Raw genomic sequence first — 52,610 nt, forward strand, 5'->3', positions numbered from 1 at the left:
TCGCGCCGCTCGCTCCGACCCGCGCGCTCCTGGCCCTGCCGCACCGAGGGCGGCGCCTCCAGCAGCTTGAGGCTCAGCGCCTGCGGGCCGCGGCGACCGGCGGCCATGCCGAACTCGACGCGCTGGCCGGGCTTGAGCCCCTCGATACCGTCGGGCAGCGCGGACGAGCGGACGTAGACGTCCTCACCCTCGTCCTGCGAAAGGAAGCCGAAGCCCTTTTCGACGTCGTACCACTTCACCCGGCCGGTCGGCACTGTGCTCACCCGTTCATGTTCGGAGATACCGGGGGATGCCCCGGTGCGAAAAATACGCGCCCCACACTCGTGGGACGCGACCGTTCCCCCGAGTCTACCCCGGTGCGGGTGCCCCCAGCACGCGAGTTCTACGGTCGATGGCGTGACCTCCCCTTCCAGCCCGCGCCGGCCGGGCGATCGGCTGCTGCACGTCGCGCTCGCGCTCTTCGGCGCCGGGCTGCTGGCGATCATCGCGATCTTCCTCACCCCGATCGTCAGCGACGCGAAGCCGGGGCTGCCGCTCTACCTGCTCGCCATGCTGGCGCCGCTCGGCTTCCTGCTCGCGCTCGTCTACGCGCTCCGCTCTGGGCGGCGGGCGCGATAACCCGGGCGCTCCGTTTTTCGTTACCCGCCAAGCGTTGTGATCCTCGTCACATAACAGCGCGATAACGAAGCGGTGACGATCGGCGGCGATGCCCGATTCCCCCCGGTTACCTGGGCGGACGCCCGCGACCCCCGGCGATGCGGGTCCGAGACCCCCGACGCGCGGCGGTTACCAAATAGTGATTTTTCCCCGGATCCGTCGTACCGTTTGTCGCACAGCCGGAAGACATTCCGGCAGTGCCGGACCCGCCGCACCGAGCTTCGCCCCGCGGGAACGGATCAAGCCGACCCAAGCTCAGGGGCGAAGTTCGCAGGTGATCGGAGCGGCGTACCCCAGCGGTTCGCCAGGCACCGGCCCACAGGTGCGGACGAGAGGAAGACACCGGACATGAGTGGACGCCATCGCAAGCCGACCTCCACGGGGCGCACCGTTGCCAAGGTGGCCCTGACCGGCGCCGTCATCGGCAGCGCCGGTGTGGCCCTCGCGGGTAACGCCGCCGCCGCGCCGGATTCCGACTGGGATCGCCTGGCGTCGTGCGAGGCCGGCGGCAACTGGGGCATCAACACCGGAAACGGCTTCCAGGGTGGGCTGCAGTTCTCCCCGAGCACCTGGAAGGCGCACGGCGGCGGTGAGTACGCGGCCTCCGCGAACCACGCCTCGCGCGAAGAGCAGATCGTGGTGGCCGAGCGGGTGCTCGCCTCCCAGGGCTGGGGCGCCTGGCCGTCCTGCTCGGCCAAGCTCGGCCTGAGCAGCGCGCCGAGCCAGCGCTCGGCCCCGGCGGAGTCGGCCCCGAGCTGGGCCCCGCAGGCCGCGCCGCAGCAGCAGGCGCAGGCCGACCCGAACCAGGAGATCTACACCGCCGTCGAGCGGGCGGTCGCCGTCGTGCAGGCGCAGGGCGTGCAGATCCCGCAGCAGGCGCTGGATCTCTTCAACGCCGCGAAGGCGCAGAACACCCAGCTCGACCCGGCACTCGTCGGCTTCTACGAGGCGAACAAGGGCATGCTGCCCTCCTGAGCCGCAAACGATCACGGGCCCCGCATCTCGAGGATGCGGGGCCCGTGATCGTTCGGGCGCCGGTTTCGCGGCGGCCGGACCGGATTCAGCGATTGACCACCGTGTGCGGGTGCACGTAGGGCAGCTCCTCGACGGGGAGCGGGAACTCGGTGTCCTCACCGAACGGCGAAAGGTTGCCGGAGCGGGCCGAGGAGAGTTCGGTCACGGCGTGCTCGCCGTCGGCCACCTTGGGCCAGCCGTTGTCGACATACGGTTTCTTCGATTTGTTCACCACGCGTCCCATTCTGGCAGACCGCAGGCGACCGCGGAGTAGGGACACCGCATCGCCGCACCCGTAGGCTGAATCGGATGTCCACGATCGACTCGCTCACCGGTTGGCTCACCGCCAGGGACGACGCCGCGCTGGTCGGGCTGCTGGAGCTGCGCCCGGATCTGGCCGTGCCGCTGCCGTCCTCCATGACGGTGCTCGCCGCCCGGGTGGAGCAGCGCGCCTCGGTGCTGCGCGCCACCGAGGAGCTGAACACCCTCGAGTTCGCGATCGTGGAGGTGCTGGCCAGGCACGGCACCGAGCGCGCGCCCGGCGACCGCACCCCGCTCACCCGCACCGCGCTGCGGGAGCGGCTGCGCGACCGGGTCGGCGCCGCCGCGCTCGACGCCGCGCTGGCCCGGCTCACCGCCCGCGCCCTGGTCTGGGACGACGGCGAGGAGCTGCACCTGGTGCCCGCCACCGCCGACGGGCTGCCCTGGCCGATCGGCAGCGCCACCGAGATCCCGGACGAACTCACCGAACCCGAGATCACCGCGGCGCTGGCCCGGCTCGGCGAGGCCGAGCGCGCCCTGCTGGAGAAGCTCGCCGCCACCGGCCCGCGCGGGCGCACCAGGGACGCCGCGCCCGGCGCCGACCCGGCCCGGCCGGTGCCGCGGCTGCTCGCCGCCGGGCTGCTGCACCGGGTGGACGACGAGACCGTCGAGATCCCGCTCACCGTCGGCCAGCTGCTCCGCAACGAGGCCGTCACCCGGCCGCACGTGCTGGTCCCGCCGGAGCCGGCGCGCACCGAGTACACCCCCGCCGAGGCCAATGCCGCCGCCGCCGGCGAGGCGGGCGAGTTCCTGCGGCACGCCGCCGCGGTGCTGGCCGCGCTCGGCACGATGCCGGCCCCCGCGCTGCGGGCGGGCGGGCTCGGGGTGCGCGAGCTGCGCCGGGTGTGCAAGCAGGCCGGGGTGGACGAGCCGAGGGCCGGGCTGCTGGTCGAGGTGCTCGCCGCGGCCAGGCTGCTGGAGAAGGGGCTGCCCGACCCGGCGCCCGACCTCGACGCCACCGACGACTTCTGGGCCCCGACCCCGCAGGCCGACGGCTGGGGCGAGGCGCCACCGGCCCGGCGCTGGGCCGTGCTGGCCAGGGCCTGGCTGGAGCTGGACCGGATGCCGTGGCTGATCGGCAGCCGGGACGCCGCGGACAAGCCGCTGCCCGCGCTGGCGCTGGAGCTGCGCAGCCCGCACGCGGTGCGCGACCGGCGGGCCGTGCTCGCGCTGCTCGCCGAGTTCCCGCCGGGCACCGCGATTCCGGCCGCCGACATCTCCCGCATCCTGGCCTGGCGGGAGCCGCGTCGGCGCAGGCAGTACCGCCCGGAGGCGGTCGCCCGCACGCTGGAGGAGGCCACCGCGCTCGGCGTGATCGGCCGCGCCGCGCTCACCTCGGCCGGCCGGGCGCTGCTGCACGGCGGCGCCGACGGCGACGCCGAGGCGGAGATGGCGGCCGCGCTGCCGGAGCCGGTGGACCACGTGCTGGTGCAGGCCGACCTGACGGTGGTCGCGCCCGGCCCGCTGCTGCCCGAGCTGGAGCAGCGCATCGCGCTCACCGCGGACGTCGAGTCGGCGGGCGCCGCCACCGTGTACCGGGTGAGCGAGGGGTCGGTGCGGCGCGCGCTGGACGCCGGGCTGACCGCGGCCGAGCTGCACGCGCTCTTCGGCACGCACTCGCGCACCCCGGTGCCGCAGGCGCTGACCTACCTCATCGACGATGTCGCGCGCAGGCACGGCAGGCTCCGTGCGGGGATGGCGCAGTCCTTCCTGCGCAGCGATGATCCGGCGCTGCTCGCCCAGGTGCTCGCCGCGCCGGTCGCGGCCGAGCTGGCGCTGCGCGGCATCGCCCCGACCGTGGCGATCGCGCAGGCCCCGCTCGGCGAGGTGCTGGAGCGGCTACGGGCCGCGGGATTCGCCCCCGCGGGCGAGGATTCGGCGGGCGTGGTGCTCGACCTGCGCCCGCGCGGCGCGCGCATCCCGGCGCGCAGCACCGTCCGGCAGGCCTACCGCCCGACCCCGCCGAGCACCGAGCAGCTGGAACAGCTGGTGGCCGAGCTCAGGGCCGGGGAGCGCGCGGCCGGGGCCAGGTCCGGGCGCTCGGTGCGCACCGACGGCACCAGAACGAGCACCGCCGCCACCCTCGCGCTGCTGCAGCTGGCCGCGCGAGTGCGGCGTTCGGTGAATATCGGGTATGTCGACGCCGCGGGCGTCGCCACCCAGCGGGTGGTGGAACCCCTCAAGGTCGGCAACGGTCAGCTCGACGCGCTGGACCCGGTGACCGGCGCGGTCCGGCAGTTCACGCTGCACCGGATCGCGTCGGTCGCACTCCTGGAGTGATCAGGCCGTCGGCGAGCCGAGGCAGAAGGTCACCTTCGGCTCGTCCACGGTGATGAACTTGTCGGCGTCCTCGCCGCAGAGCAGCTCGTCGACCTGGCCGTCGATCCGCTTCACCACCTTGAAGGTGGCCTCGGTCGAGGCGCAGTCGGCGTGCTTGTACCCGGTGAGCATGCTGTCCACGTAGCAGCTGCCCTCCTTGAAGTTCGGCGCGAGGCACAGGAAGGCCGTGGTGCTGTCGCCGAGCGTCTCCTCGTAGGAGGTGTAGTCGGCCGCGCACTCGGTCTTGGTGTCGTAGGTCTGCACGACCTGGTAGACGGCCTTCTCCGAGGAGCAGTCGATCGGCTCCGTCTTGGAGTCGACGGCCGAGCCCTCGATCACGTTGATGCAGTCGCCGACCTTCGCCTTGGCGGTGTCGGACTTGCCCGCGTCCTCGATGACCGAACAACCGACAACGGCAACCACGGCCGCGGCCGCCGACACGAGGGCGAGCACGGCACGTGCCGACCGCCTCGTCGCAGGGAACTTCACGGAATAGACCTCTCTCACCGAATGTTCGCGCTGTTCGCGAACTCGGAGAGAATATCGTCAGGGCCGAAGGTGCGCATTAACGACATCTCCGGCCGGAATCGAACGTGGAGGCGGGGTCAGCCCAGGGCCCAGAGCGCCAGCATGCTGCTGCGGAGAATGTTCGGGAGAAGCTGTCCGAGCAGGTACAGGGACGAGTAAGAGGTTTCCACAGGGCATACCTTCCGCAGAGCTCAGGTCGAGCAGTCGAGCAATTCGTGAATCGTGTCGAGCCGGGGAATCCGGTCGTTACGCTCGAGAAGTATGAGCCTCAGCGACGTCGCCGTCGAGCTGTACGGTCTCGCCCCCGGCGAATTCGTGGCAGCCAGGGCCGAGCGGGTGGCCGCCGCGAAGGCGGCCGGTGAGCGGGAGCTGGCCGCCGCGATCGGCGCGCTGCGCAGGCCGACGGTGGCGGCGTGGGCGGTGAATCTGCTGGCGCGCTCGGCATCCGATGAGGTCAGTGCGTTGCTCGCACTCGGGGAGGCGCTGCGCACGGCCCAGCGCGAGCTCTCCGGGCCGCAGCTGCGCACCCTCACCGCGCAGCGCGGGCAGGTGGTGAACGCGCTGGCCCGGCGGGCCGCCGAGCTCGCCGCGGAGCGCGGCCGACCGGTCGGTGAGGCGGTGCTCAGGGAGGTCGGCAACTCCCTGACCGCCGCACTCGCCGATCCGGAGGTGGCGGAAAAGGTCCGCCTCGGCACCCTCGCCAGTGCGACCAGTTACGACGGCTTCGGCCCCGCCGGACCGGAACTCGCCGTCGTCGCCGCCCCGAGAACTCCCGCCCCGAAAAAGACTGCCACGCAGCGCGATTCCCCGAAGCAGCGGAAGGCTCAGGCGGCCGCCGAACGCCGCCGCGCGAGCGAGCGCCGGATCGCCGCGGCCGAGGCGGAGCTCGGCACCGCGGAATCGGAGCGGGATTCGGCGGAAAAAGCCGCGACGGCCGCGGCGGAGACGCTGCGCGACAATGCCGCCCGCATCGAGGAGCTGCGCACGGAACTCGCCGCCGCCGAGGAGCGGCACCGCTTCGCCCGCACCGCCGAGAAGGCGGCGCGGGAGACCCTGCGCGCGGCCGAGACCGAGACCGAGCGGGCCCGCCGCCGGGTGGATAGAGCGCGACGCGAACTGCCGGACTAACCGCGCAGGCTGCCGGGGAAGAGGTATTCGTCCGGCGGCGGGGTCTCGCCGCCGAGCCAGGCGTCGAAGAAGCCGTCCAGCGGGACCGGGGTGCGGCGCTGCACGAACGCCCGCCCGTCCGCCATCGCGGCATTGCCGCCGGCGTACCGCGCCGGGAAGTCGCGGAGCGCGGCGAAGAAGACCTCGTCGCCGACGGTGCGGCGCAGGGCGTGCAGGAACAGCGGCCCGCGGTAGTAGACGGAGGTGAATTCGTCACCCGCACCGGGATTTCCGAGCGGTATCTGCCAGAAGCGCGGCTCGTCCCGGAATCGTGCGACGGTGTCGCGGTACTCGGCGTCCACGTCGGCGCCGTCCACGCGCTCCGGCCACAGGTAGTCGGCGGTGTAGGAGGCGAAGCACTCGTTCAGGCAGATATCGGCCCAGGAGCGGAGCGAGACCGAATCGCCCCACCACTGGTGCGCGATCTCGTGCACCACGGTGTTCAGGTCGACCCATTCGGCGTAGGTCGGCCTGGTCTGGGTCTCCAGCGAGAAGGGCAGCTCGGTGTCGAGGTAGATGCCGCCGACCGCCTCGAACGGGTACGGCCCGAAGAGCTCGGCGGAGAAGTCGAGGATCTCCGGGAGCCGCTGCTCCAGCTCCCGGTGGCGCACCGCGCCCGGCGCGAAGCCGCTCAGGATCGGGGTGCCGTCCGAGGCGGTCTGCTCCAGGAACTCGAAGCGGTCGATGGCGACGGTGGTCAGGTAGCCGATGGTGGGGTGCCGGTTCTCCCAGTCCACGTGGCGCTGCCCGCCGATCACCTCGTCCCTGGTGCGCACGCCGTTGCCCATGACCTGCCACTCGGCCGGGACGGTGGCGCGCAGGGTGAAGGTGGCCTTGTCCAGCGGGGTGTCGTTGAGCGGGTACCAGGTGCGCGCGGAGTGCGGCTCGCCCGCGGCGAAGGCGCCGCCGGAGGGGGCGTAGGTCCAGCCCTCGCCCCCGGTGTCCGGCATGGGGCCGCCGTAGTCCACGATCACCCGGAAGGGTAGCCCGGGGAGCAGCGGGAGCAGCGGGGTGATCACCAGCTCCTGCTCGTCCTGGCTCCGGAAGGCGGCGGGCAGGCCGTTGACGGTCACCATGCGCGCCGGCGGGCCGGTGTAGTCCAGGTGGAAGGCGCGCAGCGGCTGGGTGGCGGTGGCGTCCAGGGTGGTGGTGCCGTCCAGGATGCGGCTCGGCGGGTCGTAGCCGATCGCCACGTCGTAGTGCACCGCGTCGTAGCCGCCGTTGCCGTCCAGCGGGTAGTAGGGGTCGCCGAGGCCGGGCGCGCCGGCGAAGGGGTCCGGCTGCGCGGCCGCCGGCCCCGCCGTGACCAGCGCATACAGCGTCAACACCAGTAGTGCCGCGCCCGTCGACCGCATACCCCTCCTCCGCCCGCCGTGATGTTGCCGAGCGTACGCGGTTCAGCGCGCGGCGAGCCCCTGCTCCACCGCGACGGAGGCGCCGAGTCCGACGATGACGACGCCGCCCGCGCCCCCGACCGCTTCCAGCCGCCGCGGCGAGCGCGCGAACCAGCTCCGCGCCGAGACCGCGAGCAGCGCCCATACGCTGTCGCAGACCAGCGCGATCGCCAGGAAGATCGAGCCGAGCACCAGCAACTGCAGCACGAGTCCGCCCGCCGCCGGGTCGGTGAAGTGCGGCAGCACCGCCGCGAAGAAGACGATCGCCTTGGGGTTCGTCACCCCGACCAGCAGGCTCTGCCGGAACACCCGGGTCCCGGAGGCGTTCGAGGTCTGCGTCCCGAGCACCTCGCGCAGCGCCTTGCGCTCCCGGATGGCCTGGATCCCCAGGTGGATCAGGTACAGCGCGCCCGCCAGCTTGACCACCGCCATGGCCGTCGCCGAGGCGGCGAGCACCGCGCCGAGCCCGACCGCGACGAAGACCAGCGCCACCTGCACGCCGAGCGCGTGCCCGAGCACCGAGATCAGCGCGGCCCGCCGGCCCAGCGTCAGCGCCCGGCCGATGGTGAACAGCACGCCGGGGCCCGGCACGATGACGATCAGCGTGGCGGCGGCGAGGAAGGCGAGCAGGTTGGCGGCCGGGATCATGGCGGCAGTCTAGGGAGCCGGTGCTCCGGCGGCGAGCGATTTCCGGCTCAGGCGCCGAGCTCGTCCGGCAGCTGCTGCGGGTCGAGCAGCAGCCGCTTGAAGGTGCTGCTGCGCACCTTGGCCGCCAGCTCCAGGTTGTCGGTGAGCAGCCGCCACTCGGCCTCGCCGATGGCATCGCGAGCGCGCTCGAGCACGGCCTCGTCGCCGGTGCCCCAGGCGATCGGCATGGCGCTCACGATGGACCAGCGCTGCCCCACCTGGCGCGGCGCCCCGTCGGTGCGCACCGCGATGGCGGGCACCCGCTCCCCCTCGGCGGCGCGGTGCCCCGGCAGCGCCCGCACCTTCCTGGTGACCAGGGCGTAGCGCGGGCCCGGCGCCTCCGGCCCGGCGACGTTCACCAGCGCGAGCAGCACCAGCCCCGACTTCAGCGTCTCGGAGACCACCGCGGGCACCAGCTCGCCCTCGTACAGCCGGTCGACGGTGCCGAGCCGCGCACTCCACAGCACCACCCACAGCGCGACCACGAAACCCAGCGCGAACGCCACCGCCAGCAGGTACGACCAGGGGTGGTTCAGCCACACCAGCCCGGCCGTCGCGGCACCGGCGAGCACGGCGGCGATCGCGGCGAGCAGCCGCCGCCTCCGTAGCTCGGCCACGACTTCGTTCACCGCGTGCGCGTGCCGGTGGTCCACCGCGAATTCGAAGCGTCGCACGTCTCATTCCTAGCACAGCTATCGGAGGACGTGCCTCCACTTATTGACCCTGGTCACCGATCGCCGGGCCGAGCAGGTCGTCCGCGTCGGTGATGCGGTAGGCATACCCCTGTTCGGCCAGGAAACGCTGGCGGTGCGCGGCGTACTCGGCGTCGAGCGTGTCGCGGGCGACCACCGAGTAGAAGTGCGCCTGGCCGCCGTCCCGCTTGGGCCGCAGCAGCCTGCCGAGCCGCTGCGCCTCCTCCTGCCTGGAGCCGAAGGTACCCGAGACCTGCACCGCGACCGACGCTTCCGGCAGGTCGATGGAGAAGTTCGCGACCTTGCTCACCACCAGCACCGGGATCTCGCCGCGCCGGAACGCGTCGAACAGCGCCTCCCGCTCCTTGGTCTTGGTGGCGCCCTGGATGACCGGCGCCTCCAGCTCGGCGCCGAGCTCGTCGAGCTGGTCCAGGTAGGCGCCGATCACCAGGCACTGGGAGTCGCGGTGGCGGTCCAGGATCGAGCGCACCACCGCGACCTTGGTGTGCGCCGTCGAGCAGAGCTTGTACCGCTCCTCCGGCTCGGCGACCGCGTAGGCCATGCGCTCGGCGTCGGTGAGCGTCACCCGCACCTCGACGCAGTCGGCGGGGGCGATCCAGCCCTGCGCCTCGATGTCCTTCCACGGCGCGTCGTAGCGCTTGGGGCCGATCAGCGAGAAGACGTCGCCCTCCCGGCCGTCCTCGCGCACCAGCGTCGCGGTCAGCCCGAGCCTGCGGCGGGACTGCAGGTCGGCGGTCATCCGGAAGACCGGCGCGGGCAGCAGGTGCACCTCGTCGTAGATCACCAGCCCCCAGTCCCTGCTGTCGAAGAGCTCCAGGTGCCGGTACTCGCCCTTGCTGCGCCGGGTGATCACCTGGTAGGTCGCGATGGTGACCGGGCGGATCTCCTTGCGCTCGCCGGAGTACTCGCCGATCTCGTCCTCGGTGAGGCTGGTGCGGGCCAGCAGCTCGCGGCGCCACTGCCTGCCCGCCACGGTATTGGTGACCAGGATCAGCGTCGTCGCCTTCGCCTTCGCCATGGCCGCCGCGCCCACCATGGTCTTGCCCGCGCCGCAGGGCAGCACCACGACGCCGGAGCCGCCCGCCCAGAACGAGTCGGCCGCCATCTCCTGGTAGTCGCGCAGGTGCCAGGCGTTGGTGGCGGTGTCCAGCTCGATCGGGTGCGCCTCGCCGTCCACGTACCCGGCCAGGTCCTCCGCGGGCCAGCCGATCTTCAGCAGCATCTGCTTGATCCGCCCGCGCTCGGACGGGTGCACCTGCACGGTGTCGTCATCGATCCTGGTGCCGAGCATCGGCGCCAGCTTCTTGTGCCGCAGCACCTCCTCCAGCACCGCGCGATCCCTGCTCAGCAGCGTCAGCCCGTGCGCCGGGTGCTTCACCAGCTGCAGCCGCCCGTACCTGGCCATGGTGTCGACGATGTCCACCAGCAGCGGCTGCGGCACCGCGTACCGGGAGAACCGCACCAGCGCGTCCACCACCTGCTCGGCATCGTGCCCCGCCGCCCGCGCGTTCCACAGCGCCAGCGGGGTGATGCGGTAGGTGTGCACGTGCTCCGGCGCGCGCTCCAGCTCCGCGAACGGCGCTATCGCCATCCGTGCCATGTCGGCCGACTCGTGGTCGACCTCGAGCAGCAGCGTCTTGTCGCTCTGCACAATCAGCGGACCGTCGGTCACAGCCCCTCCTTGCCCATTGGTTGCCCCCATTGTCCCAAGCCGTCCAGCGGACGCCCACTGGCCCGCGACAGGGTCAACGCTCAGCGGCCAGGATCGAGTCCATGGTGACGACGACGGCGGTGGCCGGGGTGGCGCTGGCGGCACTCGGCATGGTGCTGACTCCCGGCCCGAACATGATGTACCTGGTGTCGAGGACGGTGGCGCAGGGGCGGGCGGCGGGGCTGATCTCGCTGGGCGGGGTGGCGGCCGGGTTCGGGGTGTACCTGGCGGCGGCGACGGCGGGGATCACGGCGGTGTTCGCGGTGGTCCCGGGGCTGTACCTGGGGATCAAGGTGGCGGGGGCGCTGTATCTGCTGTGGCTGGCGTGGCAGGCGGTGCGGCCGGGCGGGGTCTCGGTGTTCGCGCCGGGCGCGCTGCCCGCCGACCCGGCGCGCCGCCTGTTCGCCATGGGGCTGCTGACCAACCTGCTGAACCCGAAGATCGCCATCATGTACATGGCGCTGATCCCGCAGTTCGTGGAGCCGGGCGCGGGGCGGGTGTGGGCGCAGAGCCTGACGCTCGGCGCGGTGCAGATCGCGGTGGCGCTCACCGTGAACGGGCTGATCGTGCTGGGCGCGGGCGGGATCGCGGCGTTCCTGGCCGGGCGGCCGCTGTGGCTGCGGGCGCAGCGGTGGGTGATGGGGACGATGCTCGGCGCGATCGCGGTGCTGCTCGCCACCGATCGCGCCAGGCCCGTCCCCGCCTAGCCCACCCGGTAGGTCAGCACGGCGAACTGCTCGACCTGCCGCACCCCGGTGAGCGTGAGCCGATCGCTGAGCAGCCGCCGCGGCAGCAGTGGCGCGCCGCCGCCGAGCGTGACCGGCGCGACCGCCGCCACCACCTCGTCCAGCAGCCCGGCATCGGCGAACTGCCCGGCGAGGTCGCCGCCGCCGATCACCCAGATGTCGCGGCCCCCGGCCGCCGCCGTCATCTCGGCGTGCACGGTGCGCACGTCGGCGGCGACGAAGTGCAGGGTCGCGCCGGGGAGCGGGGGCAGCTCGCGGTGCGTGAAGACCCAGCACGGCCGGTCGCCGTACACCTGCTCCCACTGCCCCGGCTCGTCGTGCGCGAGCATCCACTCGTAGGTGGTGGCCCCCATGCACATGGCACCGGTTTCGGCGATCAGCGAAGCGGTGTCCTCCTCCGCGGTGCTCGCACCGGGGACCTCGAAGAGCCACTCCAGGCTGTTCTCCGGGTCGGCGATGTAACCGTCGAGGCTGGTGGCGGTGTAGAACCTGGTCGTCGTCATACGACGAGCCTCCCGCACAACCCTGACAGGGAGCGTCAGCGTTTCCCGACGCCCGCGCGCAGCCGCCGGACCCCCTCGTCCAGCGTCTCGTCCCGCTTGCAGAAGGTGAACCGGACGAGGTGGTTCCAGGCGGCGGTGTCGTCGGCGAAGACGCTCACCGGCACCGCGGCGACGCCGAGCTTCGCGGGCAGCTCGCGGCAGAAGGCGAGCCCGTCCGCGGTGCCGAACGGGGTGACGTCGGCGCAGACGAAATACCCGCCGGAGCTGCGCCGCACGGCGAACCCGGTGTCGGCGAGCGCGGCGGCGAGCCGGGTCCGGCGGGCGGCGAGGGTGGCGTTCAGCTCGACGGCCCAGCCGCGCTCGTGCTCCAGCGCGTGCGCCACCGCGGGCTGGAAGGGGCCGCCGCCGACGAAGGTGAGGAACTGCTTGGCCGCGAGCACGCCGTCGATGAGCGGCCGCGGGCCGAGCGCCCAGCCGATCTTCCAGCCGGTGACGCTGAAGGTCTTGGCCGCGCTGGAGACCACGACGGTGCGCTCCGCCATGCCGGGCAGCGTGGCGATGCTGACGTGCTCGCCGCCGTCGTACACCAGGTGCTCGTACACCTCGTCGGCGAGCACGAGCAGGTCGTGCGCGCAGGCGATCTCGGCGATCGCCGCGAGGTCGGCGCGGCTCAGCACCGCGCCGGTGGGGTTGTGCGGCGAGTTCACCACCAGCATCCGGGTGGCCGGGGTGATCGCCCGGCGCAGGCTGTCCAGGTCGAGCGCGAAGCCGTCGCCGTCGGGGACCAGCGTGGCGGTGCGGCGGTGCGCGCCCGCCAGCGCGACGGCGGCGGCGTAGGAGTCGTAGTACGGCTCGATGAGCACCACCTCGCTGCCCGGCTCCACCAGCCCGAGCAGCGCGGCGGCGATCGCCTCGGTGGCGCCGACGGTCACCAGGACCTCGGTCTCCGGGTCGTACTCGGTGCCGGTGCGGCTCGCCCGCTCGGCGGCGATGGCCCGGCGCAGCGCGGGCACGCCGCGGCCGGGCGGGTACTGGTTGAACCCGCCCGCGATCGCCTCGCGCGCCACCGCGAGCATGCCGGCCGGGCCGTCGCTGTCCGGGAAGCCCTGCCCCAGGTTGACCGCGTCGTGCCGGACGGCCAGCTCGGTCATCTCGGCGAAGATCGTGGCCGCGAACGGGCGGAGGCGGGCGACGGTGGCGGTCATGTCGGAAGCCTATCCCGGCCCTTTTCGTTGCGGCGTGATAGCGAACGGCAATATTTCACTTTTTGTTTACTGCCCCTAGCTGGCCTGTTGTGCGTTGTCCATGCGGGCGCTAGCCTCCCGGTGTTCTACCTCACAGCCACCCCGCGGGTGGTATCTCGAAAGGGGCGTGTATGGCCTCGTACCTCGACCTGCTACTGCAACCGGCCGCGTCGGAGGTCGCCGGATCAGTACTGGGTCTCATCCGAGCCGGAGCCCACGATCTGATCGTCGGCCTCGGCTCCTCGACCGGTGACTGGTTCACCGGATCCTCCACCGGCAGCGGTGGATTCGGCTCGTCGACCCCGGACTGGTTCCTGGGCTCCTCGACGCCGTAGCCGGCTCCGGCCGGGGTGCGGCGCGCCCCGGCCGGGTCAGCTCCAGCCGGAGTTCGGTGCGGCGAGGTCGAAGACGCGCCAGACCGCGTCGTCCCGCACCGCGAAGGCCAGTACCCGATTCCGCTGCCTGCCGCGCAGCAGGAGCCCCAATTCGCCGTTCACCGCGGCGAATTCGTAGCCGTCGGCGGGGTCGGCGTCCGGGCAGCCGATGCCGTTCTCGGCGGCGAGCGCGAGCAGCCGGGTGGCCACCCGCTCGGCGCCATCGGTGACCACCGGGCCGTCCGGGGTTGCCGTGAGGGCCTGCGCGTTCGCATGCAGCTCGTCCGCTACTTCCGCGGTGCCGCAGCCGGATTCGGCACCCTCGCAGACGGCCGCCCGCGCCCGGGCGCGCAGCGCGGTGAGCAGGCGGCGGACCGCGGCCTCGTGCGCGGGCTCGGCGGCGGGGCCCGGGAGCGCCGCGGCTGCGGCCCTGCCGATGGCGGCGGCCCGCGCGGCGGCGGCGGTATCCAGGTCGAGCCAGGTCGCGAGCTCCTCGGCGGGGAGGTCGGGCAGCACGGCGGCGAGTCGCTGGGCGGGGGTCAGCGCGGCAAGGGCGACCACGGTGGTGAGGCGGTTGGCCCGCCTCCCGGCGATGGCCGCCCACTCACCGCCGCCGTTCGGGACGAGCGGGGTGACCAGGGGGTCGGGGAGCCGTTGCGCCGCAGCGGCGCCGCGCTCGGCGGCGACGAGGTGGTCGGCGCAGATGCGGGCGACGGTGGCGGTGAGCCACGCGCCCAAGTCGTCGATCTCGGATTGGTGCACGCCGTTCAGGCGGAGCAGGCACTCCTGGAGCGCGTCCTCGGCGGTGCGGGTACTGCCGGTGAGCCGGTAGCCGAGGCCGAGCAGGCGCGGGCGGTGGGACTCGAAGAGTTCGGCTAGGTAGGCGGCGACCATCGCGCACGATTCTACGGAGCGCGGCTCGCCGCTCCGCTGACAGGTCCGAAAAGGGGATGATCCGGCGTCTCCGGGCGTGTCACCATGCGGGGATGGACGAACGCAGCCTCGCCGACGGGGTCGTCGTGCTCACCCGGCCGCGGGCCGGGGATATCGACGCCATCGTCGCGCACTGCCAGGACCCGGCCATCGCCGAGTGGGTGACGATCCCCGTCCCCTACGGGCGAGCGGACGCGGAGTTCTATCTCGCCGACATCGTGGCCGCCGGGTGGGCGGAGCGCTCCCCGGTCTGGGCCGTGCGGCGGGCCGCCGACGGGCCGATGATCGGGAGTATCGGGCTGCACGACAGCGGTTTCGGGGCCGCCGAGATCGGGTTCTGGCTGGCGCCCGGGGAGCGCGGGAGCGGGCTCATGTCGCGGGCCGTCGGGTTGGTGTGCGCGTTCGGGTTCGAGGAGTTGGAGCTGGCGCGGATCGGGTGGCTGGCGTATGTCGGGAACCGGGCCTCGGCCGCGGTGGTGCGGCGGAACGGGTTTCGGTTCGAGGGGACGCAGCGGTTGGGGGCGGTGCAGCGCGGGGTGCGGCGGGACTGCTGGCTGGGTGGGCGGTTGGTGACCGATGCGCCCGGTCCGGCGGCGGGGTGGCCGTCCGATACCTGAGCCACCCGGGAGGCCACCGACCTGTCCGGGCCGGGGTGCGGGTGCACCCCGGCATCCGGACATCAGCGCTCGCGACGCGCGGCGACCGCGGCGGCGAGCCGATCGAGCTGCGCGGCGGTGGTCTCCCAGTCGATGCAGGCGTCGGTGATGGACTGCCCGTAGGTCAGCTCGTCCGCGTGCCCGAGCGCGAGATCCTGCCGCCCCGCCACCAGGAAGCTCTCCAGCATCATCCCGACGACCCCGGGCTCACCGGCGGCCAGCCGCTCGGCGATGTCGGAGACCACGTCGACCTGCCGGTTGTGGTCCTTGTTGCTGTTGCCGTGGCTGGCATCCACGACGATGCGCTGCGGCAGCCCCGCCTTCTCCAGCCGGATGCACGCCTCGGCGACCGAGCCCGCGTCGTAGTTCGGCCCGGTGCTTCCGCCACGCAGGATGACGTGGCAATCCGGGTTCCCGGTGGTCCGGATGAGCGCCGAACGCCCGTCCAGATCGGTGCCGGGGAAGACGTGGCTCGCCCCGGCGGCGCGGACCCCGTCCACCGCGACCTGCACGTCCCCGTCGGTCCCGTTCTTGATCCCGACCGGCATCGACAGCGCGCTGCTCAGCTGCCGGTGCACCTGGCTGGCGGCGGTCCGCGCCCCGATGGCGCCGTAGGAGACCAGGTCCGCGATGTACTGCGGGGTGATCGGATCGAGGAATTCACACGCCACCGGCAACCCGAGCGCGGTGATGTCGACCAGCACCTTGCGGCCGATGCCGAGCCCGGTATTGACGTCGAACGACCCGTCCAGGTGCGGATCGTTGATCAGCCCCTTCCAGCCCAGCGTGGTGCGCGGCTTCTCGAAGTAGACGCGCATGACCACGAGCAGCCGGTCGTCCAGCTCGGCGGCCTTGGCGGCGAGCTTGCGGGCGTACTCCAGCGCGGCGACCGGGTCGTGCACCGAGCACGGCCCGACGATCACCATGAGGCGGTCATCGGTGCCGTTCAGCACATCGACGGTGGCCGCGCGGCCGCGGCGGACGGTGTCGGCGAGCTCGTCGGTGATCCGGTGCACGCGACGCACCTCGGCGGGCGAGCGCAGCGGGCTGACCGCGAGGGTGCGCTGGTCGTCGAGGTCGGAATGTCGGGCATCGACATCGGCGGCGGTTGTCATTCGTGGGTTCCTTTCTCAGGCCGGCCCACGAAGCGAAACCCCGTCGAGCCGGTCGGTACCGGCTCGGGGTGGTAGATCAGCGCGCGCGGTCCACGCACGCCGGCCCACCCTGGGCCGGCCTGCTAAACCAGTAATCGCGCTGCATGGCACAAACTGTAACAGCTCGGTCAGCCGAACTGGCCGGCCACGTACGACCCGGCCGGGGTGCCCGCGATCACATTGATCCTGTTCCAGGCATTGATGGTGGCGATGCAGGCGATCAGCGCGGCGGCCTGGTCGTCGTCGTAGTGCTTGCGCACCTGCTGCCAGGTGTCGTCGCTCACACCGCCGCCGTCGGCGATCCGGGTGGCCTCCTCGGTGAGCGCGAGCGCGGCCCGCTCCGGCTCGGTGAAGAGCGTCGCCTCCCGCCAGGCCGCGACCAGGTTCAGCCGCACCGGGTCCTCGCCCGCGGCGACGGCATCCTTGTAGTGCATGTCGGTGCACATGCCGCAGCCGTTGATCTGGCTGGCCCGCAGCTTCACCAGCTCCTGGGTGGCGGCGGGCACCGCGTCCGCGAAGACCCGCGATGCGGCGGTGAGGCGCTTGACGAAGCTGCCGGCGACGGCATTGCCGAAGAGGTCGATCCGAGCGGTCATGGCGGTTCCTTCCCTGGTGCCCGCCGCTGAGTGGCGGGCTGTACCAGGGGGACGACGCCGCCGCCCGGGGTGTGACATCAGAGCGGGAAGGTCACCCCGGTCAGCTGCTCGGAGAGTTCCCAGAGTTTCCCGGCGACCTCGTCGTCCTTGGCCGCGGCGGTCGAGCCCGACGAGCCCGGGTAGCCGCGGGTGCCGCCGAACCCGGTGGGGCCGTAGTAGCCGCCGCCCTTCGCCTCGGCGGCGGTGGCGGCGTAGAGCTCCGGCAGCGCGCCCATCTCGGCGCTCTGCGCGAAGATCCGGTTGCCGACCGCCATCAGGCCGTCCAGGAAGGTCTCGGTGTGCGACTGCAGCTCGGTCGCGGCGTAGCCGGGGTGCGCGGCGATGGCGAGCACCGGCGAGCCCGCCGCGGTGAGCCTGCGCTGCAACTCCCGGTTGAAGAGCAGGTTCGCCAGCTTGGACTGGCCGTAGGCGCTCCAGCGCTGGTAGTCCCTGCGCTCCCAGTTCAGGTCGGCGAGGTCGATCTTGCCCGCGCGGTGCGCGCCGCTGGAGACCGTGACCACCCGGCCGGTGATCCGCGGCAGCAGCAGCCCGGTGAGCGCGAAGTGGCCCAGGTGGTTGGTGCCGATCTGCATCTCGAAGCCGTCGGCGGTGCGGCGCAGCGGCACCGCCATCACGCCCGCATTGTTGATGAGCACGTCGATGGGGGTGTCCACCTCGGCGGCGAAGCTGCGCACCGAAGCCAGGTCGGCCAGGTCGAGCCTGCGCACGCTCGCGCGCTCGCCGAGATCGGCGGCGACCTTCTCCCCCTTCGCCACGTCGCGGCAGGCCAGGATGACGGTGGCCCCCGCCTTGCTCAGAGCGCGGGCGGCGACCGCCCCGAGCCCGCTGTTGGCACCGGTGACCACGAAGGTCCGCCCGGTCTGGTCGGCGATCTGCGCTGTGTCCCAACGACCCATGCCGCGAGTCTACGGTTCGGCCCGGCCGTTCCTCCAGCCTGAGATAGGGTTGCCTAACCTATACCCGCTCGTCAGCTGTGAGGAATCGTGACTTCGACATCCACGTCCGCCCATCGTGACGGTTACGTCCCCTTCCCGGCCCCGGCCGCGGCCGAGTACCGGGCGGCGGGGTACTGGGCCGGACGCTCCCTTGGCGACCTCCTCACCGACGCCGCCCGCCGCGCACCCGCCGCCCCCGCCGTGCTGACCGACTCCGGCGCGTGGAGCTACGCCGAACTGGACGCGGCGGCGGAGCGGATGGCGCACGGCCTGCTCGCGCTCGGCATCGCCCCCGGTGACCGGGTGGTGGTGCAGCTGCCGAACGTCCCCGAGTTCGCGACCGTGCTCTTCGGGCTGCTGCGGGCCGGCATCATCCCGGTGCTCACGCTGCCCGCGCACCGGCGCGCCGAGATCGAGCACCTGGCGAACCTCGCCGAGGCGGTGGCGTACGTGATCGCCGACGAGCTGGGCGATTTCGACTACCGCGCGCTCGCCGCCGAGGTGCGGCCCGCGGTACCGAGCCTGCGGCACGTCCTGGTCCTCGGCGACCCCGGCGAGTTCACCGCGCTGTCCGGAGTGCCGCGCGACCCGTCCGGCGAGCTGCCCGCTGTCGACCCCGCCGACATCGCGCTCATGCTGGTCTCCGGCGGCACGACCGGCCTGCCCAAGCTGATCGCCCGCACGCACGACGACTACGCCTACAACGCCGCGGCCAGCGCCGAGATCACCCAGCTCACCGCCGCGGATGTGTATCTGGCGACGCTGCCCGCCGCGCACAACTTCCCGCTCGCCTGCCCTGGAATTCTGGGCGCGGTCACCGTCGGCGCCGCCGTCACCTTCGTCACCGACCCCAGCCCCGAGAGCGCCTTCGCCGTGATCGAGAAGCACCGCGTCACGGTGACCGGCCTGGTGCCTCCGCTGGCCCAGCTCTGGACCGCCGCCGTCGAGTGGGAGGAGGCCGATCTGAGTTCGCTGCGGCTGCTGCAGGTGGGCGGGGCCCGGCTCGCCGATGTGAACGCCCGCGAGGTCACCCCCGCGCTCGGCTGCACCCTGCAGCAGGTCTTCGGCATGGCCGAGGGGTTGATCAACTACACCCGGTTGGACGATTCAGCCGAGTTGATCTGCACCACCCAGGGCAGGCCCATGTCCCCCGCCGACGAACTGCGCGTCGTTGACGAGAACGGCGTGGATGTGGAGCCCGGTGCCGAGGGCGAGCTGCTGACCCGCGGGCCGTACACCATCAACGGCTACTACCGCGCGCCCGAGCACAATGCCCGCGCCTTCACGCCCGACGGGTTCTACCGCAGCGGGGATCTGGTGCGGCAGTTGCCCAGTGGGCATCTCATCGTCTCCGGGCGGATTAAGGACGTGATCAACCGCGGTGGGGAGAATGTGTCCTGCGATGAGCTCGAGGAGCATTTGCTGGCGTTCCCCGGGGTACGGCACGCGGCCGCCGTCGGGCTGGCGGATGCGGTGCTCGGGGAGAAGGTTTGTGCTGTTCTCGTCGTCACCGGGGAGATGCCGACCTTGACGGAGATCAAGAGCTTTCTTACCGGGCGGGGGTTGGCTACGTACAAGTTGCCGGATGTGCTTCGGCAGGCGGAGAGGTTGCCGGTTACGGCGGTGGGGAAGATCGATAAGAAGGTGATGCGCGAGCAGTAATCCGTTGCACGGGCTTATTGCAGTGCCGCGGAGCAAACGTCACGCCACTCGTACCGGCCGTGGTCTCGGTTCAGCTCGATGAGCGAGATCTCGGCGACCACGTCGGTGACCGTGTAGTCGCCGAGCTCATCGGCTTCGAGTCTCATGCGCAGTTCCTCGATCGGTGCGATGCCGGTCGAGTAGCCGACCGTGAGGTGCGGGCGGAAAGCCGAACCCCGCTCCGGAACGTTCGCCGCTCCCCAGACCTCGGCGATGGCGCTTTGCAGCCGATCCCGGACCGCGCGGAGCGGATCGGGATCGGCGATCGGAAGCTGAATCGTCTCACTGTCGACGGTCGGCGGACCGATGGTGATGGTGAAGCGGGGCAGTTCGGCAAGGTTGCGCCGCGCGATATCAACGATTCGATCGACGTCCGGACTCGATACATCGTCGGTGAAACCGATCCCCTGCACGGTGATATGGAGTCCGTCGGCGCCGACGGGTCGCATGGTCGGCAGCGTCGAGAACGTCTGCGCGAAAACACCGCGCAGCTGTCGCACCGGTGAGGCCGGTGCGAAGGTGATGTGCCAGGTGTAGAACGATCTGCCGACCGACCACCCCGGGCGCCACCACCAATGATCACGGGTGACGGCCTGTTCGTCGTACGAGGTGTCGTCGGTCGCCATCCCGCCCATTCCATTCGGTCAGGCCCGGCTGGCACCGGCGGGCCACACCACGTCGACCGGCACCCCGCGCTCGTAGGCGAGCGCGACGACCGAGCCGGTGCCGCCCGCCTGCCCGGTGTCCCCGTCCCAGACCGCGACGAGCCGGTCGACGGTGCCGAGGACGGCTTCGTTCGCGGCCTCGTAGGCTTCGCGGCCCGCGTCCTCGAAGTCCATCACCCGGATGTCGGTAGCGTGCGCGGTGAGATCATCGAACTCGGCGGCATTGTCGGGTTTCACCTTCGCGGAGCGGTAGTTCCGCGACGGCAGAACGACTTCCAGCCGCGCGCCGGAATCGAGCACGGCGCGGGCGAAGACGCTGTCGGCGCCGCGGGCGATACAGCTGACGCCGACCAGCTCATCGGGGTCGTGCGCGGCGAGCAGGGCGCGCACGGCGGTGTAGACCGCGGTGGCGGTGTCATCGGTGATGTTCATGTGGCCGGTCACGCCGATCCGCACCATGGTCTGTCCGCTCCCCTACGCCGTCACCGCGACCAGTGGCCGCATGCGCTCGCGCAACTCGGCCACCGCACGTACCCGCACGAAATCTCCGGTCCGGTTGTACACCCGGATGAGCTTCTTGGCGACCCGGTCCGACGCGGTCTGCTCGGCCACCACCAGCGCGGAGTGTCCGACGCGGCATGCCTCTTCGAGCTCGCCGCCGATCAGGCGCGCTTCGACCATGTTCAGCTGATCCAGCGCGGCCGAGCGGCGGCGGCCAGGCTGCCGCAGCTCGATCGCCCTGCCGATCTGTGCGGCGGCTTCGTCGGCGAAGCGCGGCTCGCGGCGGGCCGTCTCCAGCAGTCGGCCGCCGATGGTGCCCGCCAGCTCCGCCGCGTCGAAGTAGTGGATCCAGTGCGGATCCCCGGTCCGGTCGGCGCCGTCGAGCACCGCATGCGCCTTGTCGCAGGCGCGGCGGAATGCCGTCGGGCGTTCCGACTTCGCGTAGGCCCACGCCTCGCGGGTGTAGAGCATCGCTTCTGTGGCCGGGGTGAGACGTCCGGCCGCGTGGTCCTGAGCCAACCTGATCAGCTCGAGCGCGTCACCCGGCCGGTCCAGCGAGAGCAGCTGCCGCGCCATCCCGGCCAGCACTACCGCGGCGAATGCCGGATCATCGGCTTCCCGTGCCGCGCGCACGGCGAGCGCGTAGTAGTGCTGCGCGAGGTGCTGCTCACCGGAGTCCCATGACATCATCGCCGCGGTCTCGGCGAGCTGCGCCATCACCCCGGCCAGCCGGACCCGGATCTCGGGCGGGTGGGCTTCGGCGACCAGCTCGTTCACCTCGGACAGCTGCCCGACCACGGCCTTGCGCCGCAACCCGCCGCCGTGCCGGTCGTCCCAGGTGCGGAAGACCCGCGCCGCGTTCTCCAGTTCTTCGACCTCCTGCAGGCCGACGCCCGCGCGAGCACGGCCGGGAACCACCGGCGCGGCGCCGTCGGACAGCCACCGCTCCAGCGGTTCGAACAGCTGGCCTCCGACCACGACGCCGAGCAGCGCCCGGTTGAGCTGGCGGCGATCGAACATCAGGTCCTCCCGGGTGAGGTCATCGGCGACCGAGGTGGCCGCGGCCGTCCACATGCCCGGCGACCACTCGCAACCAACGGTATCGGCCGTTCCGCCGGGTAGCAGCGGGAGCACGGTCGCCGCCGCGAACCGGGTCCGCTGCTCGGGCGTCGCGCGCTCCAGCATGCCGACGACGTCGCCGACCGTTCGTTCGCTGAGCGTGATGGCATCGCCGAGCGCTGCCCACTTCTTCACCGTGGACAGCCCGATTCCCGACTTCTCGGCGAACCGCCGCTGCGTCAGCCCCAATGCCATCCGCAATGCGGTGGCCTGCGCACCGGTCCACGTGACCTGCATACCCCCACCCTTGCCCCCGTCGCCGCGTCCGGATACCGGGAGTGGACCGGAGTAGACCGCGAATTCGACCAAGGTAGACCCGAATTCGCTACCGCCGGTGAGCCTCCGCCAGGAGTGTCGACGGCGCGCCCGGCCCGACGCTCTCGCCGCAGCCACCGCCGCCAGGTGCTCGACGCAGCAGGGGGAGAGTTATGGGGAGCCAGCCGGATGGCATCGACGCAGCGCGCCGCTACCGGTGTACCGAGCCGCCGCCGGCGTTGCACCGCTGGGAAGCCTCCAGCGTGCTCACCCAGCACGCGGGCCACGACCCCGCGTCGTGCCTGCCCTACGCCGCCGCCCTCGCCCGCCTGTCCACCCCGCTGGCATGAGCGCCGCCCTGCCGCACTGGCGCGAACTCACCAGGGTGTTCCGTACTCCACTGCGCCGACACGACTCCGAGCTGTTGAAGCGGGCCCGGATGCTGGCCTCGCTGCACCGGGTGCGCGAGTTCTACCCGGACCGGGCGGCAGTCCTCGAAGCCAGCCGCACCGCGCTACGCCGTCAGCTCGCGGCGTGGATCATCGAGTACACCGGCGCCGGGCCCGGTGCCGCCGCCATATGCGCGACGGTCATCGACGACATGGCCGCCGCACACGTCACCGCCGAGCGGATGTTGCAGGTCAACCCGCCGCCCAGCGACGAGCAGCTGCACGCCGCGTGGTCCGATGTCGGCTACCTCGCTACACGGTGGGCAGACCTGGTCGCCGAGGTGATCGACGGACAGCCCCCGGTGCCCTGGCCGCCCAGCGACCGACGGCCACCGGGCACCACCAGGTGAAGGAACTACCCTTTCACCACATACGGCGCGACACTGCTCAACTTCTCGCAGGTCTCCTCGAACTCCCGCTCCGGCCGGGACTGCCCGACGATCCCCGCACCAGCGCGCAACCACGCCCCCTCGGTGGTCTGGTAAACCGCGCGCAGAACGAGCGTCGCCTCCAAAGCACCGGTACCGGAAACAGTCACCACCGCACCGGAATACAGCCCCCGCGGATCGTGGTCGAGCCGGAACACCGAGTCGACGCCCTCCCGCTTGGGGATACCGGATGCGGTGACAGAAGGAAACAGCACCTCGAGCGCGTCCCAAGCGGTGCGATCGTCAGCGAGCGTCCCACGCACAGTGGAAGCCAGATGCTGCACACTCCCCCGCTCCCGAACGGCCATGAAATCGGAGACAGCGGTCGTCCCCGGCTCGGCCAAGGCGGCGATCTCGGCGAACGAGGTCTGCACGGAAATGGCGTGCTCGACGATCTCCTTGGGATCGGCGAGCAACTCCGCCTTGGTGGCGGCATCGACATCGGCCCCGCGCCCGAAGGCGCGGGTACCGGCCAGCGGCTCGGTGGTGACGACCCGCTCGTCATCGACGGCGACCACCAGCTCGGGGCTGAAGCCGGCCGCCTCCAGCCCGCCGAGGCGCAGCAGGAACGAGCGGGCGGGGGTGTTACCCGCGCGGCCGAGGCGGTAGGTGGCGGGCACGTCGACTACGAAGGGCAGGTCGACCTTGCGCGACAGAATGACCTTCTGATAGCGCCCGGCATTGATCTCGCCGACCGCCTCGGCGACCCGGTCGCGGTACCCGGTGGGGTCGAGCCGGATCTCGGCGGGGGTGGCCGCGGGCGCCACGTCGTCCTCGGCGATGAGCGCGCGGATCGCCTCGGCCTCGTCGGGGGTGGCGCCGCTGATGGCGTGCCCGGAGCCGTCGATCCGCACCTCGATGCGCGGGACCATGAGGTGCGCCAGCGTGGTCCGGGCAGGGACGTGCGCGACGGCGTCCAGCGCCCAGGCGCAGAACTCGAAGCCGATCCAGCCGTAGGCATTGCGGCCGCCGAGCGGCAGCCGGGCCAGCGCCCGGTCCAGCACGGCGGCGGGGCGGCCGGACCAGGCCGCGGCGCTCGTCTCGCCCTGCCAGGAGATCCGCAGTTCGTCGACGTCGAGCTCGACCCCGCCGATGGGGTCGGCGGCGAACACCCATTCACCCTGGCGCTCGTAGATCACGTACTCGCCGAAGCGATCCGCCCCCGCGAGGCGTGCCATCGCTGCCGCCGGATCGGTTACCAGCTCCGCGCGCACGCGCTCGTCCGTTGTCGACAACGATCCTCCAAAGGTAAAGCTGACCTCACTACGGGAGGTAAGGTTAGCATTACCTGGCTTTTACGGGCGCTTGTGCCGCAGCGCACACCGACCCCGACCGAATCGGATTCGACTCGCTGCCCGACTTCCCTGCGCGGATCGCCCCCGAGGTCTTGAATAGGAGTGTCGTTCGAAGCGGAGGGACCGGCATGATCGAGGACAGCACCGGCGGTGCCACGACCGCGCCGGCCACCCGGCCCGCGCGCGGGGCTCCGGCGCCCGCCTCGGTGGTGGCGCTGGTGGATTCGGCGTCGGCGGTGGAGCGCGAGCTGATCGGCGAGTGGATCGCGGCTGGCGGGCTGGCCGCGGAGTCGGGCGGCGCGGCGCCGGTCACCCAGATCGACCTGGACGCGGGCGCCATCGCCACCCGGCTGGCCGGGCGCAGGGACGACCCGCTGGTGGTGCCGGTGCGGGTGCTCTGGCTGCCGCCGGAGCGGGACGGCGTGCGCCGGGTGACCTTCGCCGACCTCGCGCTGCTCACCAACCCGCGCAAGCCGAACCGGCTGATCCAGCGCAAGCTGCTCGGCCGCTCGCCGGACCGGCACCGGGTGCTCACCGGCCAGCCCGCGTACCTGAGCGAGCTGCGGCTGAACAATCCGGAGGCGGCCGCGCTGCACCGCGCGGGCCAGGCCGAGCCGTTCGCCCGCGCGGTGGTGCGCGCGGCGGTGGTGGCGCTGGAGCGCGCCGAGCGCTCGGTGATCGGCGACCGGTACAAGGTGCCGCAGCTGGTGGCCGAGGAGATCCTCGACTCCCCCGACTTCCTGCGCAGGCTGGAGGCGATCGCGGATGCCGAGGACGCCGACCCGCGCGAGGTCTACCGGCGCGCGGAGAAGGGGCTGCACGAGCTGGTCGCGGCGCAGAGCCGGCTCGTCTCCGACCTGTTCACCCAGGCCATGCGGCCGGTGCACGCCTCGACCTGGAACGTCGACTCGGACGATTCCGGGCTGGCCGGGCTGCGCGACCTGAACCGCCGCTACCCGCTGGTCTTCCTGCCCTCGCACCGCTCCTACGTGGATGCCTTCGTGCTCGGCGACGTGCTCGCCCGCAACGACTTCCCGCCCAACCACGTGATCGGCGGGGCGAACCTGAGCTTCTGGCCGATGGGGCCGATCGCGCGGCGCACCGGCACCGTCTTCATCCGGCGCAGCTTCGGCGACGACGAAGTGTACAAGGCGGTGGTCGAGGAGTACTTCGCCTACCTGCTCAGCAAGCGCTTCAATATGGAGTGGTACTTCGAGGGCGGCCGCACCCGCACCGGCAAGCTCCGGCCGCCGCGGTACGGGCTGCTCAACTACCTGGCCGCCGCGGTGCGCGCGGAGCGCGTCGAGGACGTGCTGCTGGTCCCGGTCTCGATCACCTACGAGCGGCTGAACGAGCTCGGCGCCATCGCCACCGAGCAGGTCGGCGGCAAGAAGAAGGCGGAGGGGCTGGGCTGGCTGGCCCGCTACATCCGCAACCAGCAGCACTCGGCCGGGCACGTCTACGTGCGCTTCGGCGCGCCGCTCTCGGCGCGCGACCGGCTGGCGGCGCACGGCGACCCGCTGCACAACCCGCCGGTCACCATCCCGCTGCACACCACCAACGGCACCGCGGCCGCCGCCGACCCGGTCCGCGCCGAGCGCGAGGAGAAGGAGCGGCGCGCGGTGCAGCGGCTCGCCTTCGAGGTGGCGGTCGGCATCAACGACGTCACCCCGATCACGGTGAACGCGCTGGCCACGCTGGCGCTGCTGGGCGTGCAGGAGCGGGCGCTCACGCTCGGCGAGGTGCGGGCGCTGCTGGCGCCGGTGCTGGACTACATCGTGGCGCGCGACCTGCCGCGCGGCGAGCTCGGCGCGCTGCGCGACGAGGCCAGCCTCGCCGTCGTGCTGGAGCAGCTCTCGCTGGCCAGGGTGGTCACGGTGTACCGGGGCGGGCTGGAGCCGGTGTACTCGATCGAGAGCGGCGCGCACCTGGAGGCGGCGTTCTACCGCAACAGCGCGGTGCACTGGTTCGTCAACCGCGCCATCCTGGAGCTCGGCATCCTGGCCGCCGTCACCGCGGATGCCGACCCGCCGCCGTCCGCGGAGCCGGACCCGCTGAACGCGGGCTGGGACGAGGCGTTCCTGCTGCGCGACCAGCTCAAGTTCGATTTCTTCTTCCCGGAGCGCACCGAATTCGAGAACCAGCTCACCGCGGAGATGCTGCTGGTGGATCCGGACTGGCGCAGCAGGCCGCGCAGCACCCGGGGGCGGGAGGTGCTCGGCAGGCTCACCTCGTCGGGGTTCATGATGGCGCACCGGGTGCTGCGCGCCTTCTTCGACGCGCAGCTGGTGGTGGCGGAGCGGCTGGCCGCGCGCGATCCCGGCACCGCGGTTGACCGCAGGGATCTGCTCGCGGAGTGCGTCGCGGTCGGCAGGCAGATGCTGCTGCAGCAGCGGCTGTACAGCCCGGAGTCGGTCTCCACCGAGCTCTTCGGCACCGCGCTCAAGCTCGCGGACAACCGGGGGCTGCTCGGCCCCGCCGAGGGCGCGGAGGCGAGGGCCGATCTGGCGGTGCGGCGCGAGGAGTTCGCCGCGCGGTTGCGCATCCTGGCGGCGCGGATCGGCCAGGCGGCGGCGCTCGACCCGTCCAACCGCGCCTCCCTGGACCGGCGATGAGCGCTCGGCGTCGCGCGGGCACCCGGCCGACCGGGGCCGCGCCTGTGCGGGGGCAGCGGCGATGAGCGAGGCAGCCAGGGACGACGCTGTCGCAGCCGCCCCGCCCGCCCAATCGGTCGGCGAGTTGCTCGAGGCGATCCGCACCGGCCCGCAGGGCCCGCAGGTCGGCGCCTTCTTCGACTTCGCGGGCACCGTGGTCGACGGCTTCCGCCGCCCCGGCCCGCTGCGGCGGCTCACCGGCCGCCGCCGCCCGCACGACCCCGCGCACACCCTGCGGGACAGCATCCGGGCGGGCACCACCGACGGCGAGTACGGCCAGTTCCTGCAGGCCGCCCAGCACACCCTGGCCGGCTGCACCGAGGAAGACCTGACCGCCGCGGGCCGCGCGCTCTTCAAATCCGAGCTGTACGAGCAGGTCTTCCCCGAGGCGTGGACGCTGGTGCAGGCGCACCGCGAGGCCGGGCACACCGTGGTGCTGATCAGCTCGCTCACCCGCTTCCAGCTGCGGCCGGTCGCCGACGAGCTCGGCATCGAGCACCTGCTCTGCACCGAATTCGCGGTCGAGGGTGGCGCGCTCACCGGCTACCTCGACGGCAAGCCGCTCTGGCGCACCGGCAAGGCCGACGCCGCGCGGGCCTTCGCCGAAGCGCGCGGCATCCAGCTCCGGCACAGCTGGGTCTACGCCGACAGCCTCGCCGACCTCCCGCTGCTCGAGCTCGCCGGCCGCCCGGTCGCCGTGGCGCCGGACTCCCGGCTGGCCGTGGTCGCGGCCGAGCGCCGCTGGTCCGCGCCCGCCTTCCGCCCGCGCCGCCCGCCCACCCCGCTCGACGCCGTGCGCACCGGCGCGGGCTTCGCCGCCATGCTCGGCGGCGCCCTGCTCGGCGTCTTGGCCCGCAGCTACACCCGGCAGCGCCGGGCGATGGCGGACGGGCTGCTCGCCTTCGCCACCAGGGGCGTGCTCGGCACCACCGGGGTCCGGCTCCGGGTCACCGGCACCGAGCACGCGCGCGGCCCGCGGCCGGCGGTGTTCCTGTTCAACCACCAGAGCCAGTACGACATCTTCATCGTGCCGCGGGTGCTGAACGGCGGGGTCACCGGCGTCGGCAAGCAGGAACTCACGAAGAACCCGATCTTCGGGCCGCTCATGCGCTTCGTCGGGGTCACCTTCATCGACCGCACCGATACCGACAGCGCCAAGGCCTCGCTGGCCCCGGTGGTGCGGACGCTGGGCGAGGGGCTCTCCATCGCCATCGCGCCGGAGGGCACCCGCTCGTACACGCCGCGAGTGGCGCCGTTCAAGAAGGGCGCCTTCCATATCGCCATCCAGGCCGGGGTGCCGGTGATCCCGATCGTCATCCGCAATGCCGGCGAGGTCTGCCGCCGGAACGCCGCGGTGGCCCGACCCGGCGTGGTCGATGTGGCGATCCTGCCGCCCATCGACGTGTCGGGCTGGGATCCGGCCGCGCTGGACGAGAAGGTGGAGCAGGTGCGCAGGCAGTATCTGCACACCCTGCTGCACTGGCCGGAAGAAAAGCCTTGACCTGAACGATCCTCGAGGTTTGAGTATGAGTGGGCAGAGCCGGAGCAGCTCCGGCGCCCGAGGGAGGGAGACCCCATCGTGACCACCGCTTCCACCACCCCGAGCCGAATCCCCGCGCTGAGCCGCCCAGTCGCGGTGCTCGGCCCCACCATCGCCGCCGTCGTCGCCAACCTGATCATCTGGGGCATCGCCAAGGCGGCAGGCGTGAACTTCGAGATCACCGATAACGGCAAGGTCGACGCGGTGCCGCCGGGCGGCATCGTCTTCATCACCGCGGTGCCCATGCTGGTCGGGCTGACCGCCGCGGTGCTGCTCGCCTACCGCTGGCCGGGGATCCTCCGTGTCGCCGAGATCGTCGGGTCGGTGCTGGCCGTCCTCACCATCGGGCTGACCATCGCCGCCGATTTCGACGTGTCGTCGACGATCGCGCTCGCGCTCATGCACCTCACGCTGATCCCCGCCATCGTGATCGGGCTGGAGGGGCTGCGCCGCAAGCTCGCCGAGGAGGGCAGGGCGGCCTGACGGGTCCGGTGCCCGCGCCGTCCGGGCGCGGGCCTCAGACCTTGCGGTTGAAGAGCAGCTTCCACGGCATGAGCGCCGACTCCAGCTGCACCGCGAAGCTCATCTTGGAGGCGCCGAGGGTGCGCTCCTCGAACCGGATCGGCACCTCGGCGATGGTGTAGCCGCGCTTGATGGTGCGGTAGTTCATCTCGACCTGGAACGAGTAGCCGTTGCTCCGGATCGAGCCGACCTCGATGGCGCGCAGGGTATCGGCCTTCCACGCCTTGAACCCCGCGGTGGCGTCCTTGACGCCGAGCCGCAGGATCGCGTTGACGTAGAAGTTGGCCCAGGCGGAGAGCGCCTTGCGGTGCCACTTCCACTCCTCGGCGGTGGAGCCGCCCGGCACGTAGCGGGAGCCGAGCACCACGCCCGCGTCGGTATCGCGCAGCTTCTCCAGCATGGCCGGGATCACCTCGGCCGGGTGCGAGAGGTCGGCGTCCATCTGGATCACCACGTCGGCGCCCTCGTCCAGGGCGCGGGTGATGCCCGCGATGTAGGCCCGGCCCAGGCCGTCCTTCTCGGTGCGGTGCAGCACGCCGACGACCTCGGGCAGCTCGGCGGCGAGCTTGTCGGCCACCTCGCCGGTGCCGTCCGGCGAGTTGTCATCCACGACGAGAACGTGCAGGTCGGGGACGGGCAGCGACGTCAGCCGCTCCACCGCGACCGGCAGATTATCCCGCTCGTTGTAGGTCGGCACAACAACGGTAACCCTCAAGGGTCGCCCTCCCAGCTCACCTGTTCGCGCGCCGCGGGCATAGGGCACCGCGAGCGTTCGCCTGATTTCCCGGGAAACGGTACTCGATCCACGCGACGGGAAGCCGGGCGGCGGGGTGGGTTCAGTTGCCCTCGCTCCAGTTCCGGTCGGCCCGGTCGGCCTGTTCGTTTCGCGCCCTTGCGATTTCCAGCGCGCGCTCCGCCGTGGCCTGGTCCGGGTAGGGGCCCATCCGGTCCCCGAACCAGCTCAGCCGCCCACGCTCGGCTCGATTGCGCTTCAGCGAGTAGTACCAGCGTTCAGCCATGCTCCCAGCATTCCACCGGAGCGGGGTTCGTACACGGGACTCCCGCGACACCATTTTTGACCCGAGTTCATCTCGGCTGCGGTAGGGTTCCTCTTTCACCACCTAGCGTATGGGGGCACACGCTGATGACCGTCGATACCGGAGCACGCCGGGAGAGCCCGCGCTCCAAGCGCAGCACAATCCTCGCGGTAGCGATCGAGCAGTTCGGCCGGGTCGGCTACGACCACACCAAGTGGGCGTCGATCGCGGACGAGGTCGGCATCGGCCAGACCGCGCTCTACCACTACTTCGAGTCCAAGGCGCACTGTCTGCTCACCATCATGCGGCTGGAGCTGGCCGATTCGGTCGAGCGCTTCGACACCGCCACCGCGGGCGTCGACGACCCGGCCGAGGCGCTGCGCGCCGCCGTCGCTGGCGCCCTCGCCGCCACCCCCAGCGACGCGCTGCAGCGCCGCATCCTGCAGAACCACATGGATCTGCTGGCCGCCCCGCGCCCGTCGGAGCGGGAGGAGCTCGAGCGGCTGCGCTCCCGCGAGCTGGTGCGGGAGATCGAGTCCCGCTGGACCGGGCTGATCGAGCGCGGCATCGAAGCGGGTGACTTCGTCGGCGACGATCCGCGCATTCTCGGCAGGTTGGCGCTCGGCATGGTGATCAATGTCTGGCGCTGGTACCACCCGGAGGGGCCGCTCACCCTGGAGCGGATCATCGAGACGGTGAGTGAGGCCGCGGTTCGGGTGGTTCGGAAGTAGCGTCAGCGGATCGGGCGACACCTCGAGCCCTGCTGCTGAGGGCAGGCGAGACCGGCGACCGAGATCGCACCCGGCCGCCGCACAGCGCTCCGTCATCGAGACCGCCGAGTTCTTCGCCCGCCGTACGACGAAGACCCCGTAGCGGGCCGCACCCACTCCGAGTCAGATCGGCCAGGAATGCGAAAATCCCCCTGACCTGCAACGAGGTCAGAGGGATTGAGTGGCCAGGGCCGGGATCGAACCGGCGACCTTCCGCTTTTCAGGCGGACGCTCGTACCAACTGAGCTACCTGGCCGCAGGCAACTGCGAAACGGCTGCCATAGGCGAAGCGCCGGATTGCTCCGGCGCTCGTGTGCGACCCTGACGGGACTCGAACCCGCGACCTCCGCCGTGACAGGGCGGCGCGCTAACCAACTGCGCCACAGGGCCTTGCTTTGCTACCAACGACCCGAAGGCCGTACCCCCTACGGGATTCGAACCCGCGCTACCGCCTTGAAAGGGCGGCGTCCTAGGCCGCTAGACGAAGGGGGCTCGTTCCGGATCTCTCCGGATCGGCTTCAACGTTGTCCGCTGGGAGCTTGCATAGCTTATGACAGACCGCCTCGGATTCCCAAACCGGCTGGTCAGACACCCAATCCGAGTTCTTCCAGCCGGGCGGAGGCCTGCCAGCCGTTGCCGTGGAACTTCTCCGCCCACTCGGGGGTGGCCATGGAGTCGATCACCACCTCCAGCGCCTCCTGGAACCGCGAGCGCAGATCGATCCCGCCGCCGAAGACGTCGATCAGGTACCGCTGGCCGGCCAGCGCGGCGGCCAGCGTCCGGGTGAAGCGGTCCGGGTCGGCGTCGGCGCGCAGCTGCCCCTGCTCCATCGCGCGCACCGCCAGGGTCTTGGTGGCGCGGCCGATGATCCGGCTGCCGCCGGTCTGCACGTCGCGGTAGAAATCGGGCTCGATGATGAGCCGGTACTCGGCCTGCACGATGATGTCGTGCTGCAGCCGGAGCGCCATCTCGTCGATCATCCCGTGCAGAACGTCGAGCGGCCCGAGATCCGTTCGGGCGAGCCAACGTTCGGCGGACGCGCGGTACCGCTCGATCGCCGTGTCGAGGACGGCGCGCGCCAGATCCTCCTTGGAGTCGAAATGGAAGTACATCGCCCCCTTGGTCGCCCGCGACCCTTCCAGTATCCGATTGAGCGACGCCGCGGCGTAGCCGCTCTTCCCGAATTCAACGGCGGCGGACCTGATGATCGCCGCACGTGTCCGGCGGGCCCGCTCTTGCTGCCGTGCCATGCTCGAAACGCCTCCGAAGCTTACTCGCCGCCGCTGGCTAACCCCCCTTGGGAAGAAACCGGCAGCGCATAATGACGACTCTTGTTTACACTTCAACCTGGGTTTTCGCCCAATTACAAACTCTGGGTACGAAAACTTGCCGTGAAACTCGAAACACACCAGCTGGTATAGTTCCTCTGCCCGGGTGCGCCGCAGGGGGTGCGCATCCGGGCGTTTTTCGTCTCGAATCGGCCTCCTCCTGCGGCGTTCGACTCCAGCGGTACCGCGATCGGGGGTCCCGATCGCGGCGCGGCCCGGGAGAGCCGAGCACATCCCGAATCAATCACGATCCGCTCGCGCGCGGTGTTTCTCCCGAATTTCACCAGGCCGTCACCGTACCCGGAAACCGCATCCGGCACGTGGCAAACCGAGGGGTCTGTGGCCACGATCGCCAGAATTCGCATTCCGGCAAACAGTCCGCAATCGGTTATAGGTGGCGAACTCACCGCTATTTCGGACCGCGCGGAACAGGTACCCGGCCGTCGGCCCGACAGCTCCGGGCGGCCGGTTTCCGGCGCCGCACCGGCGCTCCTGATCCGTTCCGGGCGCCCCCGTGCGCCCGGCTGTCTCCCCCCGCAAATCCAAAGGCTTTGCTGGACAACATGTTTCGATAATAGGCACGGGCCGGCGTGGGGGCGAAGCCGGGTCGGCGAAGCCCCGAAACCGATCGCCGCCGCCCGACGCCCCGTTACCGGAGCGGCTCGCGCCACCTGCGGAATCCCCTCGCGCACGGTTGGTCTCGGACCCGCGCAACGGCTTCCGGACGGAAGAACCGCGAATATCGGAGCGATTCCCATCGCGGAGAAGATGTGATGCCCGTCATTCCGAGGCAAGCACGTCGAAGCGAAGGAAGCGGAGCGGTCAACTGCCCTTGACCGGCGGGAACCCGGTGGAGCGCGGTGCCCCCTGTAGGACTCGAACCTACGACCTAGTGATTAAAAGTCACCAGCTCTACCAACTGAGCTAAAGGGGCTCGGCTGGACACAGTACCCGACCGCCTCCCGGCGGCACGAGCAGGATTCACAGCCACCTCTATACATTTGCCTTATCTCGCCAGAAGCACTCCGGCCGCGCCGGGGCGGGCGCAGCGCCAGCAAAAGCTACCGGCGGGTAGCAAGATCGCTCCCGCGTTCGGCGGCGAGCGCGGCAGCCACGCGCCGCCGAATTCCGCCGATGCCAGGCGGATACCGCCACTTCACCACGGCCCCGCGCCCGGCGAGCACCGCGCCGGATCCGGTGAGAGCCCAGCTCGCCCGCTGTAACCCGGGCCACGGCCAGCTAACGGCGCGGGCCGCCGGACGATAGTCCACGGAACGTTCCCGGCCCCTAGAATCGGGTGGTCGTCCCCTCGCTCGGGGGGTCGGCACGGACGTGGCCAGAGCGGCCGGACGATAGCGGACAGCGGCTCCGGATGCGTTTCGCATCACACCTACGGTGCCGTAAGGTATGGCCGCATCGGCTTCGGTCTACCGTGGAAAACGTCCCGAACGACCGCACGCACCGACTGAGAAGGGCACACGACACTATGGCAAGGGATCTGACTCAACTCGAGCTTCTGACAGAGTTGGAGCCGGTTGCCGAAGAGAACGTCAACCGGCACATCTCCATGGCCAAGGAATGGCACCCCCACGACTACGTGCCGTGGGACGAGGGCCGGAACTTCGCCGCTATGGGCGGTGTGGACTGGGATCCGGAGCAGTCCCAGCTGAGCGAGGTCGCCAAGGCGGCCATGATCACCAACCTGCTGACCGAGGACAATCTCCCCTCCTATCACCGGGAGATCGCGGAGAACTTCTCGCAGGACGGCGCTTGGGGCACCTGGGTGGGGCGCTGGACCGCCGAGGAGAACCGCCACGGCATCGTGATGCGCGACTACCTCGTGGTCACCCGCGGTGTCGACCCGGTCGCGCTCGAAGAGGCGCGGATGATCCACATGACCAACGGTTTCGCCTCGCCCACCGAGGCCGACGCCGGCTTCCTGCACTCGGTCGCCTACGTGACCTTCCAGGAGCTGGCCACCCGGGTCAGCCACCGCAATACCGGCAAGGTCTGCGACGACCCGATCGCCGATCGCATGCTGCAGCGCGTCGCCGCCGACGAGAACCTGCACATGATCTTCTACCGCAACCTCTGCGGCGCGGCGCTCGACCTCTCCCCCGACCAGGCGCTCGACGCGATCACCCTGATCCTGGAGAACTTCCAGATGCCGGGCGCGGGCATGCCCAACTTCCGCCGCAACGGCGTGCTGATGGCCAAGCACGGCATCTACGACCTGCGCCAGCACCTCGAGGACGTGGTCAACCCGGTGCTGAAGAAGTGGCAGATCTTCGAGCGCGACGACTTCAGCCCGCGCGGTGAAGAGGTCCGCGAGCGGCTCGCGAAGTTCCTGGAGAAGCTCGGCGCCGACGTCGTCAAGTTCGAGGAGCAGCGCGACCGCATGCTGGCCCGCGAGGCCAAGAAGCGCGAGCTGGCCACCACCGGCAGCTGACACCGCGAACCCCCGCCGCCGTCCGGATCCGTCCGGGCGGCGCGTTCGCGTTCCCGATATTCCCCGCCCCGGATGCCCCGGCCGGGGCGGGCGGCTCGGCGGCGGTGCCACACTGGTAGCCGTGACGACGCTGGAAGCCGCGACCGCGGCAGCAACGGGCAACGCGCTGCGGATCGGCCCCTACCCGGTCGATCCGCCGGTGGTGCTCGCCCCGATGGCGGGCATCACCAACCTGGCCTTCCGCAAGCTCTGCCGCGAGTTCGGCAGCGCGACCTCGCTGTACGTCTGCGAGATGATCACCGCGCGGGCGATCGTGGAGCGCAACGAGAAGACGCTGCACATGATGTCCTTCGACGCCGACGAGCACCCCAGGTCCATGCAGCTATACGGGGTGGACCCGAAGACGCTGGCCGAGGCGGTGCGGATCGTGGCGGGCGAGGGCTGGGCCGACCACATCGATATGAACCTGGGCTGCCCCGTCCCCAAGGTGACCCGGCTCGGCGGCGGCGCGGCGCTGCCCTACAAGCGCTCGCTCTACGCCGAGATCGTCCGGGCCATGGTGCGCGCCGCCGAGCCCTACGGCGTTCCGGTGACCATGAAGTTCCGGATCGGCATCGACGACGAGCACCACACCTACCTGGATGCCGGGCGGATCGCCGAGGCCGAGGGCGCCAAGGCCGTCGCGCTGCACGCGCGCACCGCCGCGCAGCGCTACTCCGGGCAGGCGGACTGGTCGGCCATCGCGAAGCTCAAGGAGCACGTGACCACCATCCCGGTGCTCGGCAACGGCGATATCTTCTCCGCCGCCGACGCGGTGCGGATGATGGCGGAGACCGGCTGCGACGGCGTCGTGGTCGGCCGCGGCTGCCTGGGCAGGCCGTGGCTCTTCGCCGAGCTGGCCGCGGCGCTGCGCGGCGAGCCCATGCCGGAGCCGCCGAACCTGGGCCGGGTCGGCGAGGTGCTGTACCGGCACGGCGCGCTGCTCACCGACCACGACGGCGAGGACAAGGCCATGCGCGACCTGCGCAAGCACATGGCCTGGTACCTGATGGGGTTCCCGGTCGGCTCGGAGCTGCGGCGCGCCTTCGCGACCGTCTCCCGGCTCACCGAGCTCGCCGCGCTGGTCGAGCAGCTCGACCGGGACGCGCCCTTCCCGCGCGATGCCGAGGGGCCGCGCGGCCGGCAGGGCTCGCCGGGCAAGGTCGCGCTGCCGCACGGCTGGCTGGACGACCCCGACGACCCGGCGGTTCCGCATGCCGCGGACGTCATGCACAGTGGCGGTTGATGGTTCCGTGCGGCAGAAGTGGCTTGCCGTGGCGTAATCGTTATCATTGCCGCATCGGTCACGCCGGTCGACACGGCCTGATGCGGCAGCAGGGATCGGGAAAAGCGAGGTTCGTAGGTGGCTGACGATCGGCAGGGGCGTTCGCCACGTCCGGGGGGCCGCCCCCCGTGGGAGCGGTACCCGGCGGGCAGCGATCCCGAGGCGGACGGCGCACACTCGTCCCGCCGGTCCAGGCACTCGGAGGACGGGGACGAGTCGGCGTCGGCTCCGCTCACCGTGCACGACCTGGTGCAGAAGGTCGACAGCGAGCGGGTTGCCCGCAGGCGGCGGCCGGAGGCACCGGGTGAGCAGCGGCGGCCGAGCGGGTCGCAGCGGCGGGAGCAGCCGCCCGCGCGGACCCGGGGTGGTTCGGCGGTCGCCGGGGATATCGCGGGTTCCGCGCCCGTCCCGGGGCGGCCCAGTGATCCGGGGCGGCCCGCGAGCGGGCGGCGTGCTCCCGGGCGGGACGAACCCGGCCGTGCTGCCGGGCAGGAGGCCCCGGGGCGACCGGGCGCGGAGGCGCCCCGCGCGGGCGGGCGGGCAGCCCCCGGCCGCCAGGCGCCCGGGGCGAACGAGCCCGCCCGGCGGCAGACTCCCCAGCGCGCGACCCCGGCCCGCGACGAGCCTCCCCGCCCGGCGGGGCGCCAGGCACCCGCCCGGGAAGAACCCGCGCGAGCGGCCGGACGTCAGGCCCCTCCCCGCGACGAACCCGCCCGGCCCGCTGCGCGCCAGACGCCCGCCCGCGAGGAACCCCCGCGCCAGGCACCCGCCCCTCCCCCCGGCCGCGCCGAGAAACCGGACGCCCGCCCCACCCCCGAACCCGCCGCCGACTCCACCCGCGTGCACCGCCAGGCACCGGCGGCCCCGGCCCGGCCGCGACCGGAGAAGGGCCGCAAACCCCCGGCGGCCCCGCGCGGCCCGGTCGCCGACGAACCGGCCGAGGACGTCACCGAGGAGATCCCGCCGATCGAGCCGGAGCCGGAGCAGCGCCCCGGCGACGCCTGGCCCAAGACCAGCGGCGCCGCGCGCGGCCGCAAAACGCGCACGCAGGAGAAGCCGCGCTCGGTCGGCCCGCGGAAAGCGGGCGCCACCGGCGTCAAGAACAAGCGGGCCCGGCTCGCCCTGCGCTCGTCGGTGGCCGCGGTCGCGGTGCTCGCCCTGCTCACCACCGGCGGCGGCTGGAGCTACCTGCGCGCGACCGACAGCGGCTTCACCCAGGTCAACGCCCTGGACGAGAACCCGGAGGACGTGCTCGACTCGGACCTGCAGCTCGGCGACGAGAACTTCCTGATCGTCGGCACCGACACCAGGGCCGGCGTGAACGGCGATATCGGCGCGGGCACCCTGGACGACGCCGAGGGCGCCCGCGCCGACACCGTCATGCTGGTCAATATCCCCAAGAACCGCTCCCGCGTGGTCGTCGTCTCCTTCCCGCGCGACCTCGACGTCACCCGCCCGCAGTGCCAGGGCTGGGACAACGACAACGGCACCTACACCCAGGAGACCTTCCCCTCCGCCATGGGCGACAAGCTGAACGCGGTATACGCGCTCGGCGGCCCGCGCTGCCTGGTGAACGTGGTCCGCAAGATGAGCGGGCTCAGCATCAACCGCTTCATCGGCATCGACTTCGCCGGCTTCGAGGCCATGGTCGACCAGGTCGGCGGCGTCGAGGTGTGCAGCACCAAGCCGATCATCGACGACACCCTCGGCACCGTGCTCGAGACCTCCGGCAAGCAGATCGTGAGCGGCCAGACCGCGCTGAACTACGTCCGCGCCAGGCACGTCTACGGCGAGGAGCGCAGCGACTACGACCGCATCAACCGGCAGCAGAAGTTCCTCGCCTCGCTGCTGCGCGGCGCGCTCTCCAGCAAGGTGCTGCTCGACCCGGGCAAGATGAACGGCTTCGTCTCCGCCTTCACCAGCCACACCTTCGTCGACAATGTGCGCAGCCAGGACCTGCTCATGCTGGGCCGCTCGCTGCAGAAGATGAGCGCGGGCGCGGTCACCTTCCTGACCATCCCGACCGCGGGCACCACCTCCTACGGCAACGAGATCCCGCGCGACACCGACATCAAGGCGCTGTTCCGCGCCGTCATCGACGACCAGCCGCTGCCCGGCGAGCAGAAGGCGCCGGAGATCACCACCGAGGCGGAGCCGCCGCCGGCCGAGCCGGCGAACAAGCTCACCGCCGTCGATCCGAGCATCGTCTCGGTGCAGGTCTCGAACGCCTCCGGGATGGAGGGCTCTGCGCAGCGCACCGCCACCAAGCTGAGCACGCAGGGCTTCGGCATCTACACCACCTCGAACTACTCGGGCGGCACCTCGCCGACCACCCGGGTCAGGTACGCCACCGGGCACGAGGCGGAGGCGGCCACGGTCGCCAGCTCGATCCCGGGCGCCAGCCTGGAGCGCGCCGACGAGCTCGGCAGCATCGTCGAGCTGGTGCTCGGCGAGAGCTACGCGGGCACGGTGGTGCCGCCGACCCCGGTCGGGACCACGTTGCCGAGCGTGCCGCTGGGCACCCCGGCGAGCGCGGCCCCGGTCGCGCTCCCCTCCGACCTGGAGCACATGAACGCGGCCGACGACACCTGCAAGTAGCCGTTTGCCGGGAGTGCGCCGAGCCGGGTGTGGCACCCGCCATTCACCCGTCGTTGGTGACGTGGCAAATCGCGGACACTAGTGTCACTGCCCATGCGTGTCATCTACAACGAGCAAATGGCCGATCTCGCCGATCTCCTCGGCGAGATGGCCGGGCTCGCCGGCACCGCCATGGAGCGGGCCACCCAGTCGCTGCTGCAGGCCGACCTGGGGCTGGCCGAGCAGGTGCTCTCCCAGGACGACCGGATCACCGAGATGATCACCGACGCCGAGGAGCGCGCCTTCGCGCTGCTCGCCCTGCAGGCCCCGGTCGCGGGCGACCTGCGCCAGGTGGTGAGCGCCATCCAGATCGTGAACGACGTGAACCGGATGGGCGCGCTCGCCCAGCACGTCGCCAAGGTGACCAGGCGCAGGCACCCCGCGCACGCGCTGCCCGAGGCGGTGAACGGCTACTTCGCCGAGATGGGGCGGATCGCGGTGAGCATGGGCGCCAGCGCCAAGGAGGTGCTCGCGACCCGCGATCCCGAGCGCGCGCTGGAGCTCAACGAGGAGGACGAGGCGATGGACGACCTGCATCGTCACCTCTTCACCCTGCTCATGGACCGGGACTGGAATTACGGCGTGGCCGCCGCCGTCGACGTCACCCTGCTCGGCCGCTACTACGAGCGCTTCGCGGATCACGCCGTCGAGATCGGCCGCCGGGTGGTCTTCCTGGTCACCGGCGAGCTCCCCGCGGACTCCGACGAGAAGTAGCCCCCGCCCGCTCGCCCGGCCGCCGTGCCGGGCGAGCCCGAACGGGACACGCGAAAGGCCCGCGCCGGATGGCGCGGGCCTTCGTCGTCGCGGGCCGATCAGCCGAAGCGGCCGGAGATGTAGTCCTCGGTGGCGCGCTTGGACGGGTTCGAGAAGATCTTCTCGGTGTCGTCGATCTCGATCAGCTTGCCGGGCTTGCCCTGGGCCTCCAGGTTGAAGAAGCCGGTCTGGTCGCTCACCCGGGCGGCCTGCTGCATATTGTGCGTGACGATCACGATGGTGAACTCCTTCTTGAGCTCCGTGATCAGGTCCTCGATCGCCAGCGTGGAGATCGGGTCGAGCGCCGAGCAGGGCTCGTCCATGAGCAGCACGTCGGGCGAGACGGCGATGGCGCGGGCGATGCAGAGCCGCTGCTGCTGACCGCCGGAGAGGCCGCCGCCCGGCTTGTCCAGGCGGTCCTTGACCTCGTTCCAGAGGTTGGCGCCGCGCAGCGACTGCTCGGCCACCTCGTCCAGCTCCTTCTTGCCGCGGACGCCCTGCAGCTTGAGCCCGGCCACCACATTGTCCCGGATGGACATGGTGGGGAACGGGTTCGGCCGCTGGAACACCATGCCGATGGTGCGGCGCACGCCGACCGGGTCCACCTGGGAGCCGTAGATGTCCTCGCCGTCGAGCAGCACGGCGCCCTGGACGCTGGCGTTCGGGGTGACCTCGTGCATGCGGTTCAGCGAGCGCAGCACGGTCGACTTGCCGCAGCCGGAGGGGCCGATGAAGGCGGTGACGCTGCGCGGGAGCACCGTGAGCGCGACATCGGCGACGGCGTGGAACTTGCCGTAGAAGATGTTCAGGTCTTTGACGTCGATACGCTTGGCCATTGTTCTCGTTCCGCCTCTATCGGTTCCGCGTGAGCAGCTTGTTCACGACCGCGGCCGCCGCGTAGAGCAGCGCGATCAGCAGGATCAGCGTCAGGGCCGCGCCCCACACCCGGAGCCGGCCGGCCGGCTCGGGGTTCGCCAGCTCCTGGTAGATGAGCAGGGGCAGCGAGGCCATGTTGCCGTCGAACACGTCGGTGTTGATCGACTTGCTGTAGCCGACCAGCACCAGCACCGGAGCGGTCTCACCCATGACGCGGGCGAGCGCGAGCAGCATGCCGCTGATCATGCCGGGCAGGGCGGTGGGGATGACGATCTTCACGATCGTCTTCCACTTCGGGATGCCGAGTGCGTAGGAGGCCTCGCGCAGCTCGTCCGGGACCAGCTTGAGCATCTCCTCGGTGCTGCGCACCACCACCGGGAGCATCAGCAGCACCAGGGCGAGCGAGACCGCGAAGGCGCTCTGCGGGAAGCCGAGGGTGGCGATCCAGAGCGCGAAGATGAAGAGCGCGGCGACGATCGAGGGGACGCCGGCCAGGATGTCGACCATGAAGGTGGTGGTCCTGGCGAGCCAGCCGCGGCCGTACTCGACCAGGAACACCGCGGCCATGATGCCGAGCGGCACCGCGATGACCGCCGCGATCAGGGTCTGCACGACGGTGCCGTAGATGGCGTGGTAGACGCCGCCGCGGGTCTGGTCCGGCAGCACGCCCTTCTGCGAGTTCAGCCACCAGTCGGAGCTGAGCACCGCCTCGATGCCGCTGGAGACGACCAGGCCGAGCACCCAGACCAGCGGAATCAGCGCGATCACGAAGCAGAGCGCGACGACGCCGGTGGCGACGTGGTTCTTGATCCTGCGGCCGGTGCTGATCGCCCGGAAGGTGGGCGCCTTGATCGGCTTGTCGAGCGTGGTGGTCATCAGCCGTTCACCCTTCCGCCGGACGCGACCCGCGCCAGCGCGTTGACGACGAAGGTCAGCGCGAACAGCACGAAGCCCGCCGCGATGTAGGCACCGGTCGGCAGCGGCGCGCTGAACTCCGAGGCCGCCGAGGCGATCTTGGAGGCGAAGGTGTAGCCGCCGTCGAAGAGCGACCAGTTGCCCGCCTGCGACGCGGTGCGCAGCACCACCAGGACCGCGATGGTCTCACCGAGCGCGCGGCCGAGGCCGAGCATGGAGCCCGCGATCACACCGGAGCGGCCGTAGGGGAGCACCGTCATCCGGACGACCTCCCACTTGGTGGCGCCGAGCGCCTGGGCGGCCTCGATGTGCGCCCGCGGGGTGAGGTTGAAGACCTCGCGGGCCACCGAGGTGATGATCGGCAGGATCATCACCGCGAGCACCACGCCCGCGGTGAAGATCGTGCCGCCGCCCGCCAGCGAGACATTGCCGTCGGAGAAGAGGAAGAACCACCCGAGCTTGTCGTTCAGGAAGGTCTGCACCGGCTCGATCTGCGGAGCCAGCACCAGGAAGCCCCAGAGGCCGAAGACGATGGACGGCACCGCCGCGAGCAGGTCGACCAGCGTCGCGAACGGGCGCGCCACCGACTTCGGCGCGTACTGGGTGAGGAACAGCGCGATGCCGATACCGATCGGCACCGCGATCACCAGCGCGAAGATCGAGCTCAGCACGGTGACCATGAACAGGTCGCGAATGCCGAAGCGCAGGTCGTCGGCGTTCGTGGTGTTGAACTCGGTGCTGGTGAAGAAGTTGACGTTGTTGGCCATGACCGATGGCACCGCGCGGATCAGGAGGAACAGCGCGATCAGCGCGATGGCGGCCACGATGGTCGCGCCCGCCGCCGTCGCCAGCGAACGGAAGAGGACCTCGATGCGCTGGCTCGACGCCTTCTTCGTCCGGCCGGGGCCGGGCTCGTTGCTCGGCGACTTCGTCATGGACGATGATTCTCCGCCCGCGGTCGGGCTCGTCGCGGTGGACGAGCCCTCGGCGGACACCTCAGGGTGCACGGTCATGGCCTACTCGATCAGGAAATCGCGGTGATGGCGGTGGTCAGGCGGGTCTTGAACTGATCCGGGATCGGCACGTAGCCGCTCGCGTCCAGTCCGTCCTGCCCGTTGCCGATCGCCGAGGTCAGGAACGCCTTGACCGCGGTGGCGGTGTCGGCGTCCGCGTACTTCGAGCAGACGATCTCGTAGGTCGGCAGGATGATCGGGTACGCGCCGGCCGCGGTCGGCTTGTAGAACGAGGAGACGTCGAGCACCAGGTCGTTGCCCTGGCCCTTGATCTTCACGCTGTCGATCGCCTTGGCGGCGGAGGCGCTGGTCAGCTCGACCGGCTCCGGGCCCGCGGAGGTGACGATCCGCGCGACGGAGAGGTTCTGCGACTTGGCGAAGGACCACTCGTTGTAGGTGATGGCGTTCTTGGTGTTCTTCACCGCGGCCGAGGTGCCCTCGTTGCCCTTGGCGCCCTCGCCGACGCCGCCCGCGAAGGCCTTGCCGGTGCCCTTGCCCCACGCGCCGTTCGAGGCGGCGTCCAGGTAGAGCTGGAAGTTGTCGGTGGTGCCGGACTCGTCCGAGCGGAAGATGACCGCGATCGGGGCGGACGGCAGCGTGGCGCCCGGGTTCAGCGCCTTGATCTCCGGGGCGTCCCAGGTCTTGATGGTGCCGTTGAAGATCTTGGCGGCGGTGGCGCCGTCCAGCGCCAGGTTGGTCACGCCGTCGATGTTGTAGGTAACCGCGATCGGGCCGAAGACGGTGGGCAGGTTCCACGCCGGGGCGCCGCCGCAGCGATCGGCGGCCTTGGCCACCTCGCCCTTGCTCTCGCTCAGCGGCGAGTCGGAGCCGCCGAAGTCGGTCTGGCCGCCGATGAACTCGTTGACGCCCGCACCGGAACCACTCGAGGTGTAGTTCAGGGTCGAGCCGTCGCAGTTGGCCTCGTAGGCGGCGACGAAGCGATCCATCGCGTTCTTCTGCGCCGAGGAGCCGCTGGCCTTCAGCGCTTCCTTGCCACCGCAGGCGACGTCGACCGTCGAACCGGTGTTCTCGGACGTGGTGTTGTCATCGCTACCACAGGCGGAAAGGACCATGGCCCCTGCGGCCAGCACACCGACAAGGGCGCTGCTGCGCTTGAACTTCACTATTCCTCCGGAATCACGTGCGACACGCCCGGTCCCTCACCGGCCGAGCGGGTGGTGTGGTGCGGGACGTTCGCGGGGAACTTGCGCACCAGGGCAGCCACTGAGCTGCCCGTACACAACGTAAGGTCACCCGGTTGACAGTTGGACCAGGCTGAGTGAACGGCAAATGAACACAACGGCGCGGGCGCGGGGGCCGGGCGCGTGATTTGCCGCGCGTTTACTGGGACGTCTCGCGGGTGGCCGTCAGGCGACGGGGGCGGCGTACGCGACGTCCACGTGCGCGGGCGCGAAGCCGAGCCTGGTGTAGGTGCGGACGGCGGCGGTGTTGTCCGCCTCGGTGTACAGCAGCACCTCGCCGAGGCCGCGCGCGCGGAGGTGGTGCAGCCCGGCGAGCGTCAGCAGCCTGCCGAGCCCCCTGCCCTGCGCCGCCGGGTCGATTCCGACCACGTACACCTCGCCGACCGGAGGCTCCTCGTCGGAGTGCACCTTGGTCCAGTGGAATCCGAGCAGCCGCTCCGGATCGGCGGCGTCGGCGGCGACGAAGAGGCCATCGGGGTCGAACCAGCCGGCCGCGCGCCTGGTCGCGATATCGCGCTCGGTCCAGCCGCCCTGCTCGGGATGCCAGTCGAACGCGGCGTTGTTCACCCGGAGCAGTTCGGCGTCGTCGGCCGTGGCATCGCCGGCCGGGCCGCGGTAGGTGCGCAGCACAATGCCGTCCGGAACGACCAGCTCGGGTAGCTCCGGCGTAGCCAGCGGCCGCCGCATCTGCCAGAGTTCGCGCGCGGTGCGCAGTCCGAGCCGCCCCGCGACCGCCTTCGCGGCGGGCAGGTCGCCGTGCGCCCACACCCGCGCCCCCGCCCCTCCCGCCGCCAGCACCTGCGTGACCAGGGCGGATCCGATTCCGCGGCCGCGCGCGGCCGGGGCGACGGCGACCTCGGCCATGGCCGGGTGATCACCGTGCGCCGGAACGAGATTCGCGTATCCGGCGGGTTCGCCGCCGTGCAGCGAGACCAGGTGCCGCGCCCCGGCGCCTGCGTCGGCGAGCGAGAGCACGGCCGCCTCGGAGACCGGCGCGACGCCGTCCGCCGCGGTCGCCGCGGCCAGCAGCGCGCGCACCGCGGCCGCGGTCGGCTCGTCCAGCCGGTCGCTCCAGCCGGTCACGGCGCGGTGCCGTTGTTGACCGGGGCGAGCGGGGTGTCGTCGGCGGCGGGCTCGCCCTCCTCCGGGAAGGCGGGCTCGCCCTTGGCCGCGGTGCGGGACGGGCGCACGGCCTTGTACCCGACATTGCGCACGGTGCCGATCAGCGACTCGTACTCGCTGCCCAGCTTGGCGCGCAGCCGCCGGACGTGCACGTCGACGGTGCGGGTGCCGCCGAAGAAGTCGTAGCCCCACACCTCCTGCAGCAGCTGCGCCCTGGTGAAGACCCGCCCCGCGTGCTGGGCCAGGTACTTGAGCAGCTCGAACTCCTTGTAGGTGAGGTCGAGCGGGCGGCCGCGCAGCCGCGCGGTGTAGGTGCCCTCGTCGATCACCAGCTCGCCGAGGGTGATCTTGCCGGTGTTCTCCGGGCTGGCGGCGCCGCCGTTGCGGCCGACCAGCAGCCGGAGCCTGGCGTCCAGCTCGGCCGGGCCGGTGCCGGGCAGCAGGATGTCGTCCAGGCCCCAGTCGGCGTTCACCGCGACCAGCCCGCCCTCGGTGAGCACGGCGACGACCGGCACCGACGAGCCGGTGCTGCCGAGCAGCCGGCACAGGCCGCGCGCGGCCGCCAGATCGGTGCGCGCGTCCACCAGGGCGACATCGGCGGTTCCGGCCTCGAGCAGCGAGGAGACCTCGGTCGGCGCCGGGCGCACGTGGTGCGCGAGCAGCGCGAGCGAGGGCAGCACCGACTCGGGGTTGGGGTCGGAGGTCAGCAGGAGCAGCTCCACAAGCCCTCCTCCATCTCTGGCGCGCGGACTCCCCGGCCGCTTCGCCGGGTCCACATCGCATCATCACAGGTGATTCCGGGGAAAGATTAGCGCGTCGGCCCCGATAGTCCGGGTTCACCGGGTGCGGAGGCACCGGAGCGGGGACCCGCCGGGCCGCCGCGACTAGGGTCGAGCCATGCGCAAGCTGATCATCGGGCTGCTGGTACTCGCGGGACTGGTGGTGGTCGCCGACTTCGGGGTCGCCGCCTACACCGAGTACCGCGTGTCGCGCACGCTCCGCGACGGCGCCGACCTGAGCGCCGACCCGGAGGTCACCATCCACGGCTTCCCGTTCTTCGCCCAGGCGCTGGACGGCCGGTTCGAGACGGTCGACATCAGGGCCAGCGCCAAGCGCCCCGACCTGCCCGGCGAGATCGCGCTGGAGGCCACGCTCACCGGCGTGCACCTGGAGCTCGGCGACCTCTCCGACGGCCGGGTGCGCAATATCCCGGTCGAGCGGGTGGCGACCAGGATGCGGATCGAGCCCACCGAGCTGGGCAGGCTCTTCGGCATCCCGGACCTGCAGGTGCACTCCAGGCCGGCGGACAAGTCGGACGGCACCGGCGGCTCGGGCGGCTCCGGGATGACCACTGCGGGGGCGCTGGTGCTCACCGGAACGCTGCCCGAGCGCACCGGCGGCTCGGGCAGCCCGTTCGGTGGCACCGACGCCGAGAAGGTCAGCGTCATGGCCGATCTGCTGCTCGACGGCGATCAGGTGCGGATCGTGGCGACCGGCATGTACCGGGGCACGCTCTCCGACGCCACCCCGACCGCCGTGGTGCCCGAGGCGGAACGCCCGGCGGTGCTGGAGCGCTTCACCCGTACCATCGACACCGAGGAGCTGCCCTTCGGCGTGCGGCCAACCGAGGCGTTCGCGCTCGGCGGGCAGATCGTGGTGGAGGGCCGCGGCGAGAACGTGACGATCGATCTCGATCGGCTCGGTATCGGGCGCCGCTGATCGGCTCCCGCCGCCCGCCCGTCCCCGGAGAAAGCCGTCATGATCGAGATCGTCGTTCTGGTTGTGGTCCTGCTCGCCGCCCTCGCGGCCGGGCTGGTGCTGCGGGCGCGCGAGGGCAAGCTCCGCGACGCCGCCCCGAAGGCCGCGACCGGCCCCGGCTCCGCGACCGACAAGCGCACCGAGCTGCTCGCCGAGGTCGGCGTCACCGGGGCGGGCCCCGCGGTGCTGCACTTCTCCGCCGAGTGGTGCGGGCCGTGCGCGGCGGTGCGCCGGGTGGTGGCCGGGGTCACCGAGGATCTGGCGGCGACGCCGCAGGCCCCGCAGGACATCGAGGTCGATATCGACGCCGAGCCCGCGCTGGCCCGCGAGCTGAACGTGCTCTCGCTGCCGACCACCTTCGTCTTCGACGCCGAGGGCAGGGAGCGCTTCCGGATCTCCGGCGTCCCGAAGGCCGACGCGCTGCGCTCGGCGCTGGTTCCGCTCACCGCGTGAAGTAACTCTGACCTGGCCGGAAACCCCGATATCCAGGGTCTCCCGACGAATCCCCTGCCGGACCCGGTAAACTGCATGTCGTGCAATCCGACCACGAGCTGATGCTCACCCGACGCCGCACGGTCGATCTGTGTCGGCTCGGGGGTTGTTGCTGCCTGTGCCGCTGAGCGGTCGGCCCCCTCAGATTTCCTGATGCCGACCTGCGCTCACCGCGCGAGAGATCCTCTCGATCCCGGTGAGCGGGCCCGATCCCAACCCGATCCGCCACAGACCGCACGCGCAGGAGATTCCCATGGTTTCCGAGGTCACCCCCACCCGTACCGCCCCCGACGTGGTCGACGTCCGCGGCCCGCGCTTCGCGGCCTGGATCACCAGCGCCGTGCTGGTGCTCGTCCTCGTGCTCACGGCCTTCGCCCCGCTCGCGGCGGCGCTCGTGCTGGCGGCGCAGGCCGTCGTCTTCGCCGTCGGCGCGGCGACCGGCCCGAAGGACAGCCCCTACGGGCGGATCTTCCGCGCCGTGGTCGCGCCCCGGGTCGGCCCGCCCACCGAGACCGAACCGGCGGCGCCGCTGCGCTTCGCCCAACTGCTCGGCCTGGTCTTCAGCGCCGCCGGCCTGCTGGGTTTCCTGGCCGGCTCCCCCCTCGTCGGTGTGATCTTCACCGGCTTCGCCCTGTTCGCCGCGTTCCTGAACGCCGCGTTCGGGATCTGCCTCGGCTGCCGGATCTATCCGCTGGTGGCCCGGTTTCGCCGGACCCCGGCACCGAACTGACCCTGCACGTCTCGTTGAAAGGAAAGTGCACATGGCTCGCTCCGATGTCCTGGTCTCCGTGGACTGGGCCGAAGAGAACCTCAACGCCCCCGGCGTCGTCTTCGTCGAGGTCGACGAGGACACCTCCGCCTACGACGGCGGCCACATCGCGGGCGCTGTCCGGCTCGACTGGAAGACGGATCTGCAGGATCCGGTCCGGCGCGACTTCGTGAACCAGGAGCAGTTCTCCGACCTGCTCTCGGCGCGCGGTATCGCCAACGACGACGAGGTCGTGCTGTACGGCGGCAACAACAACTGGTTCGCCGCCTACGCGTACTGGTACTTCAAGCTGTACGGCCACAACAACGTCAAGCTGATCGACGGCGGCCGCAAGAAGTGGGAGCTGGACGGCCGTCCGCTCTCCACCGACGCGGTGAGCCGCCCGGCCACCCAGTACAAGGCCGCCGCCCCGGACCTGACGATCCGCGCCTTCCGCGACGAGGTCATCGCCGCCATCGGCACCAAGAACCTGGTCGACGTGCGCTCGCCCGACGAGTTCTCCGGCAAGATCCTGGCCCCCGCGCACCTCCCGCAGGAGCAGAGCCAGCGCCCCGGCCACATCCCCGGCGCCATCAACGTGCCGTGGAGCAAGGCGGCCAACGAGGACGGCACCTTCAAGTCCGATGCCGAGCTGGCCGAGCTCTACAAGGAGGCCGGGCTGGACGGCGAGAAGGAGACCATCGCCTACTGCCGGATCGGGGAGCGCTCCTCGCACACCTGGTTCGTGCTGCAGGAGCTGCTCGGCCACCAGAACGTCAAGAACTACGACGGCAGCTGGACCGAGTACGGCTCGCTCATCGGTGCCCCCATCGAGCTTGGAGCGTGACGACCATGTGCTCAGCACCCACCCAGGGACAGGACATCCCGGCCGGCGTCGACGTCGAGAAGGAGACGGTCATCACCGGCCGCGTGCTCGCCGAGGACGGCCAGCCGGTCGGCGGCGCCTTCGTGCGGCTGCTCGACGGCAACGGTGACTTCACCGCCGAGGTCGTGGCCTCCGGCACCGGCGACTTCCGCTTCTTCGCGGCGCCGGGCAGCTGGACGCTGCGCGCCCTCTCCTCGACCGGCAACGGCTCGGTCGAGGTCGCGCCCGAGGGCGCCGGGATCCACAACGTGGACGTGACCGTCGCCAAGTGACGCGTGCCGGACGGCCCCCTGGTTCGCCCAGGGGGCCGTCCGCATGTCAGGGGCCGTCCGCGCGGGCTCGGCGCCGGGCCGATAGACTCGGGCCGTGGTCCTCTTCTTCGAGCTTCTGCTGGTGGCCGTGTCCATCCTGATCGGATGGTTCGGCCTGTACGTCTTCTACCGGTTGTTCACCGAATCATGAGCGAACTCGCGAGCGAGGGTCCGGATCCGGCCGAGCGAGCGAGTAACACGGAGAACGGTGCGGCGCCGTCCGCCCGGCTCAGCGGTGACGAAGCCGTGGCCGGTGCGGTCGAGCGCGCCAAGTCGACCAGCGGCCGGAACATTCCGGCGCTGCCCGATCTCCCCTTGCCCGACGACACCGCGAACCTGCGCCTCGGCCCCGATCTGAACCCGGCCATGCTGGCGCTGCTCCCGATGGTCGGCGTGTGGCGCGGCGAGGGCGAGGGCAACGAGCCGAGCCGCGGGGACTACCGGTTCGGCCAGCAGATCGTGGTCTCGCACGACGGCGGCGAGTACCTCGCCTGGGAATCCCGCTCCTGGTTCATCGAAAACGACGGCGGCTACGGCGGCGCCGACCTGCGCGAGACCGGCTTCTGGCGGGTCGGGGTGGACGGCAAGGACGAGGTCATCGAGCTGCTGCTCACGCACAGCAACGGCATCGTCGAGCTCTTCTACGGCCACGCGCTCACCCAGTCCTCCTGGGAGCTCGCCACCGACGTGGTGATCCGCAGCCAGTCCGGGATCGTCGTCGGCGGGGCCAAGCGGCTCTACGGCATCGTCGAGGGTGGTGACCTGGCCTACGTCGAGGAGCGGGTCGTCGCCGACGGGCCCCTGCAGCCGCGGCTCTCGGCTCGCCTGCAGCGCTACGTCGGCTGACTCAGCCGCGCCTGCCGACCTCGGTCAGGTCGATATCGATCGGGAACGGCACGGAGGTGCGCAGGCGGTCGTGGAAGATGCCGGCGGGGCTGTAGCGGTCGGTCGCCGGGTCGATCTCGTAGAGGTAGGCGACGGCGTCGGAGCCGCGGCGTTCGATCCGCCAGTAGTGCGGGATGCCCGCCCTGGCGTACTTGACCGGTTTCGTGTCGCGGTCGCGCTCCTCCGAGTCGGGTGAGACCGCCTCCACGGCGAGTACGACGTCGGCGGCGAAGTAGTGGGTGGACGGTGCCTCGCGCTCGTAGGCGTCGGTGCTCACGACGACCACGTCGGGCTCCGGCATCTGCCTGGCGCCGAGTTTCACCGTCATCTCCCGGTCGGCACGCCACTGCGGCGGCGCTTGGCGGTCGAGCTCTCGCAGAAATCGGGATACGACACGGCTGTGCCACTTCTCCTGCGGACTCCTGACACTGAGGCGACCGTCGATGAGCTCGGTGTGCCGGGGCAGCCCGTCGAGCCGCACGAAATCCTCGACGATGAATCCGCCAGGCGGATCGGGAGGCATGGCACCAGCGTAGCGGCGAGGTCCGGAAAAGGGACGACCCCCGAGCTGTGCGGTGCCGACTGGGTCGGTGCCGCTCCCGGACGGACTGGCCGGGGGCTCGGGGGCCGGGTGACTGCCTGGAATTCGCTCGCGCGCAACGCGGTCGGGAATTCCCGCAGCGGTGGCGCTAGCTGACAGCCACCTCACGTGTCCTTGAACTATGCATTCTTGGAACCACCTCCTTCCTCGTGTACATCCGAATGTAGTGGCGGTTCAGGAAACCGGCAACGGGTTTTCGCCGAGGGCGGAAAGGTGCAGGACGAGGTCGGCGCGGTGGGTCTCCGGCAACTGGTGGGTTACCACGACGACGGTGCGGTTCGGGGCGATCAGGCCGCTCTCGGGGTCGAGGAGGCGGCGGAGGAGGGTGGCGCCGGCTTCGGCCTCGAGGTGTTCGGTGGGTTCGTCGAGGAGCAGGACGTCGGCGGGGGCGAGCAGGGCGCGGGCGAGCAGGAGGCGGCGGCGCTGGCCGCCGGAGACGGCCGCGGCGCCGCCGGTGAGGGTGGTGCGCAGGCCGTCGGGGAGGGTTTCCAGCCAGTCGCCGAGGCCGACGGCGTGCAGTGCCTCGGTGGCCTCGGGCTCGGTGACGTCGCCGCGGGCGACGCGGAGGTTCTCCAGGATGGAGGTGCTGAAGAGGTGGGCGTCCTCGGCGAAGAAGGTGGTGCCGGGTTCGGGGGTGCCGAGGAGGCCGGCCCAGTGCATGAGCAGGGTGGTCTTGCCCGCGCCGCTGGGGCCGATGATGGCGATTCGCCTGGCGTCGCGGGGGCGTTCGGGGAAGCGCGGGTCGTGAGGCGGACGGGCCGAGTCGACTCCAGATACCGGTGTGTCGTGAGACGGGTCCAGCGCACGGAGGCGGTGCAGGGCGGCGCGGCCGGTGGTGAGGGCCTGGGCGGCGGCGGGTAGCGCGGCGACCGCCTCGAAGGCGGAGAGCGGGATGAGGACCAGCATGGTGAGCGCCATCGGGCTCATACCGGCGGGGGTACCGCCGGTGGGGCCGTAGATCGCCAGGCCGGTGAGCAGGGCGCCGAGCACGCTGACGCCGATGCTCGCGGGGAGCGCGGCGGCGGCGAACGCGCTGCGGGAGGCGGCGCGGTCCTCGGCGGCGACGGCGCGGGTGCTGGCGGCGCCCGCGGCGGCCATGGCCTCGGCGAGGCGGCCCGCGACGCGGAGTTCGGGGGCGTGGTCGAGCACGGTGACGGCGCGGGCGGTGAACTCCGCGCGGTCGGCGCGCACCGCGCGCTCGGCGTCGGCGGCCGCGGTGGCGGCGAGCCAGGGCGCGAGCAGCGCGGAGACCAGCAGCGCGGCGGCGAGGACCAGGGCCGCGGGCGGGGCGAGCAGGGCGAGCAGCAGCACGGCGGCGGCCGAGAGGACCAGCGCGACCGCGCACGGCACGACGGCGCGCACCACGACGGCGCCGAGGTCGTCGATATCGGCGCCGATGCGCACCAGCAGGTCGCCGCGGCGCAGCACGGTGGTGTCGGTGCGGGCGCGGCGGCGCAGCCAGGTGGTGGAGGTGGCCAGGGTGCGGTAGGTGGCGGTACGGGCCGTGTTCTGGGCGCGAAGGGCGACATCGTGGGTGGCGAGGCGCTCCAGGTAGCGGCAGAGGCCGCGGGAGATGCCGAGGGCGCGGACGGCGACCACCGCGACGGTGAGGTCGAGGACCGGGGGCATCTGCCAGGCCCTCGCGATGAGCCAGGCGGCGAGGGCGGCCAGGGCGAGGCCGCTGCCAAGGGCGAGGACGCCCCAGGTGATGGCGGTGGTGAGGCGCCAGGGGTTCCAGGAGAGGAGTTCGCGGAGGTCGCGCAGGTCGGTGCGGAGGCGTCGGATGGCGCCCGTCCGCTCCGGGGCTGTGTGCGCGGCCCGCGGCGGCGCGCTCACGGAGTCACCTCCGCGACCCGCGCCGAGACCTCGACCACCACATCGCCCGCGGCGAGCACCGACTCCCGGTGCCCGACCACGACGACGGTGGCACCCGCCGCGGCCCGCTCGCGCAGGGCGGCGAGCACCGCGGCCTCGCTGACGCTGTCGAGATGGGCCGTGGGTTCATCGAGGAGCAGCACCGGGCGATCCGCGGAGAGCACCCTGGTGAGCGCGAGCCGCTGCCGCTGGCCGAGCGAGAGCCCGGCACCGCCTGCGCCGACGACGGTCTCCCAGCCGTTCGGGAGCTCGGCGAGCACCGCGTCGAAACCGGTTGCCACACAGGCGGCGTCGAGATCGACGGGGTGGGCGCCGAGCAACTCCAGATTCTCGCGCAGGGTGCCTGGCACCAGCACCGGACGCTGCGGGAGCCAGGCCAGCCGGGCCCACCACCGCTCGAGGTCGAGCGCGGCCACCTCGGTGCCGTCCACCCTCACCCGGCCGGAGCCGGGCTCGGCGAGACCGAGGATCGCTTGCAGCGCAGTGGATTTACCGCAGCCGTTCGGCCCGGTCAGCACCGTCACCGCGCCCGGCCGCAGCACGGCGGAGAGCGCGAACGGCGCCGCCCCGGAGCGGCCGTCGACGGGGAGCCGCTCCAGCTCGATCACGGCCGGAGTCCTCACCCGCTGCGCGGAACCGGCCGCACCATCGGAGGTCCCCAGCTCGATCACGGCCGGAGCCGTCACCCGCCGCGCGGAACCGGCCGCACCATCGGAGGTCCCCAGCTCGATCACGGCCGGAGCCGTCACCCGTTGCGCGGAACCGGCCGCACTATCGGAGGTCCCCA

Annotated in this window: 51 protein-coding genes, 4 tRNA genes and 1 pseudogene (1 of these 56 cut by a window edge); 23 read left to right on the top strand and 33 right to left on the bottom strand. The window is 71.6% G+C overall.

The features are described from left to right. Positions 1-254: the 5' portion of a cold-shock protein gene (locus AB0H71_RS13115; protein ID WP_174552787.1), read on the bottom strand. Its footprint begins 175 nt before the window's first position; the window shows 254 of its 429 coding nt (coding positions 1-254); its start codon is at positions 252-254; its stop codon lies off the left edge, out of view. Positions 255-396: 142 nt separating this feature from the next. Between AB0H71_RS13115 and AB0H71_RS13120 the strand changes: the two genes are divergently transcribed. Beyond that, positions 397-618 (top strand): hypothetical protein, encoded by a 222-nt coding sequence (locus AB0H71_RS13120; protein ID WP_357019129.1) that lies wholly within the window; start codon positions 397-399, stop codon positions 616-618. Positions 619-1,005: 387 nt separating this feature from the next. Next, on the top strand, positions 1,006-1,632 hold the full coding sequence (locus tag AB0H71_RS13125; RefSeq protein WP_357019132.1) for a resuscitation-promoting factor Rpf1 domain-containing protein: 627 nt from the start codon (positions 1,006-1,008) through the stop codon (positions 1,630-1,632). Between the two features lie 85 nt (positions 1,633-1,717). On the opposite strand, the gene AB0H71_RS13130 is transcribed toward AB0H71_RS13125, so the two are convergent. Next, positions 1,718-1,906 carry a hypothetical protein gene (locus AB0H71_RS13130; protein WP_357019135.1) on the bottom strand — a complete coding sequence of 63 codons (189 nt, stop codon included), beginning with the start codon at positions 1,904-1,906 and terminating at the stop codon, positions 1,718-1,720. 74 nt (positions 1,907-1,980) lie between these two features. On the opposite strand from AB0H71_RS13130, the gene AB0H71_RS13135 reads away from it, so the two are divergent. Further along, the gene (locus tag AB0H71_RS13135) at positions 1,981-4,272 is read left to right on the top strand and encodes a helicase-associated domain-containing protein (protein ID WP_357019138.1); all 2,292 of its coding nucleotides are present in this window, start codon (positions 1,981-1,983) and stop codon (positions 4,270-4,272) included. On the opposite strand, the gene AB0H71_RS13140 is transcribed toward AB0H71_RS13135, so the two are convergent. Continuing rightward, positions 4,273-4,764, bottom strand: coding sequence for a hypothetical protein (locus tag AB0H71_RS13140; RefSeq protein ID WP_357019141.1), 492 nt, complete (start codon positions 4,762-4,764; stop codon positions 4,273-4,275). Positions 4,765-5,100: 336 nt separating this feature from the next. On the opposite strand from AB0H71_RS13140, the gene AB0H71_RS13145 reads away from it, so the two are divergent. Beyond that, positions 5,101-5,967 carry a hypothetical protein gene (locus AB0H71_RS13145; RefSeq protein ID WP_357019143.1) on the top strand — a complete coding sequence of 289 codons (867 nt, stop codon included), beginning with the start codon at positions 5,101-5,103 and terminating at the stop codon, positions 5,965-5,967. Here AB0H71_RS13145 and AB0H71_RS13150 read toward each other — a convergent pair. The 4 genes from AB0H71_RS13150 to AB0H71_RS13165 are packed head-to-tail and all read right to left on the bottom strand — an operon-like array spanning position 5,964 to position 10,472. Then, positions 5,964-7,361: a M1 family metallopeptidase gene (locus AB0H71_RS13150; RefSeq protein WP_357019146.1), complete on the bottom strand. Its 1,398-nt coding sequence runs from the start codon at positions 7,359-7,361 to the stop codon at positions 5,964-5,966. The genes AB0H71_RS13145 and AB0H71_RS13150 overlap by 4 nt on opposite strands. A 42-nt stretch (positions 7,362-7,403) precedes the next feature. Further along, positions 7,404-8,048, bottom strand: a complete 645-nt coding sequence (locus tag AB0H71_RS13155) for a LysE family translocator (protein WP_357019149.1) — start codon at positions 8,046-8,048, stop codon at positions 7,404-7,406. A 47-nt stretch (positions 8,049-8,095) separates the two neighbouring features. After that, a complete protein-coding gene (locus AB0H71_RS13160; RefSeq protein ID WP_357019152.1) occupies positions 8,096-8,761 on the bottom strand; it encodes a DUF3239 domain-containing protein in 666 nt (221 codons plus the stop codon). A gap of 40 nt (positions 8,762-8,801) precedes the next feature. After that, positions 8,802-10,472, bottom strand: a complete 1,671-nt coding sequence (locus tag AB0H71_RS13165; RefSeq protein WP_357019155.1) for a DNA repair helicase XPB — start codon at positions 10,470-10,472, stop codon at positions 8,802-8,804. A 101-nt stretch (positions 10,473-10,573) separates the two neighbouring features. On the opposite strand from AB0H71_RS13165, the gene AB0H71_RS13170 reads away from it, so the two are divergent. Beyond that, a complete protein-coding gene (locus AB0H71_RS13170; RefSeq protein ID WP_357019158.1) occupies positions 10,574-11,218 on the top strand; it encodes a LysE family translocator in 645 nt (214 codons plus the stop codon). Here the strand turns inward: AB0H71_RS13170 and AB0H71_RS13175 are convergent. Next, complete coding sequence (locus AB0H71_RS13175; RefSeq protein WP_357019161.1) at positions 11,215-11,760, bottom strand: dihydrofolate reductase family protein; 546 nt, start codon at positions 11,758-11,760, stop codon at positions 11,215-11,217. The genes AB0H71_RS13170 and AB0H71_RS13175 overlap by 4 nt on opposite strands. Before the next feature lie 35 nt (positions 11,761-11,795). Beyond that, entirely contained in the window at positions 11,796-12,965 is a 1,170-nt protein-coding gene (locus tag AB0H71_RS13180; RefSeq protein ID WP_357019164.1) for a pyridoxal phosphate-dependent aminotransferase, read from the bottom strand. Positions 12,966-13,135: 170 nt separating this feature from the next. Here AB0H71_RS13180 and AB0H71_RS13185 point away from each other — a divergent pair, with 170 nt between their 5' ends. Next, on the top strand, positions 13,136-13,339 hold the full coding sequence (locus tag AB0H71_RS13185) for a hypothetical protein (RefSeq protein WP_233015858.1): 204 nt from the start codon (positions 13,136-13,138) through the stop codon (positions 13,337-13,339). Between the two features lie 36 nt (positions 13,340-13,375). Here AB0H71_RS13185 and AB0H71_RS13190 read toward each other — a convergent pair whose 3' ends face one another. Next, positions 13,376-14,272 (bottom strand): sigma factor, encoded by an 897-nt coding sequence (locus tag AB0H71_RS13190; protein ID WP_357019167.1) that lies wholly within the window; start codon positions 14,270-14,272, stop codon positions 13,376-13,378. A gap of 92 nt (positions 14,273-14,364) precedes the next feature. Here AB0H71_RS13190 and AB0H71_RS13195 point away from each other — a divergent pair, with 92 nt between their 5' ends. After that, positions 14,365-14,928, top strand: a complete 564-nt coding sequence (locus tag AB0H71_RS13195) for a GNAT family N-acetyltransferase (protein WP_357019169.1) — start codon at positions 14,365-14,367, stop codon at positions 14,926-14,928. Positions 14,929-14,990: 62 nt separating this feature from the next. Here the strand turns inward: AB0H71_RS13195 and AB0H71_RS13200 are convergent, their stop codons facing one another. The 3 genes from AB0H71_RS13200 to AB0H71_RS13210 form a co-directional block, all read right to left on the bottom strand. Further along, the gene (locus tag AB0H71_RS13200; RefSeq protein WP_357019172.1) at positions 14,991-16,082 is read right to left on the bottom strand and encodes a 3-deoxy-7-phosphoheptulonate synthase; all 1,092 of its coding nucleotides are present in this window, start codon (positions 16,080-16,082) and stop codon (positions 14,991-14,993) included. Between the two features lie 167 nt (positions 16,083-16,249). Further along, positions 16,250-16,717 carry a carboxymuconolactone decarboxylase family protein gene (locus AB0H71_RS13205; RefSeq protein WP_357019175.1) on the bottom strand — a complete coding sequence of 156 codons (468 nt, stop codon included), beginning with the start codon at positions 16,715-16,717 and terminating at the stop codon, positions 16,250-16,252. Positions 16,718-16,794: 77 nt separating this feature from the next. Beyond that, positions 16,795-17,673 carry an oxidoreductase gene (locus AB0H71_RS13210; RefSeq protein WP_357019178.1) on the bottom strand — a complete coding sequence of 293 codons (879 nt, stop codon included), beginning with the start codon at positions 17,671-17,673 and terminating at the stop codon, positions 16,795-16,797. Between the two features lie 87 nt (positions 17,674-17,760). Here AB0H71_RS13210 and AB0H71_RS13215 point away from each other — a divergent pair, with 87 nt between their 5' ends. Then, complete coding sequence (locus AB0H71_RS13215; protein ID WP_357019181.1) at positions 17,761-19,374, top strand: AMP-binding protein; 1,614 nt, start codon at positions 17,761-17,763, stop codon at positions 19,372-19,374. A 14-nt stretch (positions 19,375-19,388) separates the two neighbouring features. Here the strand turns inward: AB0H71_RS13215 and AB0H71_RS13220 are convergent, their stop codons facing one another. The 3 genes from AB0H71_RS13220 to AB0H71_RS13230 are packed head-to-tail and all read right to left on the bottom strand — an operon-like array spanning position 19,389 to position 21,935. Next, complete coding sequence (locus tag AB0H71_RS13220; RefSeq protein WP_357019184.1) at positions 19,389-20,039, bottom strand: 2'-5' RNA ligase family protein; 651 nt, start codon at positions 20,037-20,039, stop codon at positions 19,389-19,391. Between the two features lie 18 nt (positions 20,040-20,057). Further along, a complete protein-coding gene (locus AB0H71_RS13225) occupies positions 20,058-20,537 on the bottom strand; it encodes a hypothetical protein (protein ID WP_357019187.1) in 480 nt (159 codons plus the stop codon). 15 nt (positions 20,538-20,552) lie between these two features. Then, the gene (locus AB0H71_RS13230; RefSeq protein WP_357019188.1) at positions 20,553-21,935 is read right to left on the bottom strand and encodes a helix-turn-helix transcriptional regulator; all 1,383 of its coding nucleotides are present in this window, start codon (positions 21,933-21,935) and stop codon (positions 20,553-20,555) included. Positions 21,936-22,299: 364 nt separating this feature from the next. Here AB0H71_RS13230 and AB0H71_RS13235 point away from each other — a divergent pair, with 364 nt between their 5' ends. Continuing rightward, positions 22,300-22,752, top strand: coding sequence for a hypothetical protein (locus AB0H71_RS13235; protein ID WP_357019190.1), 453 nt, complete (start codon positions 22,300-22,302; stop codon positions 22,750-22,752). A gap of 5 nt (positions 22,753-22,757) precedes the next feature. Here AB0H71_RS13235 and AB0H71_RS13240 read toward each other — a convergent pair whose 3' ends face one another. Further along, positions 22,758-24,065, bottom strand: coding sequence for a salicylate synthase (locus tag AB0H71_RS13240; protein ID WP_357019193.1), 1,308 nt, complete (start codon positions 24,063-24,065; stop codon positions 22,758-22,760). A gap of 188 nt (positions 24,066-24,253) precedes the next feature. On the opposite strand from AB0H71_RS13240, the gene AB0H71_RS13245 reads away from it, so the two are divergent. From AB0H71_RS13245 to AB0H71_RS13255, 3 genes are all read left to right on the top strand, one after another. Next, positions 24,254-26,740 carry a glycerol-3-phosphate 1-O-acyltransferase gene (locus tag AB0H71_RS13245; protein WP_357019196.1) on the top strand — a complete coding sequence of 829 codons (2,487 nt, stop codon included), beginning with the start codon at positions 24,254-24,256 and terminating at the stop codon, positions 26,738-26,740. A gap of 61 nt (positions 26,741-26,801) precedes the next feature. Then, positions 26,802-28,280: an HAD-IB family hydrolase gene (locus AB0H71_RS13250; protein WP_357019198.1), complete on the top strand. Its 1,479-nt coding sequence runs from the start codon at positions 26,802-26,804 to the stop codon at positions 28,278-28,280. 78 nt (positions 28,281-28,358) lie between these two features. After that, a complete protein-coding gene (locus AB0H71_RS13255) occupies positions 28,359-28,802 on the top strand; it encodes a DUF6069 family protein (RefSeq protein WP_357019200.1) in 444 nt (147 codons plus the stop codon). Between the two features lie 34 nt (positions 28,803-28,836). On the opposite strand, the gene AB0H71_RS13260 is transcribed toward AB0H71_RS13255, so the two are convergent. Both AB0H71_RS13260 and AB0H71_RS13265 read right to left on the bottom strand, forming a co-directional pair. Then, a complete protein-coding gene (locus tag AB0H71_RS13260) occupies positions 28,837-29,571 on the bottom strand; it encodes a polyprenol monophosphomannose synthase (RefSeq protein WP_357020357.1) in 735 nt (244 codons plus the stop codon). A 106-nt stretch (positions 29,572-29,677) separates the two neighbouring features. Further along, positions 29,678-29,860, bottom strand: coding sequence for a hypothetical protein (locus AB0H71_RS13265; RefSeq protein WP_357019203.1), 183 nt, complete (start codon positions 29,858-29,860; stop codon positions 29,678-29,680). Between the two features lie 125 nt (positions 29,861-29,985). On the opposite strand from AB0H71_RS13265, the gene AB0H71_RS13270 reads away from it, so the two are divergent. Further along, positions 29,986-30,609, top strand: coding sequence for a TetR/AcrR family transcriptional regulator (locus AB0H71_RS13270; RefSeq protein WP_357019206.1), 624 nt, complete (start codon positions 29,986-29,988; stop codon positions 30,607-30,609). 221 nt (positions 30,610-30,830) lie between these two features. Here the strand turns inward: AB0H71_RS13270 and AB0H71_RS13275 are convergent. The 5 genes from AB0H71_RS13275 to AB0H71_RS13295 form a co-directional block, all read right to left on the bottom strand. Further along, positions 30,831-30,904: transfer RNA gene (locus AB0H71_RS13275), tRNA-Phe, on the bottom strand. Positions 30,905-30,964: 60 nt separating this feature from the next. Further along, positions 30,965-31,038 (bottom strand) — tRNA-Asp (locus AB0H71_RS13280). 29 nt (positions 31,039-31,067) lie between these two features. Beyond that, positions 31,068-31,140 (bottom strand) — tRNA-Glu (locus AB0H71_RS13285). Positions 31,141-31,232: 92 nt separating this feature from the next. Further along, positions 31,233-31,898 carry a TetR/AcrR family transcriptional regulator gene (locus AB0H71_RS13290; protein ID WP_357019209.1) on the bottom strand — a complete coding sequence of 222 codons (666 nt, stop codon included), beginning with the start codon at positions 31,896-31,898 and terminating at the stop codon, positions 31,233-31,235. 939 nt (positions 31,899-32,837) lie between these two features. Next, positions 32,838-32,910, bottom strand: a tRNA-Lys gene (locus AB0H71_RS13295). Positions 32,911-33,462: 552 nt separating this feature from the next. On the opposite strand from AB0H71_RS13295, the gene AB0H71_RS13300 reads away from it, so the two are divergent. From AB0H71_RS13300 to phoU, 4 genes are all read left to right on the top strand, one after another. Further along, on the top strand, positions 33,463-34,425 hold the full coding sequence (locus AB0H71_RS13300; protein ID WP_357019212.1) for an acyl-ACP desaturase: 963 nt from the start codon (positions 33,463-33,465) through the stop codon (positions 34,423-34,425). 130 nt (positions 34,426-34,555) lie between these two features. Next, a complete protein-coding gene (gene dusB / locus AB0H71_RS13305; RefSeq protein ID WP_357020359.1) occupies positions 34,556-35,710 on the top strand; it encodes a tRNA dihydrouridine synthase DusB in 1,155 nt (384 codons plus the stop codon). Positions 35,711-35,827: 117 nt separating this feature from the next. Next, positions 35,828-38,347, top strand: coding sequence for an LCP family protein (locus tag AB0H71_RS13310; RefSeq protein ID WP_357019215.1), 2,520 nt, complete (start codon positions 35,828-35,830; stop codon positions 38,345-38,347). Positions 38,348-38,440: 93 nt separating this feature from the next. Beyond that, positions 38,441-39,100 carry a phosphate signaling complex protein PhoU gene (phoU, locus tag AB0H71_RS13315; RefSeq protein WP_357019219.1) on the top strand — a complete coding sequence of 220 codons (660 nt, stop codon included), beginning with the start codon at positions 38,441-38,443 and terminating at the stop codon, positions 39,098-39,100. 98 nt (positions 39,101-39,198) lie between these two features. Here the strand turns inward: phoU and pstB are convergent, their stop codons facing one another. The 6 genes from pstB to AB0H71_RS13345 all read right to left on the bottom strand — a co-directional run bounded on the left by pstB (position 39,199) and on the right by AB0H71_RS13345 (position 44,989). After that, positions 39,199-39,975: a phosphate ABC transporter ATP-binding protein PstB gene (pstB, locus tag AB0H71_RS13320; protein WP_067647266.1), complete on the bottom strand. Its 777-nt coding sequence runs from the start codon at positions 39,973-39,975 to the stop codon at positions 39,199-39,201. Positions 39,976-39,991: 16 nt separating this feature from the next. Further along, entirely contained in the window at positions 39,992-40,891 is a 900-nt protein-coding gene (gene pstA / locus AB0H71_RS13325; protein WP_357019222.1) for a phosphate ABC transporter permease PstA, read from the bottom strand. Then, positions 40,891-41,943: a phosphate ABC transporter permease subunit PstC gene (gene pstC, locus AB0H71_RS13330; protein ID WP_357019224.1), complete on the bottom strand. Its 1,053-nt coding sequence runs from the start codon at positions 41,941-41,943 to the stop codon at positions 40,891-40,893. Before pstC ends, pstA begins: the two co-directional genes overlap by 1 nt. An 11-nt stretch (positions 41,944-41,954) precedes the next feature. Next, a complete protein-coding gene (gene pstS, locus AB0H71_RS13335; RefSeq protein ID WP_357019227.1) occupies positions 41,955-43,067 on the bottom strand; it encodes a phosphate ABC transporter substrate-binding protein PstS in 1,113 nt (370 codons plus the stop codon). A 243-nt stretch (positions 43,068-43,310) separates the two neighbouring features. Beyond that, positions 43,311-44,228, bottom strand: a complete 918-nt coding sequence (gene mshD, locus AB0H71_RS13340) for a mycothiol synthase (RefSeq protein WP_357019230.1) — start codon at positions 44,226-44,228, stop codon at positions 43,311-43,313. Then, positions 44,225-44,989, bottom strand: a complete 765-nt coding sequence (locus AB0H71_RS13345) for a response regulator transcription factor (protein WP_357019233.1) — start codon at positions 44,987-44,989, stop codon at positions 44,225-44,227. The genes mshD and AB0H71_RS13345 overlap by 4 nt, the downstream gene beginning before the upstream one ends. A 175-nt stretch (positions 44,990-45,164) precedes the next feature. On the opposite strand from AB0H71_RS13345, the gene AB0H71_RS13350 reads away from it, so the two are divergent. The 6 genes from AB0H71_RS13350 to AB0H71_RS13375 all read left to right on the top strand — a co-directional run bounded on the left by AB0H71_RS13350 (position 45,165) and on the right by AB0H71_RS13375 (position 49,308). Continuing rightward, entirely contained in the window at positions 45,165-45,986 is an 822-nt protein-coding gene (locus AB0H71_RS13350; protein WP_357019236.1) for an LmeA family phospholipid-binding protein, read from the top strand. Between the two features lie 39 nt (positions 45,987-46,025). Then, positions 46,026-46,478: a thioredoxin family protein gene (locus AB0H71_RS13355; RefSeq protein ID WP_357019239.1), complete on the top strand. Its 453-nt coding sequence runs from the start codon at positions 46,026-46,028 to the stop codon at positions 46,476-46,478. 292 nt (positions 46,479-46,770) lie between these two features. After that, complete coding sequence (locus AB0H71_RS13360; RefSeq protein ID WP_357019241.1) at positions 46,771-47,247, top strand: DUF4395 domain-containing protein; 477 nt, start codon at positions 46,771-46,773, stop codon at positions 47,245-47,247. Between the two features lie 31 nt (positions 47,248-47,278). Then, positions 47,279-48,112 (top strand): sulfurtransferase, encoded by an 834-nt coding sequence (locus AB0H71_RS13365; RefSeq protein WP_357019244.1) that lies wholly within the window; start codon positions 47,279-47,281, stop codon positions 48,110-48,112. 5 nt (positions 48,113-48,117) lie between these two features. Continuing rightward, positions 48,118-48,423, top strand: a complete 306-nt coding sequence (locus AB0H71_RS13370) for a DUF1416 domain-containing protein (protein WP_357019247.1) — start codon at positions 48,118-48,120, stop codon at positions 48,421-48,423. Between the two features lie 186 nt (positions 48,424-48,609). Continuing rightward, positions 48,610-49,308: an FABP family protein gene (locus AB0H71_RS13375; protein ID WP_357019250.1), complete on the top strand. Its 699-nt coding sequence runs from the start codon at positions 48,610-48,612 to the stop codon at positions 49,306-49,308. Position 49,309: 1 nt separating this feature from the next. On the opposite strand, the gene AB0H71_RS13380 is transcribed toward AB0H71_RS13375, so the two are convergent. The 3 genes and pseudogenes from AB0H71_RS13380 to AB0H71_RS13390 form a co-directional block, all read right to left on the bottom strand. Then, on the bottom strand, positions 49,310-49,870 hold the full coding sequence (locus tag AB0H71_RS13380; protein ID WP_357019253.1) for a Uma2 family endonuclease: 561 nt from the start codon (positions 49,868-49,870) through the stop codon (positions 49,310-49,312). 252 nt (positions 49,871-50,122) lie between these two features. Continuing rightward, on the bottom strand, positions 50,123-51,733 hold the full coding sequence (locus AB0H71_RS13385) for an ATP-binding cassette domain-containing protein (RefSeq protein WP_357020362.1): 1,611 nt from the start codon (positions 51,731-51,733) through the stop codon (positions 50,123-50,125). 47 nt (positions 51,734-51,780) lie between these two features. Then, positions 51,781-52,431: pseudogene (locus AB0H71_RS13390) on the bottom strand (ATP-binding cassette domain-containing protein); the annotation flags it as partial. Positions 52,432-52,610 lie beyond the last annotated feature (179 nt).

The organism is Nocardia sp. NPDC050697 (assembly GCF_040654395.1).
In the GTDB taxonomy this organism is placed as follows: Bacteria; Actinomycetota; Actinomycetes; order Mycobacteriales; family Mycobacteriaceae; genus Nocardia.

Coding starts and splice junctions, on each gene's coding strand:
- AB0H71_RS13205 (WP_357019175.1), bottom strand. CDS start 16,717: ATGACCGCTCGGATCGACCTCTTCGGCAATGCCGTCGCCGGCAGCTTC.
- AB0H71_RS13270 (WP_357019206.1), top strand. CDS start 29,986: ATGACCGTCGATACCGGAGCACGCCGGGAGAGCCCGCGCTCCAAGCGC.
- AB0H71_RS13200 (WP_357019172.1), bottom strand. CDS start 16,082: ATGACAACCGCCGCCGATGTCGATGCCCGACATTCCGACCTCGACGAC.
- AB0H71_RS13235 (WP_357019190.1), top strand. CDS start 22,300: ATGAGCGCCGCCCTGCCGCACTGGCGCGAACTCACCAGGGTGTTCCGT.
- AB0H71_RS13355 (WP_357019239.1), top strand. CDS start 46,026: ATGATCGAGATCGTCGTTCTGGTTGTGGTCCTGCTCGCCGCCCTCGCG.
- AB0H71_RS13125 (WP_357019132.1), top strand. CDS start 1,006: ATGAGTGGACGCCATCGCAAGCCGACCTCCACGGGGCGCACCGTTGCC.
- AB0H71_RS13365 (WP_357019244.1), top strand. CDS start 47,279: ATGGCTCGCTCCGATGTCCTGGTCTCCGTGGACTGGGCCGAAGAGAAC.
- AB0H71_RS13360 (WP_357019241.1), top strand. CDS start 46,771: ATGGTTTCCGAGGTCACCCCCACCCGTACCGCCCCCGACGTGGTCGAC.
- AB0H71_RS13220 (WP_357019184.1), bottom strand. CDS start 20,039: ATGGCGACCGACGACACCTCGTACGACGAACAGGCCGTCACCCGTGAT.
- AB0H71_RS13370 (WP_357019247.1), top strand. CDS start 48,118: ATGTGCTCAGCACCCACCCAGGGACAGGACATCCCGGCCGGCGTCGAC.
- AB0H71_RS13185 (WP_233015858.1), top strand. CDS start 13,136: ATGGCCTCGTACCTCGACCTGCTACTGCAACCGGCCGCGTCGGAGGTC.
- AB0H71_RS13350 (WP_357019236.1), top strand. CDS start 45,165: ATGCGCAAGCTGATCATCGGGCTGCTGGTACTCGCGGGACTGGTGGTG.
- AB0H71_RS13230 (WP_357019188.1), bottom strand. CDS start 21,935: ATGCAGGTCACGTGGACCGGTGCGCAGGCCACCGCATTGCGGATGGCA.
- AB0H71_RS13190 (WP_357019167.1), bottom strand. CDS start 14,272: ATGGTCGCCGCCTACCTAGCCGAACTCTTCGAGTCCCACCGCCCGCGC.
- AB0H71_RS13145 (WP_357019143.1), top strand. CDS start 5,101: ATGAGCCTCAGCGACGTCGCCGTCGAGCTGTACGGTCTCGCCCCCGGC.
- AB0H71_RS13380 (WP_357019253.1), bottom strand. CDS start 49,870: ATGCCTCCCGATCCGCCTGGCGGATTCATCGTCGAGGATTTCGTGCGG.
- pstA (WP_357019222.1), bottom strand. CDS start 40,891: ATGACCACCACGCTCGACAAGCCGATCAAGGCGCCCACCTTCCGGGCG.
- AB0H71_RS13225 (WP_357019187.1), bottom strand. CDS start 20,537: ATGGTGCGGATCGGCGTGACCGGCCACATGAACATCACCGATGACACC.
- pstB (WP_067647266.1), bottom strand. CDS start 39,975: ATGGCCAAGCGTATCGACGTCAAAGACCTGAACATCTTCTACGGCAAG.
- AB0H71_RS13245 (WP_357019196.1), top strand. CDS start 24,254: ATGATCGAGGACAGCACCGGCGGTGCCACGACCGCGCCGGCCACCCGG.
- AB0H71_RS13180 (WP_357019164.1), bottom strand. CDS start 12,965: ATGACCGCCACCGTCGCCCGCCTCCGCCCGTTCGCGGCCACGATCTTC.
- pstC (WP_357019224.1), bottom strand. CDS start 41,943: ATGACCGTGCACCCTGAGGTGTCCGCCGAGGGCTCGTCCACCGCGACG.
- AB0H71_RS13290 (WP_357019209.1), bottom strand. CDS start 31,898: ATGGCACGGCAGCAAGAGCGGGCCCGCCGGACACGTGCGGCGATCATC.
- AB0H71_RS13210 (WP_357019178.1), bottom strand. CDS start 17,673: ATGGGTCGTTGGGACACAGCGCAGATCGCCGACCAGACCGGGCGGACC.
- AB0H71_RS13375 (WP_357019250.1), top strand. CDS start 48,610: ATGAGCGAACTCGCGAGCGAGGGTCCGGATCCGGCCGAGCGAGCGAGT.
- AB0H71_RS13250 (WP_357019198.1), top strand. CDS start 26,802: ATGAGCGAGGCAGCCAGGGACGACGCTGTCGCAGCCGCCCCGCCCGCC.
- AB0H71_RS13265 (WP_357019203.1), bottom strand. CDS start 29,860: ATGGCTGAACGCTGGTACTACTCGCTGAAGCGCAATCGAGCCGAGCGT.
- AB0H71_RS13155 (WP_357019149.1), bottom strand. CDS start 8,048: ATGATCCCGGCCGCCAACCTGCTCGCCTTCCTCGCCGCCGCCACGCTG.
- AB0H71_RS13175 (WP_357019161.1), bottom strand. CDS start 11,760: ATGACGACGACCAGGTTCTACACCGCCACCAGCCTCGACGGTTACATC.
- AB0H71_RS13135 (WP_357019138.1), top strand. CDS start 1,981: ATGTCCACGATCGACTCGCTCACCGGTTGGCTCACCGCCAGGGACGAC.
- AB0H71_RS13150 (WP_357019146.1), bottom strand. CDS start 7,361: ATGCGGTCGACGGGCGCGGCACTACTGGTGTTGACGCTGTATGCGCTG.
- AB0H71_RS13300 (WP_357019212.1), top strand. CDS start 33,463: ATGGCAAGGGATCTGACTCAACTCGAGCTTCTGACAGAGTTGGAGCCG.
- AB0H71_RS13170 (WP_357019158.1), top strand. CDS start 10,574: ATGGTGACGACGACGGCGGTGGCCGGGGTGGCGCTGGCGGCACTCGGC.
- phoU (WP_357019219.1), top strand. CDS start 38,441: ATGCGTGTCATCTACAACGAGCAAATGGCCGATCTCGCCGATCTCCTC.
- AB0H71_RS13195 (WP_357019169.1), top strand. CDS start 14,365: ATGGACGAACGCAGCCTCGCCGACGGGGTCGTCGTGCTCACCCGGCCG.